The organism is Algoriphagus resistens, assembly GCF_001442615.1.
Classification (GTDB): domain Bacteria; phylum Bacteroidota; class Bacteroidia; order Cytophagales; family Cyclobacteriaceae; genus Algoriphagus; species Algoriphagus resistens.
In genome coordinates this window covers 1-57671 of sequence record NZ_LMXN01000021.1, presented here as the reverse complement: position 1 = coordinate 57671, position 57671 = coordinate 1, and the positions used below count along the sequence as shown (strand labels likewise).

Annotated in this window: 49 protein-coding genes (1 of these 49 running past the window's edge); 14 read left to right on the top strand and 35 right to left on the bottom strand. The window is 42.8% G+C overall.

Translation table 11 applies throughout. The features are described 5' to 3' along the window. A protein-coding gene (locus AS141_RS24285; protein ID WP_057940311.1) for a tetratricopeptide repeat protein crosses the window boundary here: on the bottom strand, positions 1-61 show its 5' end (the start). 833 nt of this gene lie to the left of the window's left edge; the window shows 61 of its 894 coding nt (coding positions 1-61); it begins with the start codon at positions 59-61; the stop codon falls past the left edge of the window. An 851-nt stretch (positions 62-912) separates the two neighbouring features. Here AS141_RS24285 and erm point away from each other — a divergent pair. Next, positions 913-1713: a 23S ribosomal RNA methyltransferase Erm gene (gene erm / locus AS141_RS24280; RefSeq protein ID WP_057940310.1), complete on the top strand. Its 801-nt coding sequence runs from the start codon at positions 913-915 to the stop codon at positions 1711-1713. 445 nt (positions 1714-2158) lie between these two features. Here the strand turns inward: erm and AS141_RS24275 are convergent, their stop codons facing one another. Both AS141_RS24275 and AS141_RS24270 read right to left on the bottom strand, forming a co-directional pair. Continuing rightward, positions 2159-2626 (bottom strand): hypothetical protein, encoded by a 468-nt coding sequence (locus AS141_RS24275; protein ID WP_057940309.1) that lies wholly within the window; start codon positions 2624-2626, stop codon positions 2159-2161. A 14-nt stretch (positions 2627-2640) separates the two neighbouring features. After that, positions 2641-2874 carry a hypothetical protein gene (locus AS141_RS24270; protein WP_057940308.1) on the bottom strand — a complete coding sequence of 78 codons (234 nt, stop codon included), beginning with the start codon at positions 2872-2874 and terminating at the stop codon, positions 2641-2643. Positions 2875-3391: 517 nt separating this feature from the next. Between AS141_RS24270 and AS141_RS24265 the strand changes: the two genes are divergently transcribed. Beyond that, positions 3392-4150 (top strand): SDR family NAD(P)-dependent oxidoreductase, encoded by a 759-nt coding sequence (locus tag AS141_RS24265; protein WP_057940326.1) that lies wholly within the window; start codon positions 3392-3394, stop codon positions 4148-4150. A gap of 61 nt (positions 4151-4211) precedes the next feature. Next, the gene (locus AS141_RS24260) at positions 4212-5129 is read left to right on the top strand and encodes a helix-turn-helix domain-containing protein (RefSeq protein ID WP_057940307.1); all 918 of its coding nucleotides are present in this window, start codon (positions 4212-4214) and stop codon (positions 5127-5129) included. A gap of 56 nt (positions 5130-5185) precedes the next feature. On the opposite strand, the gene AS141_RS24255 is transcribed toward AS141_RS24260, so the two are convergent. The 3 genes from AS141_RS24255 to AS141_RS24245 all read right to left on the bottom strand — a co-directional run bounded on the left by AS141_RS24255 (position 5186) and on the right by AS141_RS24245 (position 8180). Continuing rightward, complete coding sequence (locus AS141_RS24255; RefSeq protein WP_057940306.1) at positions 5186-6469, bottom strand: amidohydrolase family protein; 1284 nt, start codon at positions 6467-6469, stop codon at positions 5186-5188. A 30-nt stretch (positions 6470-6499) separates the two neighbouring features. Further along, a complete protein-coding gene (locus AS141_RS24250) occupies positions 6500-7033 on the bottom strand; it encodes a hypothetical protein (RefSeq protein WP_057940305.1) in 534 nt (177 codons plus the stop codon). 274 nt (positions 7034-7307) lie between these two features. Beyond that, positions 7308-8180 (bottom strand): alpha/beta fold hydrolase, encoded by an 873-nt coding sequence (locus AS141_RS24245; protein WP_057940304.1) that lies wholly within the window; start codon positions 8178-8180, stop codon positions 7308-7310. A 378-nt stretch (positions 8181-8558) separates the two neighbouring features. Between AS141_RS24245 and AS141_RS24240 the strand changes: the two genes are divergently transcribed. Continuing rightward, complete coding sequence (locus AS141_RS24240) at positions 8559-9578, top strand: helix-turn-helix domain-containing protein (RefSeq protein WP_057940303.1); 1020 nt, start codon at positions 8559-8561, stop codon at positions 9576-9578. A gap of 105 nt (positions 9579-9683) precedes the next feature. Then, positions 9684-11255: a PQQ-dependent sugar dehydrogenase gene (locus tag AS141_RS24235; protein ID WP_057940302.1), complete on the top strand. Its 1572-nt coding sequence runs from the start codon at positions 9684-9686 to the stop codon at positions 11253-11255. 32 nt (positions 11256-11287) lie between these two features. On the opposite strand, the gene AS141_RS24230 is transcribed toward AS141_RS24235, so the two are convergent. Further along, positions 11288-12253 carry a hypothetical protein gene (locus tag AS141_RS24230; protein ID WP_157243576.1) on the bottom strand — a complete coding sequence of 322 codons (966 nt, stop codon included), beginning with the start codon at positions 12251-12253 and terminating at the stop codon, positions 11288-11290. 767 nt (positions 12254-13020) lie between these two features. On the opposite strand from AS141_RS24230, the gene AS141_RS24225 reads away from it, so the two are divergent. Further along, positions 13021-13605: a helix-turn-helix domain-containing protein gene (locus AS141_RS24225; protein WP_057940300.1), complete on the top strand. Its 585-nt coding sequence runs from the start codon at positions 13021-13023 to the stop codon at positions 13603-13605. Here AS141_RS24225 and AS141_RS24220 read toward each other — a convergent pair. Then, positions 13592-14890 (bottom strand): DUF5690 family protein, encoded by a 1299-nt coding sequence (locus AS141_RS24220; RefSeq protein ID WP_057940325.1) that lies wholly within the window; start codon positions 14888-14890, stop codon positions 13592-13594. The two genes, AS141_RS24225 and AS141_RS24220, sit on opposite strands and share 14 nt — an antisense overlap. A 315-nt stretch (positions 14891-15205) precedes the next feature. Here AS141_RS24220 and AS141_RS24215 point away from each other — a divergent pair, with 315 nt between their 5' ends. The 5 genes from AS141_RS24215 (at position 15206) to AS141_RS24195 (ending at position 21064) form a co-directional block, all read left to right on the top strand. Further along, on the top strand, positions 15206-16288 hold the full coding sequence (locus AS141_RS24215; RefSeq protein WP_057940299.1) for a zinc-binding dehydrogenase: 1083 nt from the start codon (positions 15206-15208) through the stop codon (positions 16286-16288). Positions 16289-16318: 30 nt separating this feature from the next. Further along, positions 16319-17023, top strand: coding sequence for a phosphonatase-like hydrolase (locus AS141_RS24210; protein WP_057940298.1), 705 nt, complete (start codon positions 16319-16321; stop codon positions 17021-17023). Between the two features lie 16 nt (positions 17024-17039). Beyond that, entirely contained in the window at positions 17040-18005 is a 966-nt protein-coding gene (locus AS141_RS24205) for a metallophosphoesterase family protein (protein WP_057940297.1), read from the top strand. A 43-nt stretch (positions 18006-18048) separates the two neighbouring features. Beyond that, the gene (locus tag AS141_RS24200) at positions 18049-19173 is read left to right on the top strand and encodes a TIGR03364 family FAD-dependent oxidoreductase (protein WP_057940296.1); all 1125 of its coding nucleotides are present in this window, start codon (positions 18049-18051) and stop codon (positions 19171-19173) included. Between the two features lie 115 nt (positions 19174-19288). Next, the gene (locus AS141_RS24195; RefSeq protein ID WP_057940295.1) at positions 19289-21064 is read left to right on the top strand and encodes a metallophosphoesterase; all 1776 of its coding nucleotides are present in this window, start codon (positions 19289-19291) and stop codon (positions 21062-21064) included. A 37-nt stretch (positions 21065-21101) separates the two neighbouring features. On the opposite strand, the gene AS141_RS24190 is transcribed toward AS141_RS24195, so the two are convergent. Further along, complete coding sequence (locus AS141_RS24190; RefSeq protein WP_057940294.1) at positions 21102-21680, bottom strand: helix-turn-helix domain-containing protein; 579 nt, start codon at positions 21678-21680, stop codon at positions 21102-21104. Positions 21681-22240: 560 nt separating this feature from the next. On the opposite strand from AS141_RS24190, the gene AS141_RS24185 reads away from it, so the two are divergent. Further along, the gene (locus tag AS141_RS24185) at positions 22241-22819 is read left to right on the top strand and encodes a phosphonate degradation HD-domain oxygenase (protein ID WP_057940293.1); all 579 of its coding nucleotides are present in this window, start codon (positions 22241-22243) and stop codon (positions 22817-22819) included. 207 nt (positions 22820-23026) lie between these two features. Here the strand turns inward: AS141_RS24185 and AS141_RS24180 are convergent, their stop codons facing one another. The 11 genes from AS141_RS24180 to AS141_RS24130 form a co-directional block, all read right to left on the bottom strand. Beyond that, the gene (locus tag AS141_RS24180; protein ID WP_057940292.1) at positions 23027-24121 is read right to left on the bottom strand and encodes an alkaline phosphatase family protein; all 1095 of its coding nucleotides are present in this window, start codon (positions 24119-24121) and stop codon (positions 23027-23029) included. 77 nt (positions 24122-24198) lie between these two features. Further along, entirely contained in the window at positions 24199-25749 is a 1551-nt protein-coding gene (locus AS141_RS24175; RefSeq protein WP_057940291.1) for a SusD/RagB family nutrient-binding outer membrane lipoprotein, read from the bottom strand. A 64-nt stretch (positions 25750-25813) separates the two neighbouring features. Then, positions 25814-29029, bottom strand: coding sequence for a SusC/RagA family TonB-linked outer membrane protein (locus AS141_RS24170; protein ID WP_057940290.1), 3216 nt, complete (start codon positions 29027-29029; stop codon positions 25814-25816). A 546-nt stretch (positions 29030-29575) separates the two neighbouring features. Further along, positions 29576-31174, bottom strand: a complete 1599-nt coding sequence (locus AS141_RS24165) for a beta-N-acetylhexosaminidase (RefSeq protein ID WP_082632424.1) — start codon at positions 31172-31174, stop codon at positions 29576-29578. Between the two features lie 68 nt (positions 31175-31242). Then, positions 31243-32391: an N-acetylglucosamine-6-phosphate deacetylase gene (locus tag AS141_RS24160; protein ID WP_057940324.1), complete on the bottom strand. Its 1149-nt coding sequence runs from the start codon at positions 32389-32391 to the stop codon at positions 31243-31245. A gap of 11 nt (positions 32392-32402) precedes the next feature. Next, positions 32403-33875 (bottom strand): sodium:solute symporter family protein, encoded by a 1473-nt coding sequence (locus tag AS141_RS24155; RefSeq protein ID WP_057940288.1) that lies wholly within the window; start codon positions 33873-33875, stop codon positions 32403-32405. A gap of 2 nt (positions 33876-33877) precedes the next feature. After that, a complete protein-coding gene (locus AS141_RS24150; protein ID WP_082632423.1) occupies positions 33878-35440 on the bottom strand; it encodes a family 20 glycosylhydrolase in 1563 nt (520 codons plus the stop codon). A 69-nt stretch (positions 35441-35509) separates the two neighbouring features. After that, the gene (locus AS141_RS24145; RefSeq protein WP_057940287.1) at positions 35510-36283 is read right to left on the bottom strand and encodes a 6-phosphogluconolactonase; all 774 of its coding nucleotides are present in this window, start codon (positions 36281-36283) and stop codon (positions 35510-35512) included. A gap of 107 nt (positions 36284-36390) precedes the next feature. After that, positions 36391-37836 (bottom strand): CBM96 family carbohydrate-binding protein, encoded by a 1446-nt coding sequence (locus tag AS141_RS24140; protein WP_057940286.1) that lies wholly within the window; start codon positions 37834-37836, stop codon positions 36391-36393. Between the two features lie 42 nt (positions 37837-37878). Then, positions 37879-39246 carry a RagB/SusD family nutrient uptake outer membrane protein gene (locus AS141_RS24135; RefSeq protein WP_057940285.1) on the bottom strand — a complete coding sequence of 456 codons (1368 nt, stop codon included), beginning with the start codon at positions 39244-39246 and terminating at the stop codon, positions 37879-37881. Positions 39247-39258: 12 nt separating this feature from the next. Then, positions 39259-42348: a SusC/RagA family TonB-linked outer membrane protein gene (locus AS141_RS24130; protein WP_057940284.1), complete on the bottom strand. Its 3090-nt coding sequence runs from the start codon at positions 42346-42348 to the stop codon at positions 39259-39261. A 240-nt stretch (positions 42349-42588) separates the two neighbouring features. Between AS141_RS24130 and AS141_RS24125 the strand changes: the two genes are divergently transcribed. Then, entirely contained in the window at positions 42589-43614 is a 1026-nt protein-coding gene (locus AS141_RS24125; protein WP_057940283.1) for a LacI family DNA-binding transcriptional regulator, read from the top strand. A 374-nt stretch (positions 43615-43988) separates the two neighbouring features. On the opposite strand, the gene AS141_RS24120 is transcribed toward AS141_RS24125, so the two are convergent. The 7 genes from AS141_RS24120 to AS141_RS24090 all read right to left on the bottom strand — a co-directional run bounded on the left by AS141_RS24120 (position 43989) and on the right by AS141_RS24090 (position 50246). Further along, positions 43989-45125, bottom strand: coding sequence for an adenylate/guanylate cyclase domain-containing protein (locus AS141_RS24120; RefSeq protein ID WP_057940282.1), 1137 nt, complete (start codon positions 45123-45125; stop codon positions 43989-43991). A gap of 52 nt (positions 45126-45177) precedes the next feature. Further along, positions 45178-45435 (bottom strand): hypothetical protein, encoded by a 258-nt coding sequence (locus tag AS141_RS26725; protein WP_157243575.1) that lies wholly within the window; start codon positions 45433-45435, stop codon positions 45178-45180. 153 nt (positions 45436-45588) lie between these two features. Continuing rightward, entirely contained in the window at positions 45589-46389 is an 801-nt protein-coding gene (locus AS141_RS24115) for an AraC family transcriptional regulator (protein WP_057940281.1), read from the bottom strand. Positions 46390-46433: 44 nt separating this feature from the next. Further along, positions 46434-47453 carry an SDR family NAD(P)-dependent oxidoreductase gene (locus AS141_RS24110; protein ID WP_057940280.1) on the bottom strand — a complete coding sequence of 340 codons (1020 nt, stop codon included), beginning with the start codon at positions 47451-47453 and terminating at the stop codon, positions 46434-46436. A 195-nt stretch (positions 47454-47648) separates the two neighbouring features. Further along, a complete protein-coding gene (locus tag AS141_RS24105; protein ID WP_057940279.1) occupies positions 47649-48563 on the bottom strand; it encodes a helix-turn-helix domain-containing protein in 915 nt (304 codons plus the stop codon). 317 nt (positions 48564-48880) lie between these two features. Beyond that, positions 48881-49141, bottom strand: a complete 261-nt coding sequence (locus AS141_RS24100) for an Atu4866 domain-containing protein (protein ID WP_057940278.1) — start codon at positions 49139-49141, stop codon at positions 48881-48883. A gap of 361 nt (positions 49142-49502) precedes the next feature. Then, positions 49503-50246 carry an SDR family oxidoreductase gene (locus tag AS141_RS24090; RefSeq protein ID WP_057940276.1) on the bottom strand — a complete coding sequence of 248 codons (744 nt, stop codon included), beginning with the start codon at positions 50244-50246 and terminating at the stop codon, positions 49503-49505. Between the two features lie 516 nt (positions 50247-50762). On the opposite strand from AS141_RS24090, the gene AS141_RS24080 reads away from it, so the two are divergent. After that, positions 50763-51041, top strand: a complete 279-nt coding sequence (locus tag AS141_RS24080; protein WP_057940274.1) for a DUF3892 domain-containing protein — start codon at positions 50763-50765, stop codon at positions 51039-51041. A 17-nt stretch (positions 51042-51058) separates the two neighbouring features. On the opposite strand, the gene AS141_RS24075 is transcribed toward AS141_RS24080, so the two are convergent. From AS141_RS24075 to AS141_RS24040, 8 genes are all read right to left on the bottom strand, one after another. Beyond that, complete coding sequence (locus AS141_RS24075; protein WP_057940273.1) at positions 51059-51418, bottom strand: bleomycin resistance protein; 360 nt, start codon at positions 51416-51418, stop codon at positions 51059-51061. A gap of 82 nt (positions 51419-51500) precedes the next feature. Further along, positions 51501-52070: a Crp/Fnr family transcriptional regulator gene (locus tag AS141_RS24070; RefSeq protein WP_057940272.1), complete on the bottom strand. Its 570-nt coding sequence runs from the start codon at positions 52068-52070 to the stop codon at positions 51501-51503. A gap of 216 nt (positions 52071-52286) precedes the next feature. After that, positions 52287-52835 carry a hypothetical protein gene (locus AS141_RS24065; protein WP_157243574.1) on the bottom strand — a complete coding sequence of 183 codons (549 nt, stop codon included), beginning with the start codon at positions 52833-52835 and terminating at the stop codon, positions 52287-52289. A gap of 158 nt (positions 52836-52993) precedes the next feature. Beyond that, the gene (locus tag AS141_RS24060) at positions 52994-53464 is read right to left on the bottom strand and encodes a GNAT family N-acetyltransferase (protein ID WP_057940270.1); all 471 of its coding nucleotides are present in this window, start codon (positions 53462-53464) and stop codon (positions 52994-52996) included. A 136-nt stretch (positions 53465-53600) separates the two neighbouring features. Further along, positions 53601-54236, bottom strand: a complete 636-nt coding sequence (locus tag AS141_RS24055; RefSeq protein ID WP_057940269.1) for a class I SAM-dependent methyltransferase — start codon at positions 54234-54236, stop codon at positions 53601-53603. Positions 54237-54622: 386 nt separating this feature from the next. Further along, positions 54623-55453 (bottom strand): AraC family transcriptional regulator, encoded by an 831-nt coding sequence (locus tag AS141_RS24050; protein WP_082632422.1) that lies wholly within the window; start codon positions 55451-55453, stop codon positions 54623-54625. A gap of 171 nt (positions 55454-55624) precedes the next feature. After that, positions 55625-56719 carry a BamA/TamA family outer membrane protein gene (locus tag AS141_RS24045; protein WP_057940267.1) on the bottom strand — a complete coding sequence of 365 codons (1095 nt, stop codon included), beginning with the start codon at positions 56717-56719 and terminating at the stop codon, positions 55625-55627. Positions 56720-56721: 2 nt separating this feature from the next. Next, entirely contained in the window at positions 56722-56937 is a 216-nt protein-coding gene (locus AS141_RS24040) for a hypothetical protein (RefSeq protein ID WP_057940266.1), read from the bottom strand. Positions 56938-57671: the final 734 nt, after the last annotated feature.

The window sequence follows — 57671 nt, the reverse complement described above, 5'->3', positions numbered from 1 at the left end:
GGGCTAAGGAAATTTCAGCCCTAAAACAGAGCATTAAAAAGATCAATACTAATTTTTTCATTTGCTACTCAATTTTATTTTGTCTTAATGGTAAACCGCTTTCTCCTTTACTAATTTGCAGTCCGTGGGCGTACAGCCCCTGAACGGGTACGTACGCTGGTTAGAAGCCCCTTATGTTATATGTCCCGATTCCTATTATTGATAAAAGACGATTCTATGGTCTAGAAGTGGTTGTACCTTTCCTTCATAAATTACTTATCAGTTAACCATCCAACAACAATACCAACAGGAGAATTAAAAGTAAACCAGGGCCATACCTGTACACAGTCAGACAGGCATACGAAAGTTGGGCAAGCACGTTGTTATAACAATGCCCCCATTAGACTGGGCAATTACAGGTGTGATGCAGTCCATAGGCTGCAGGTTATTCAGTCCTTCTGCTTAAGGCCGGATTAGCCCTGGCAGTCAGGATAGTCTGAAAGGTGATCATGACTGCTGGGATATCAAATGAGAAGCTCAGAGTAATGGCGAATGTGAATTAATCATTCAGTTATCCCTATTTAGGGTTCCCAAGGAAAGGGATGGGCAGGAGCTAGCCTATCAGTCTCTAGCCTGAAATAGGATTTTAGCTCTTTTTCTTGTCAGTTTGTCGATCAATTCACTAAATTTGCAGTCATAAAATTTAAATGGATAACACTATGTTTTGTCTTTGCAGACTACGGATTTCTATCTAAGTGATAGGCAGTCTGAATTAATTCCAATCAACTTTTAGGTCAAGACAACCGGTCTATGCCATGCACGCGCTATCATTTTTTTGATGGCTTTGCTCTGTCGTAGTTACGCTGTCGGGTAATACTGTCTATTCACTTCTCTCCGATTTGAATTCAAGTATTCACCTGTAAGAAGTAATTAATGACAAAGAAGAAATTGCCCGTTCGTTTCACGGGGCAGCACTTTACTATTGATAAAGTGCTAATAAAAGATGCAATAAAACAAGCAAATATAAACAGTCAGGATACAGTTTTGGACATTGGTGCAGGCAAGGGGTTTCTCACTGTTCATTTAATGAAAATCGCCAATAATGTTGTAGCTATTGAAAATGATATAGTTCTAGCCCAACATTTATGCAAAATGTTTTCTGATGCCCGAAATGTTCAAATTTTTGGATGTGATTTCAGAAATTTTGAAGTCCCCAAAACTCCATTTAAAGTGGTGTCCAATATTCCTTACGGCATTACTTCCGATATTTTCAAAATTCTTATGCTTGAGAATCTTGAAAATTTTCTCGGAGGTTCCATAGTTCTTCAGCTAGAGCCTACGCAAAAATTGTTCTCGGGAAAGCTGTATAATCCCTATTCTGTTTTCTATCATACTTTTTTTGATTTAAAACTATTTTATGAGGTAAGCCCTGAAAGTTTCTTGCCCCCGCCAACTGTCCAGTCAGCTTTGTTAGGCATTAAAAGAAAACACCCAGATTTTGATTATGAGCTAAAAATCAAATACTTAGATTTTATAACTTATCTGTTGCAGAAGCCCGATTTATCTGTAAGAGCGGCTTTGAAGTCTATATTCAGAAAAAATCAGGTTCGGTCAATTTCAGAAAAGTTCGGAATAAACCTTAATGCCCAAATTGTTTGTTTGGCTGCAAGCCAATGGAAAAACTGTTTTTTAGAAATGTTGGAAATTGTGCCCAAAAAGTTCCATCCGTCATAATGCATAGCCGCTTTGTCGGGATGGGCATTATGGATTGCGATTGACTTAAGAAAACGGGGCATGTTTAGAATCTTGATTTCGGTACCAAGCCGTGTGGGCAGGTTCCGGATATATTGCCCGGACAAGTAATAAAAGTTGACCTAGTCAACGTCATCCCTTCCTCTCCACATGAAAAGGATGATTGCTTCCGAATTTCTTCCACCGAGACGCAAATTATAGGGGTCAAGACTTCGGGATCTTCGGTTTCACTATCTAATAGGACTACCTAAGAAAAGGAATAAGATGACAGGCAAACACCCCATGCATAGGGCGTGTTTAGTGTAAATGGGAGGAATAAGAGGGAAATATTTCCAGATATTAGGCTGCATAATCAAAAAGGGGGGGCAGCTATATAACGTGCATCCAATTAAATATCAAATTGATCCGGATGAAATAGTTAATGTTGTTAATCGATATAATACTTATTTAAATCCACCTCCATCTGCCAGGGCGCTTTAAGATAAGTCCAGTAGCCACAAGGTGCTTCAAGACAGATGGTGTGTTTTTCGCCCCAAGCTACTACGATGTCCTGGCTTTTATTGTCAATCGTTAAACTTCCGTACCATAAACTCAATGAGACCCCGCTGACGGCTTTGTTCCTATGGATCACCTTATTAAATTGAACTATAGCGCCACGGGGAATTTCTAAATCCGTGTCCTCTGGTGAAGTATCCGGATCCAGCAAATAATAAATATGGTCATGTCCGTCCCAACGTAAATATGCAGGATGAAGGATTGCTAATTCCCGGTTGAGATAATTCAGATACGGCTCTTTTCCGCTTACATCTTTATTTTTATCTGTCAGTACATAAAAGAATAATGCGATTACCCCGAAAATTACTAAAACTATAATGCTGATTATCATTTTCCACATCGTTCCTTGCTAATTTAGAGGCTCATTATTTTTTCGGTGTGAATTTCCATAAGACTGTATTCCAAAACAAATGATTTTTGATAAGCTTCTGATTCTTTCGCCTTAACGCCCACCGCTTCCTGTTCAAAATCGTTACTGTTGAATTGCTCTATAGGTTTACCGGTTTTGCCCATTTCTTTGCTTTTTGCAATTTGGAAGTTTTCCCCGTTGATTTTCAAGACGTTGAAAAACCCAAAATCACTTTTCATTCCCTATGGGTGTCATATCGCTTTGTACACTTCAATACGATCCATATACCTATCACCTCCGCTTACGGTGGCCTTATTGGCTATTATTGTTCAATTTTTCCTGTTCTCGCCTGAGCTTGTATGCTATCTAGCTAGCTATTCCAAAGTTTCAACAGGATAAAACAAACATCCAACCCATAATGGCTACTCTATATGCATTAGTGATTTACAAGGATCGGATGAAAGCATACACTTTAAGCACCATTTTTAAACCCTCACCGATAGCATTTTTTATTTTTATAAACCACACTTTACATGCCGATTTGCGTTTAATTAATCTTTTTGACAAAACAGAAAGAGAGGGCTAGGTGCGGTATTGTCAAACTTAAACCGGATCTCCTACAGCTATAGGGGGACATTGATATGCATATGCAGTCAGTTCAAAGCACCCCCAATTTGGCTACAAAAGTTCTTGGTTCTACTACAAGGTTGAATGCGCTTTGAAAGAGATTTGCATAATCAATTAAAACAAAAGATCATGCAATCAGAACAAAACAAAATTGCCCTGGTCACGGGAGCAAATACAGGCGTTGGTTTTCAACTGGCCAAAGCTTTGGTGGAAAATAATTATATCGTCTATGTAGGGGCACGAAATCCGGAAAAAGGAAATGAAGCCGTACGAAAACTTGGGGAAAATGCAATCGCTATTGAGCTGGACGTAACTAAAAACAGTACGATTCAATTGGTGGCAGAGCAAATCGGGAAAGAACACGGTCACCTGGATTTATTGGTAAACAATGCAGGAATTTCCAACGCAGGAACACGGAAAGGTACTATGGAGGAAATTCTTGCTGCCCAGATGCCAAGTGTAGCATCCATCTCAGAAATGAAAAAGGTATGGGATACCAATGTTTTTGGTGCTTTGGCAGTCACACAGGCATTTCTCCCCCTACTTTACAAAGCTTCTGCTCCAAGAATTGTAAATGTATCAAGCGGTTTGGGTTCCCTTACGATGAACCAGAACCCCTCTAATCCGTATAGAAAGAGTTTTGATGTAGTCTACGGTGCTTCCAAGTCAGCCATGAATGCTGTTACTGTATCTTTGGCAAATGAGCTTGAAGGTACAAAAATCAAGGTAAATGCGGTAAGTCCCGGATTTACAGCAACTGCACTCAATAATTTCCAGGGAACAGACTCTGTGGAAGAAGGTTCAAAAGAACCCATTCGTGTAGCACTGGATGAAAGCGGTGTCACCGGACAATTTACAGGACCGAACCAGGAAGTTTATCCGTGGTAAATAAACAAGTTGCCTGCAAAACCCGTCGGGATTTGCAGGCAACTATTCACTAACTTCAATCATGAAAAAGGAAAAAAAACTCATCCGCTTTCACAGCATTTCAGAAATACATGATGCCTGCGGTCTTGCGAAACCGAAACATCCTCTCATCAGCATGACACATTGTGGCAGCAACACCAACTTTGACCTCAGCAACGGACCTGTCTATGATGTGCTGGATTTCTATAAAATCGTACTGATTACCGACCGGCAGGGAAAAATGAAATATGGTCAGAGCCATTACGATTTCAACGAAGGCAGTCTGATGTTTTTGGCCCCTAATCAAGTGGTGAGCTCTACCGGAGATGACCATCTGGCAAGTGCACGTGTTTTATTGATTCATCCTGATTTTTTACTGGGATTTCCCTTGTCCAACAAAATAAAACAGTACCAATATTTTTCATATTCGGTAAATGAGGCATTGCATTTAGCCGATCAGGAAAGAGAGGTATTACTGTCTCTTTTCAAAATTATTGAAGAGGAAATAAACAGCCGTATTGACGAATTTAGCCAGGAAGTCGTCATAGCGCAACTGGAACTTTTGCTGCATTATGCCAACCGGTATTACAAGCGTCAATTCATCACCCGAAAAATTGTCAATAATGATATTCTCCAAAAAACAGAAGCAATATTAGATGACTATTTCAATGATCAGAAAACCCTACTCACAGGAATTCCTACCGTTCAGTATGTAGCCGAAAAACTCAATATTTCAGCCGGATATTTAAGCGATACGCTTCGCTCACTAATCGGACAAAATGCCAAACAATACATCCATTACAAACTCATCGAAAAAGCCAAAGAGAAACTTTCCACATCCGAGTTATCCGTAAGTGAAATTGCTTACGAACTAGGTTTCGAACATTCACAGTCATTCAATAAACTTTTCAAACAAAAAACCGAACAAAGTCCTCTGGAATTCCGGGCGCGCTTTAATTAGATGGCCTGACTGAAGGATGCCATAACACAAAAAACTACTTAGCCATGGTGGCTAATTCACTTGCTCCATTCAACTACCCCGTTTTTCATCACCATCTTTACATTATAAAGTGATTTTTTTATATCAGCTTTCATATCCCCTTCGAAAACAACAATGTCGGCCAAGCTGTTTTCCCTGATCACTCCGATCTGATCTTTCATTCCCAGAGCAATGGCAGCATTGACAGTGGCGGTTTGCAGAACGTCCTCAGGTGACAGCCCTGCATCTGCATAACCCCAGATTGTTTGTTTTGCATAATCGCCCCTGTCCATTTCCAGATTCACATACGCATCAGATCCGGCCACAATGGTTACTCCTGCCTCTTTAAGCTCCCTGATCCATTTTTTCCAGCTGGCTGCATTATTTTCCAGATCATCTTCGGTGTAAGGTAGTTTTTGTTGTTCATAGTAAGCTCTAATGGTCTCCGTTGAGCCATAAGTAGGTACTACATATATCCCTTTGCTGGCCATTTTCTCAAGTGTAGCTTTTTTAAACCCATACGCATGTTCTATTCCATCCACTCCTGCTTCAATAGCATTTTGGGCAGCCCAGTCCCGATCGCAATGTGCTGTGACGGGAATACGTTCGCTATGGGCGGTTTCCACTATCGCCTTCATCTCATCCAGACTTAGTACAAGCCTGTTCCCTACAGCAAGAATCTTGATGACGTCCACTCCCCTTGCGATATGTTCCCTTACCGCTTTTCTGGCTTCCTCTACCCCACTTACCATGCTGTATTCCTGTCTAGAAATTCTGTCGAAATCAGCCAGGGGTATACCATCGATCTGCCCATCCATTGAACCGATAATCGGACCTGATGCCAACATACGGGGTCCGGTTATATAGCCATTTTTAATAGCTTTCCGAACCTCTAGATCCAGGTACTGCCCTGAATTTCCCAAATCTCTAATGGTGGTAAAACCCGATTCCAAATAGCTCTTGGCAAATTTGACCGCACGCAATACCCGGGCTTCTGAGGAGACCATCATGGCATCCACAGCGAGCGGTTCATCGACTTTTTGCTCCATTAAAATATGGGAATGTGCATCAATCAGGCCGGGAACAATGGTGGCATTTCCAAAGTCAAGTACCTCCGTGTTTGGCGGTATTGTGAGTTGGGTCCCTACTTTAACCACCTTATCGTTCTTTATCAATACCTCCTGATTTTCCAGAAAGGCATTTTTCTCTGAATTGTAAAAATGCCCGGCTTTTAGCAAAATATACACATCAGAGTTCTGGGAGAAGACAAAACCGCATGTCAGAAACAGAAAGAAGACTGTGTTGAGAATTGCTTTATACATAGTAATAAAATATAGTTAGGAATGATCAATTTAATCAGGACAGGAAGAAAGCCGGGTCGTGACTCCATTATCGAGCTTCCAGCAATTCCCATAAACATCTGAATAGGTGATTATCAGGTTTACTGCATCACTTTCCCAGAGGGTAATAATACCATTAATCAAAGAATCGGGCAGGTTGACTGAAAGCATTTCTATACCCTCCCCGGATTTTATAACATAGTTCTTGTTTGTCTCGGTGAACCCTACCCCAGAGTAACTTTCACCGAATAAGGCAGCATACATCTTTTTGGTGTTATCATAATTTGTCCCTATATAAGCATACTCAAGGTCCTTGATTATAGCGGGCCCCACACCTTTGTTTTCGATACCAAAACTATAATAGCCCTTAGTAAACATGAATGTAGCCTGAATATAAGGCCATACCGAGGCCTGCTGTTGCTCTTTTAGAATAGTAGTCTGGATGATGGAAACAAGTAAGGCGGACGCACTTAAAAAGATAGCAGCTATGCCAATAAGCAGACTGACATTGACTTTTCTCTTGGGAACAGGAGTTTTCTCATCCATATTTTTCGCATAGTTTGTCAAATAAGGTTTAAAAAACGGATTCTCGCAATAGCTGCTTTTAATAAAAAAAAATTATATATCCTTTACCGGGAGTGATGCCGGTAGGTTATTTTCCTTTGCTTATCCCGGACTCGTTATACTGGTGTAATCACCTCCCCATGTTGCTTAAATCCTACTTGTCGTTTTATAGTTCAAACCTGCCCAAATATCCGAATAAAGGCACACCGCCCACTTTATTGCCAATTTGTGTTTGTGCGTAGCCAATTCCCTTAAATTAGCTTTGTTTTTTTATCAGGAAGTTTCCAATAAGGTTTAATACCTCCTCAAAATTTGTTTCCAATGCCATATGCCCACCTTCTAAAATGTGTGTTTCAACTTTTGCCAAATCCCTTTTGTAGCAAGCTGCTTCTGCCACGTCAAAGTAGACATCATATTTGCCCCAAATAACAAGTGTAGGGGGTTGGTATTTCCGCAAATAATCCTGAAATACAGGAAACAAGTCAAAGTTTGTCGGGTATGTACAGTTTAGCCTGAATTGCATGTTCAGGTTCCGTGGCCTGCTCAATCTCTCCCAATCAATTATCCAACTTTCAGGGCTTATATTTTGGTGGAGTTTTTTAGGTACCCCCGCAAAGTACTGTTCTTTTGTTCCTTCTTTATTTAAAAAGGCATACACCTTTTTCTTCTTTTCTTTGGTAGGGTTTTTCCAATAATCTTTGGTTTGGTCCCAATTTGGTCCGTGACCTTCAAAATAGTTATTGCCATTTTGGACAATTATTGCGTCAATTTTATCCGGGTTTTTCAAACATATCCGCATACCGATGTAGCTTCCGTAATCGTGAAGGTAAACGGCAAATGATCTTATTTTAATTGCTTTTGTGAATTTGTCAATATAGGTAGCAATGTTTTCAAAGGAATACTCAAACTCTTTCATTATAGGGAAATCACTGAATCCAAATCCTGGATAATCCGGTGCGACTAAATGAAACCTGTCAGCGAGTCCAATCATCAGATTTTTGAACATTAATGAAGACGTCGGAAACCCATGCAACAAAAGGATAGTCTGATTTTGGCTGTTACCTGCTTCCCTGTAGAAAATATTTACCCCGTTTACTTTTATGGTTTTATTATACAGCTGTCTGTCCATATGCCTTTTCGAAATTATTGGATGTAACCGTTGGGTTATATCTAAGGCTTGTGCTTACAGTAGGCTCACTACCTTATTACATATGTATTGACCTTGCCCATAAGGTAGCCGAAATTCTGCTGAGGATAAGTTACTAAATTACTTCAGCCCCTACTAAAGAAAAGCATGCACATTTAGCATTTTCATGTTGAACCCAATACCAAAAAGAGGTTTGATGGGTGCCGGATTTAAGCAGGGAAGGGCGCTATAAAAGTTCGCGTTGTCGATCTTACATTCCACTCTCAGCCCTACAAAGCCAGCCTCTGGATCACCGGGCTGTTTCTTAACGCCTGATAACGTCTTTTTTCTATCTTTATCCCCTCACTGAAAAACCTCAAGATGTCAGTACTTTATCTACTCTCCAGTTTGGGCGTAATCAACGGATTATTGATAGGTGTTTTCCTGCTTTTTCGCAACCGGAATAAAGTAGCGAATACCTATCTGGGCGGTCTATTGTTGGCATTGAGCATACGGATCGGTAAATCTGTTTTCTATTATTTTGAAGCTAACGTTGACCTGCTCATCCTTCAGGTCGGGCTTTCTGCCTGTGCCTTTATAGGGCCATTCTTTTATCTGTATACCAAAGCTACCTATAGTCAGTACCGGAAAATGCAAAAGGAGGATATTGCACTACTCTCCGTACTTTTTCTCTCCGTTTTAATCCTGGGTTTAGTCTATCCTTACCGGACAAGCCCTGCTATATGGAATGGTTATCTCGTTTATGCAATTTATACCGTCTGGGCAGTATTCACTTTGCTAGGTTTGTATTATGTGGCTAAAATGCTTGGGGCTGCACTACTTAAACCATCCACCATGAGCAGGTCTCAGCAATATTTGGCCCTACTCACACTTGCGCTGCTCTTTATTAATTTAACCTATCAAATGGCGCTATACGGGCTGTTTACTTATCTTTGGGGATCCCTCATTTTTTCCTTTACCTTGTATTTTATCCTTGGAAGAATGCTACTCTCCAGCAAATTTTTCACGCCTAAATCTGTGGATCAACCTATCAAGGATGCTTCCATAAAGTTGAATGAGCTTAATCTCCTAATGGATGCCCAAAAACCATATGTAAATCAGAAAATCAAACTGGATGATCTGGCTACCATGGCCGGGCTTTCTAAACACAGCCTTTCTAAGCTTCTGAATGAAGAGTACAAGTATGGCTTTGCCCACTATGTCAACGAGTTTCGGGTAAAGGAAGCAAAGCTGCTGATCCAGACCAGAAATGAACTTTCGTTGGAGGGCATCGGGTTTGAAGCAGGTTTTAATTCGAAGTCATCTTTCTTTGATGCATTTAAAAAAATCACAAATTCCACCCCCTCAGCGTACAGAAAGTCCCATCAGGTGCCGGTATGACATACAAATAACTCCGGAATGATCATTCTGGAGTTATTCTCCCCGTCCAAACCGATTTTTTAAGCTCCCAACCCGTAACCTTGGATGAACAAATAAATTCATCCAATGAAAATTAACGTATTTCTATTTCTTTTAATAAGCAGTATCAGTCCCTGTTTTGCCCAGACCGATCATGAACAGATCACAAAAACACTCAACCAATTTATTGTCGGTACCCAATATAACTATCCGGATTCAATAGCCCAGGTTTTTCACCCAGGCACTAGAATGTTTCTTTATAATGGTTCGGATTCGGCCTATTATATGACCTCCGAAGATTACGCTTTACTATATGGGAATAAAACGCCGGGCACACCGAACAATCGGCCTTCAAAGATCATGAGTATTGAAATTGTGAAAGACGTAGCCTACGCCAAATTGGAAATAGACATTCCCTCTTATGGAAATCGGTATCATGATTTACTTCTACTTAAAAAGATTCTTGGTCAGTGGAAAATAGTGGGAAAGGCCACTTCGGCAACACCTATTCCCAAAACCCCTGAAGAACTCGCACCAAACCCAACAAAAGAAGTGGTATTAAGTGGCCTTAACAGACCATGGAGTATGGCCTTTCTTTCAGAAAATGATGTGCTTATTGCCGAAAAGGACGGAAGTCTTCTTCGGGTTAACCTGCAAACTAAAGAACGTAAGGAAATTTCAGGCTTACCCAACGATGTTGCGAAGCCTGTTTTCATCGATTCTGCAAAATTTGAAAGAGGTATTTTTCCCAACAGCCTGCACGGGCAAACGCTAAGTGCAAATGCAGGTTGGTTTCAGATCCTGCCTGATCCTTGCTTTGATCAAAACAAGTACATATATCTTTCCTATGCTGCTGAGAACAATGCCCGCGCCAGTACTACCAAGGTTATCCGTGGAAAGCTCATGGATAACCAGCTGAAAGAAGTGGAGACACTCTTCGTAGCGGAGCCGTATGCCCATGGGCTCTATCACTACGGGGGTGGTATGATCTTCGGCAATGACGGCAAACTGTATGTGACAATAGGTGAGCGCAATTTTTTTGAATATATGAACCCTGAAGTTCCTGTTGCGCAAGACATAAAGGACAAGCGTGGAAAAGTAATCAGAATTAACCCTGATGGCAGTATTCCAGAAGACAATCCGAATTTTGGGCCAGGTGCGGTGAAAGGGCTATATGCCATTGGCATCCGTGCTTCTCAGGGCATGGCCCTACATCCGGAAACAGGCGACATTTGGTTTAGTGAACACGGCACAACTCTAGGAGATGAGTTGAATATTCTGAAACCAGGCGCAAATTACGGTTGGCCGAATGTTACCACAGGTAAATACCGGACAGATTATCAGCCCTTGAATATTTCAGGAGCGACTTTCACAGCCCCCCTATATTCATGGGATCAGACGGTAGCACCGACAGGCTTGACCTTTTACTCCGGGCCTGAGTTTCCACAATGGAAAGGTAATCTGATTGTACCCGGATTGAGCAAGGGCAGTTTGTGGCGAATGGTGATCGATGGTGATCAAATCATAAGTGCTGAAGAACTCTTCGTCAATAACCGGGTGAGGCTAAGAAAAGCAATTGTTTCACCAACAGGTCGACTCTATTTACTATCTGACGAGGAGGACGGCAAGCTGATCAGGGTGTTTAATCCACAGCGATGACACAACTTTCTTTTCATCTCTCTTCCCAATTCTTATTCTCCCCGGACCACTCCAAATTTCCTGTTCCGGGTATCCAGAACCAGAATACTGTAGATAAAAAGCTTATTGCCGGTCATTCCGTCTATGCCGATACGCTTCATCAGTGCAACCTGTGCTTCGCTCACCCCCTCCATATAGGTGACGTGCATTAAGGGAATAGCCTGACCGGCAAATTCAATGCTGCGCGAAGTCCGCAGGGTGTTGGCAATAAGCCGACGATCCCAGGATAAGACCTCATTTCTCTCGGGTAGGGTATCGGAAGAAAAGGTTTCTGCGGTCTCGCGGTCTGTCAGCAGCTCATAGGCACTGGAGCCTGTGTCAAAAAAAACCAGCAGCGTCTCCCCTCCCAGTTGTGCAGGAAGCAGGACCCTCCGCCCCTCGAACATCATGTCGGTCAGCTTGAGCTTTGGCCTCAGACAGGGCGGAATTTCATTTCCGAGAGAGAGCTTACCTTCAGGGTAATCTATTACGGCAACATGGCCCTCAATGAGGTCTGCACCGACCGTGCCGATGATCTCAATACTTGTATCATCTTTCCACTTGATTTGCGATTGACCATGTGCTGTCAGTTTGATTTCCTTTGCAAGAACATCCATTCGGTCATGTTGAAAATGGAAATTGGTAAGTGCCACAGTATCCCCAAAGCTAATTGCCTTTGGATACTCCTCCCTGACCTGACGAATCATGTCACTGTAAAGGATGGAATTGGGAGCACCAAGATCGAACTGCATATAGAGTACTTTTGGGCAGTGTTCCAGTTCGACAGGAAGCAACATGGCGGCATGTGGTTCAAACCGGGTCTCCAGGGTATCTCCAAGCCACCGGAAGTTGAGGGTTTTATCCATGGGATCGAATACAAGCCGGTTTTCAGGAAGCGTAGGCACTTGTTGGCCAAGGGCCAAAGCTGAGACCATACTACCTAAGAGCGTCAGCAAAATTTGGGATAGAAAATTGCGCATACTTGTGAGGGTTAAGTCCACAAAAATAGCGGGTCAACCTCCAATGTCTTTGTGACATTCGCGCGTCATTTGGACGTCAAATTGCTGTTTTGAAGCCGACGACAGCCTTAATGCGAAAAAAATTGCCTGAAACAATAATAAGATTGAAGAGGTAAGTCACAAAAATAATCCAAAAATAATTGATGAAGATTACGCCACTGCTGTAGTTGAGGAGGAAGAAATTCATCGCAAAAGTCACTAAAAGCCCAAGGTAAAAAAGTACAACCCACCAGATTTGCGTCCTGATTAGGTAGCGGGCAAAGGAAAGTGCAGTCCCTTTGAGTCGTTTTTCCTTTCGTAACAGGTGCTGGGCAAATTGCTACTTATGAAAATCAAAACTGGAAGAAATTCCAGGTTTAGACTTTTCTTCTGACTAGCAGTTAATGCTTTGAGGGCCTCCACAGAAAAAACTCGCAGAATTCAAGCAGACCTTCCTAAAATCAGCTCTATTGATCCGAAAAGAAGTGAATTCATCTCGATACCCTCTTTAAATAGACCTACCTAAGGATTTAATCATGAATTAACTATTTCAGCCATGGTATCCAGCTCGTTTTAACCCTGACTTATTGCTACTATAACGCTTCATATATCAAGCCTACTCTAATCCTAAATCAGCTTTAGGCGGTCTTATTTGGCAATGCTAAAGCCCATCGATGTGGACAAACAATTATAAATTGTGCTACTTGGCCCATAAATAAATTCCTATTTTCGAATCAAATAATAAAATCATGACAAATTCAGATTATTTGACCATCCAGATCGGCAATAAGCTCAAGGCAATACGCAAAGAAAATGGGTGGAAGCTCGGGGAGCTGGCTGAAAAATCAGGAATGAGTATAGCAATGATCTCAAAAATTGAGAACGGACGAGTAATCCCTACACTCCCTTCTTTGATTCAGCTGATCCAGACATTAAATCTGAACCTCTCGGATTTTTTCAGTGACCTGAAGAGTGACAATGAATTCAAAGGATATATACTCCGTAAGAGAAGTGACTATACTCCTGTAAATAAGGAAGAGGAATCTGTTGGATATGAATACGAACTGATCCTAAACTACCCCCTGGAAAAATCATCAATGGAAATCTCTCTGCTTACCCTTAAAAACAAAGCTTCCAGAAGCGCAGTATCCACTGCAGGATTTGAATACATCTATCTTCTGAAAGGGAAAATCGAATATGAATTGGGGGAAATGACTTTTGAACTCAATGAAGGGGATTCCCTGTTTTTCGATGGGAATATGCCGCATGTTCCACAAAACAAATCCAATGCAGACGCTGTGATTTTAGTGGTTTACTTTATCACAATGAACTAGGTTCCAATACTAATTCTGTATTTTTTTTCTCTTTTGCTTTCAATAGAATCAGTGTAAGCACACAAACTAAAGTCATTATAATCCCGGCACCTTGATTTAAATCTCCAAGAAAATTCACCCATGTGACCTGGGAATGGCTGAATTCCTTAAAAAGCATAATACCCACACTTCCAAAATACCCCAGCGCATCAGCTGTGTAAAACAGAAAGCCTACGTTCCCGCTGAATTTGAGCATGGCTACAAACCGTTCAAAGATCAAACAATGAAATAAGATATAAGGAAGATAAAGGCCCACACCATTGATCACCATCCACCATATCGGGGACACGGCCCCTTTTTCGAAAAGCATAGTCAAAACAACTATACCTACACAGCAGATTACACTCAGGAAGATCCCGTAGTTAAATGCCTTTCGGTTATTTCTGATCAACACACCTACAGCTGCGATAATCAGCACGATAACGGCTACAGGGATTTCAGTCATCGTAATCAGCTCAGGCTTACCCTGCATCCCGAGTTCTGCCCAGAACTCCACCATAAAATTATCCCGGAAATCACGTACAACCGTCAGCAAAACATAAACGATAACCAGGCCCCCATAAACAAGTCCATGTTTTCTCAAAAAATCCCAGCGTTGTTGGGAATTCATCGGCAAGCGCTCAGAACGCAGATCCACATCTTCCATAGACCTGTGCCGGGAGCTGCTCAGCATCTTGACAGCAATTAAAAAGAGTGGAAAAAACAGCAGACCGGTAAGAAAAGGCATAGTGTACTCCCCGATGCCAAATTCCTGCATGAGCCAGACCCCTACCGTCTTCACAAATCCTGTGGAAAAGATAAATGTTGCACTGAGAGCCGCAGCGAGAAGCTCAGTATTTTTCCTCCCTTCCAAATATGAAAACACCAGTCCGAAAACCATCCCCAGGGGCATACCATTCAGAAACAAAGCAAGTGGCTTAAGATGGGCAGGTAAAAATGCAAACGCCAAAAGCATCAACAGCCCGAATCCAACCAGTCCGACCAAATAGGTTGCCCGTTTGGCTGAGGTCATTTCAGAAACCAGCTTGATCCCGACAAACTTTGAAAACATATAGCCCATTACCTGACTGATCACAAGGACAGTTTTGAAGTCCAGCCCATAAAACCCTATATCCAGATACTGCCCGGCCAGAAATGCCTTTCTCACCGCATACATCCCTGTATAGCACAAAAATGCGCCCACCATCAGTAAAACCGTGGATTTCTCAGGAAGAAAGGCATGTAATCTAAGGACATTATTTTTCATATTGTGAAATTTTACCATCTTATTTAAGGATGCATCATCAAGAAAAAGACTGACAATCAATTGAATCCCCTTGGCTCTTTAGTCTCCCATAAAAAGGCACAACTAGCTCCAAAGCAACTCTTTAAGAATTACCTATTGTCTAGTGATCAAAGGTATTGGCGAGAGATATGAAATATGAAACCTGAATGTTAAGTGATTATTAAGTTTTCTAACAGGAAATTAATTTTCCAATTAGGAAATTTTTTAAGTTTATTTGCAGTTGGAATTTGTACTCACCAATGACGTAGTCTGGTCATTGGATAGAAATTTTTAAAAATGAAAAAAGAAGCTTTGGCAATGGTATTTAATAAAGCGGAGAAGCCGTTTTCAGCTTTGTCCGTAAAGATTCCGGACCTGAAACCGGGGGAGGCCATCGCCGAGATCGCCTACTCTACGATATGCACCAGTGACCTGCACTCGTATTATGGACGCCGCAGCGCACCTGCACCGGGTGTACTGGGACATGAGGTCATAGGCAGGATCACAGTCCTGGCAGAAGGGGGAGTTACTGATTATTATGGCGAAAACCTTAGAACCGGGGATCTGGTGACTTGGTCCGTCTATGCACATGACCACGAAGGGGCCATGGCCGCCAAGGGAATTCCCCAAAAATCCGAGCCACTTTTCAAATATGGCCATCAGAAAATCGAACAGCATGACGTTCTCAGCGGTGGATTTGCCACTCATTGCCATCTGAGAAAAGGAACCGACATCTTTAAAATCCCCACAGGAATATCTTTCAGGGAAGCGGCCCCACTGAACTGTACGCACGCCACTGTCGCCGGTGCAATCCGGCTAGCCGGGAACCTGAAGAACAAGAATGTGCTCATAATTGGCGCAGGAATGCTTGGGGTCTCTGCCTGTGCCATGTCAAAATTTTCCGGAGCAAATCAGGTACTGGCCATGGACCGAACTATTCAACGAACCGAAAACACGGGACGATTTGGTGCAGACCAGGGCATCGATGCAAACTCATCTCCCGAAGAAGTCCAACGTATCACACAGGCAATAGGCGGCATAGATGTAGTCATAGACACTTCCGGGTCTGCTCCAGCAATGGAAAAAGGACTACAGCTTTTGAACATCGGAGGGATAGCTATCTGGGTAGGTGCTGTATATTCGGAGCGGAACATCTCCATCAATGCCGAGTCGGTGGTCAGAAGAATACTTACTATTAAAGGACTTCACAATTACATTCCAGAGGACCTAGCTTTTGCCATCAAATTTCTTGAATCAACACATCTACTCTATCCTTTTGAAAGTCTGGTAGAAGCAGATTTCCCCCTGAAAGCGCTCGATGAAGCTTTTAGATCAGCCAATGGCTCCCGCAAATACCGGGTGGGAATCACTCCAAACTAAGCAAAACATTTATGTACACCATCCAATAAAATGAGCGAAAAAAACTACATCAAACTGATTGTTTTTGACATGGCAGGAACGACTGTCAACGAAAACAATGTAGTATATAAGTCCCTGCAGCAGGCAATCAACCAACTCGGCCATGATTTCTCTCTGGACACCATACTGCTTGTCGGAGGCGGAAAAGAAAAACTTCAGGCAATCCGTGACATTCTTAAACCAGTATATTCTTCACCGGAAGACCTCGAAAAAAATACGCAGATTGCTTATGCTGATTTTCTGAATATACTGAAATCTGCCTATGAAAACTTAACCGTAGACACCTACAAAGGCACGTTGTCCCTATTTGATTTTTTGCGTAAACACGGTATTAAAGTGGCGCTGAACACAGGCTATAATAAAATGACTGCGCTTTCCCTTCTGGAGAAACTGGGCTGGAAAGCAGGTGAAACATTTGATGCGCTGGTCACTGCTAACGATGTCAAAAACAGCCGGCCAGCCCCTGACATGATCTATGTAGCCATGGAAAAGTGTGGTATAACCAATACGAAAGAAGTGGCAAAAATCGGAGATTCCATAGTGGATATAGAAGAAGGGAAAGCTGCAGGATGTGGACTGACACTAGGGGTAACCACCGGAGCGCAGACTGCCGAGCAACTGAATACTGCAGATCCCGATTTCATCATTGATTCTTTGTTGGAATTAAAAGAAATAATTCCCTTGGAAACAGTATAACACTATAAACCTGACTATGAACCGCCGTATTTTCCTCAAAAACTCAGCATTGGCAGGCTTTGGCTTTGTACTGCCAGATCTGGCAAGTGGACTGGAAGCTGTTTTTTCCGACAAAATAACCATTGGCCTCATTGCTGATTTACACCAGGACTTGATGCACGATGGACAAAAAAGGCTGGACAGTTTTTTAGCGGAAGTCAAAAAAATATCCCCCGATGCGATTTTGCAGCTGGGAGATTTCGCCTATCCGTCCGAGGCAAACAAAAGGATGATCGATGATTTTAACAATGCCCATCCGCACAGTTTTCACGTCATTGGCAATCATGACACAGATGCGGGCTTTTCCAAAGAGCAGTGCCTCAGTGTATGGGGAATGCCTGCCAATTATTACACCCAAGACCTGAAGGGAATTCGACTGATCGTATTGGATGGAAATGAAAAGGGATCGCCCGTTTACACCGGAGGCTACGCCTCCTTCATTGGTCCTGAGCAGCTCAGTTGGCTTCAGGAACAATTGGAACGGTCCACTTTGCCGGTATTGATTTGCTGTCACCAACCGCTTGCTGGCCTCTTCCAGGTAGACGATGCGGCTGAGATCCAGACACTATTAGGTCAATATTCAGAAAAAATCTTACTGTGCATCAATGGTCATTCACACATAAACCAACATGTGGTGCTCCATAATGTGAATTATCTGCATATCAATTCTGCCTCTTATGTTTGGGTCGGGGATGACTATAAGCACAGCACATATGATGCAGCAATCATTCAGGAGCATCCAATTCTTGAATTAACCTGCCCCTATGAAGAGAGCCTATTCGCATTCCTGACCCTGGATCCAGCCTCTAAAACCGTAACCCTAAAAGGCAAAAAAAGTAGATGGGTTGGCAAATCCCCCAGACAGATCGGGTATAAAATTGAGGGCGAGCCCAACCTTTACAAATGGGTAGTACCTGAAATCAAAAACCTAAAAATCACCTAAATACCGGAAATAAGAAGTCCACCTTTTACAAATAAACAACTCCATGAATCAAAAACATGCCATAGTAATCGGCGCTGGGATCGTAGGCCTATCCATGACCCGGGCACTTCATGCGCAAGGCTGGAAAGTCACCGTGATCGAGCGTCATCCACAGGCCCAGGGAGCATCGGTGAGAAATTTTGGAATGATCTGGCCTATAGGACAAGAGCAAGGTCCAAGCTATCAACGGGCGATGCGTTCAAGGGAAATCTGGTTGGAAATGTCCCGAAAAGCAGGATTCTGGACAGAGCAGTCAGGAGCATTACATTTGGCATACACTGATCTTGAACTCCAGGTAGTGACAGAATATGCAGCTGCCATGAAAGGTAAAAATTCAGCACAACAACTTTCGGCCGAAGAGACCCTGTCCAAAAGTCCTGCAAGCGTTGAAAAAGGACTAAAAGGCGCGCTTTGGACCCAGGAAGAAATGATCGTGGATCCCCGGGAGGCTGTTGCCAAAACAGCCAATTACCTCGGAAGTCTCCAGGGAGTTGACTTCGTCTGGAACAGAGCCATCTCAAGGATAGAAGGAAATACAGTGTACAGCGGTCAGAAATCCTGGTCAGCTGACAAAATATTCATCTGCAGTGGTGCTGATTTTGAGACCTTATATCCGGAAATCTTTGAGTCAACCCCTATTACAAAATGTAAACTTCAAATGATGCGGCTGGTGCAGCAGCCACAAAACTGGCGCATAGGCCCGCCGCTATGCGCAGGGTTGAGCTTCATACACTATAAAGGTTTTCAGGTGGCCCCTTCTTTGCAGGAATTGAAATCAGTATATGCAGACCAGTTCAGGGAACTCTTGGATTTGGGTATACATGTGATGGTATCACAGAATGGAATGGGAGAACTTACTGTCGGTGACAGCCACGAATATGGCCTTAATTTCACTCCGTTTGACATACAGCACATCAATAAGCTGATTCTGAATGTATTGAAAACATTTGCCCACTTTAAAGACTGGGAAATCGGCAGTACCTGGCATGGGATCTATCCCAAAATGACCAATGGAGCCACGGAATTTGTGCATCAGGTAGATGATACCGTCACTATTGTCAACGGGATGGGTGGAGCAGGGATGACGCTCTCTTTTGGCCTGGGCGAGGAGGTAGTAGCAGCCAGCTGAAGGGGGTTATCTACGGAAAATAATGACGTGATGAAATGACAATTTCATAATAGGATGATAAAACCATTGAGGCGCAATTTAGTTAGACTTGCCACACAGAATATACCTGCACTCCATGAAGTCCTTCAGATTATTTGTCATTCATCTATTTTTGTTTGCTTCACACCTCACCCAGGCCCAAACAGTAAACCTGCCTGTTCTTGATCGGTGGTTTTGGCCCAACCCAGGACTTCCCAGAAATGCGGCAAGCTCACTATTCCAGGACAGCCTGAGTTTAAGACCCTTTCAACTTCACCAGGTCAACAGCTACCCGAGTCATCAGATCAACGAACCGGTCAGTGCCCAGTACAAACTGGTAGACTTCCCCGAAAAGCAATTTCCGGAATCATTCTCCATAGAATTCTGGCTGCTTGATCACGTAAACCAACCCATAGGCTTTGAGATTTTCATGGGTGAATTAAGCGTTTTTGCACTTTGGGATGGCAATTATTACTTTCCCAAGGAAATAAAAGAGCAAAAACCATGGAGTGAATACTGGACACACCTAGTTCTTACCTATGAAAGCGGAGTGCTTGAAATCTGGGAAAACGGTGTTTTGATTTCATTGCAAAAACAGCTTCTCCCAGAAAAAACCATTGTGCTCCAAAGTTATCTGAAGCAGGAACCTTACATGGAGCTAGATGATTGGGTCAAACACCTCACTAGTTATCAAAACGCGCTAAACGCAGATCAAATCCAACGGAATTTCGAAGCGCACCAGGCCATAAAAGAAACAGGAAAACGTTTTCCGGATAGGTTTCATTTTATGGCCGAGCCTTACCTTTTTGCTCCTTCCCCATCCTCTGTCCAACTAACTTTTGAAACTGACAGACCTGCTGAGACAAAGATCAGGTATGGCACTGAATTGCCGTTGCAAAACAGTATTTCCCTACCCGCCGGGAAGAGTACCATCATGACTGTAACCATACCGGATCTAATTCCGGCCCAGGCCTACTTCTATCAGGTAATCGCAGAAGATAGTGTCGGCAATACGTTGGACTCGGGTTTACTGACGTTCAGAACCTCCCATGACACAAACAACCCGGTAACCTTTGGAATAGTATCCGATACAGAAACCAGGCCTTGGATCAACGGGCAAATAGGCCTAAAACTCTGGGATGAGCGACCGGATTTTATACTCCATATGGGCGATGTGACCGATGGCGGAGAGGAAGACGATCAATGGCAATGGACTCAGGAATATTTCCCCGGCACTGCAGCCCTTACATCACGGGTACCCATAGCGCCTGTGGCGGGCAATGGCGAAGGTGATCTCTATTGGTACAATCAATATCATCCTCAGGCGGCAGATAATGGATATTATAAATTCAGTTACGGTGCAGGTGAATTCTTCATGATGAACAGCAACGATATGGAAAGCCTGCAGCCTGGAAAACAGCAATACGAATGGTTAAAAAACGCTCTGGAAAGCAGTAAAAGCAGCTGGAAATTTGTATCCATGCACCATGCACCCTACTCCTCTGACGAAGATGACTACGGCAATACATGGAAAGGCCCAAGCAGCCATGGTGATAGACGACTTCAGCCGATCATCAGACTTATGGAAAATAACGGTGTACGCGTAATGTTCTTCGGGCATCTGCACACCTACATGAGAACATTTCCAATGAGGGGGGATGAAATTGATATGAGAGAGGGGATCCACTTCATACAGGTAGGAGGAATGGGTGGGAACCTGGAGGATTTTGCCCCGACCAGAATCCCCTTTGCCGCCAAAACCTACAGAGGCTACCATTATCTTACCGGCACACTCACCTCTGATGGGTTTGAGTTAAGCATGTACAATACCGAAGGGGCATTGCTAGACCGGCTTCTTCTTACGGATTACTAACTAAATGCACGGCCGGAATTCAACCCCAATGATCGCTCTAAGCTTTGTCCTCAAAAAAATACACGACGAGCATCTGCACGGGAACATCACCTATGTTCACCGGATTGTGCTCCAGTCTACCGTCAAAAAGCATAGAATCCCCCGATTCCAATTCAACTTCCTGATCCCTGAATACATATTTTACTGATCCCGAAATAATGAATTTGTACTCAAAAGCATCGGTCTGTACAAAATCACGGGCAGATCCGGGCTGAATCTCCAGAAGCACAATATCAATGGTGCTCTGCTTGACTTTTCTGGTGAAGATCCGAAAATACTCATAGCCGCTTGACGCTTCTTTTTCAAATCTTTCATAGGCAGACTTGCGCTGAACTAATACCGGCGACTCATTTGCGTACTGATAAAGTTCGGAGAAAAATGAGTCCAGATCAACTTCCAGCGCTTTGATAATCTGAATTAAAACCAACAGGGAGGGAATGGTGCGGCTGTTTTCGATCTGTGAAATCAAGCCCTTGGTGACCCCTGCGTGATCAGCAATGTCCTGAAGGGTCATCCCTTTTTCCTTGCGGATACTTTTGATTTTATTGCTGATCTGTACGATCACTTCATGCTCCATGTGCTGTTATTTTGGTATTGCCAACCTATCCATTTCTCCGGGAGTATAAAAGCCAATAACGCGAGATTTAGGGGAAAAGATGATCTTTTTAGCAACACTCTATCTAAATGAGAAGTAAAATAATGCCTTCGTAAAAATTTAACAGGCTAAAAAAGGGAGCTTCATGCATGGCACTGACTCCCTAAAATTAACAAACCAATCTATCAATGTTTAGTAAAATTAAACCCCAAAGTAATTCAACATCATAAATTCAGATTACGAGTATGTTATGTTATATGAATCCCAACAGGGATATGGTGATCGGGAAACGATCTGATAAATTTTCGTAAACAATATCCTCCAACGAAAGCCATTTATCCCCCCGGAGAAAGTACGCTAGTTCCTCTTCACAAGATTTGTTGGAAGGGTGATGTGAGGCAACCAGAATGTGGACAGTATTTTTTGCGATATATGCTGAGAGAATTCTTGCCCCATACCAAATAAATCACAAATCCTTAATGCGCTTTAGTTGAGAAGCGTTATTCCAATACTTTATTTAGTATAAATAAACTTTTAAAATTATGGATTACAGTATATCCAAGCTAAGTAGCACCGAAAGAATTGGGCTAGTATTTGATCTTTACAGAAAATTCGGGCAGGAGGACTACATAGGAGAACCGGTTTCACAGATTGAGCACATGAGCCAATCTGCGCAGATCGCCGAAAACGAAGGGCATGACGAGGAGGTAATACTGGCCGCATTTTTCCATGATATAGGTCATTTATGTGTCAGCCAGGGAGAAGTAAAAACCATGGACGGCTATGGGGTCCTTAGCCACGAGAAAATCGGAGCTGACTTTTTAAGAATGCTTGGATTTCCGGAACGCATAGCAAAACTAGTCGAAAACCATGTACAGGCAAAACGATACCTGACCTACAGACATCCGGCATATTTTGAAAAACTCTCCGAAGCAAGCCGGAAGACCCTTGAATTCCAAGGGGGAAAAATGAATGAGAAAGAAGCTGTTGCCTTTGAGACAGACCCACTCTTTGAGTTATCGTTGAAGATGCGTACCTGGGATGAAATGGCTAAGGAAGAAAATGTACCCTTACCCGATCTGGATAAATATATACTGATGGCGAACCGGGTACTGTCTTAACCTCCTAAACCTAGTAAGAAGCACTTTCCTTAGCTCTTGTCACAGCCTGTCTTCATATCCCAACCTTTACGCCACCCCGAACATCCCGGATAAACAAAATACCTATCCCTCTGGCAAAAAAAATCCTCTCCGAAGCCAGAGAGGTTTGAAAGGAACTAAAATAGGTAATCAAGGAGCAACGGTCTGAAAAAGGGCAGCGTAACCGACTTACTCCACCATCTCTTTGATCAACTTCTCAGCTTTGGCATCTGGATATTCCATGCCGAGTAATTGAAAGATGGTGCGTGCAATCATAGCAGATTGCCAGTGGCCTTCGGACTTCATCTCGCCTGTAGCCGGTGTATCTGGCCCAATAGCGGCCATCCAGATCTCTCCGCCCTCAGGCACTGATGATCCATGGCTTCTCCAAGAAGTTTTGCTGATGCCACGACCGTGATCGGTGGTGATGATCATCGTGGTTTTGTCTTTGTATTGGGCATCGGACTGGACGAAGTCCCAGATTTCCCTGATATAAGCATCTGTTTGCCTGGCGGACCAGATATATTGATCGTATTGGTTTCCATGAGCCCAGTCGTCGGTCTCGCCATAGGCAATATATAGCACTCTGGGCTTCTTATTTTTCAACGCCGCCATGGCATAATTCTGAGTAAACACATCCAGTCTCACGCCGTCCCATGGACCACGTATTTCAGCCTGCATCTTGTTTGTCAAAAGCTCTTCCGGTGAAAGATCATCTCCTTTGGCTATGTCAAAACCGGCATTGACCGGCACTCCGCTCCGTTCCTCATTTACGATATAGGAAAATACATCCCAAGAGGCAAAAGCCATTACTTTGCCCTTATATTCAGGTTTCCGATTCAGATACTCCAGCAGCGTCACATTGGGATTGTTGATTTTATCGTTGCTGTTGATACGCACATCATCTGCAAATCCGCTCAAAACTTCATTGTATCCAGGATAGGAAAACCACATCTTATTGCTGTTGTCAACCTTATTTCCGTAGATACGATTGCCATAGATTTGACCATCTTCAGCTATGGTATTCCACAGAAATGGCAGCAGCATCTCCCTTCGTACAAGTGGATCTTCATTCCAAAAATCCTCCAATAAAGACCCGGACTTTTTGATCATTCCTGTATCATCGACAAGCAAAGAATCTGCTCCTTTGAACACTTCCTGCCATCTCAATCCATCCAATGTGACCAGAATGATATTTTCAGTTTTGTAATCCTGGGCCTTCAGGCGCGCAGTCTGGAAAAGCACCAGAGCAAAAACCGCATAAACGATTGATTTTTTAAACATGGTTTGGTAAAGCTATGATCGATAAAAAGCCACCCCCGAAAAAATCGAAGGGGCATTTAATCAAGTTAAGAAAATAGTTAATCCATATCCCACCAGACCCGTGTGGTAATGGCATCTGGCCCTTGACGTGTAATCGCACTTTCGTAGTTCGCCTTATTGAGTGACTGCACAGAACTGGGATACATGAAACGGACAGGAACTGTATTGATGTAAGCAGCCGGACCTGGGGTTATTTTAGGGTAGTCCGTTCTTCTCCAATCGTACCAAGCCTCCATTCCTGAGAAATACAGAGCAAGCCACTTTTGGTCACCTATTTTTGAAAGTTTCTCTTCTGTAGTTCCGGTGTAGGCTACTTTTGGCTGTGCAAAATAGGACTCACCCACCACCAGCTTATCTGCTATCTGAGGAAGCCCGATGATTTCATAACGGCTTTTATAGTAAGAAAATGAAGCTTCAATGCCATTTCTGTAATACGTTTCAGCTGTACCCGTTGTAATATAATTTCTTTCCCTGGCTTCTGCCAGAATAAACTGCAGCTCGGAATAACTCATCAAAATCGCCTGGGCACCTACCGGGTTTGCCAGCGGGGTACATGCGGAACAAGACCAAAGGTATCCCACTCGCGACATGAAATTAGACCCTCCTTTGGCAGGATCACCGGAAGGAGAATAGGCCAGAGCCTCCTCATCCGCCAATCCATTGGGCACTCCCTGATAATCATCTTTTGTTCCGATCACCCCTGCCCCTGAATCATTTGTAGGCTGGGCATAGGCATACAATCTGGGATCTTCCAGATCTTTCAATACATTTTCCATTTTTTCACTCAATCTATACTCATCAAAGGAACCTGAACGGGTCGTGTACAACCCATGCTGATTTGGCACATCCTGAAGATACTGCAATGCCGCATGGTCCCCATTGGAAGTGAAGATCGGATACTGAGCAGGATCAGAAACAATTGCCTGCATGCCTGCAGTCGGATCCATACGGTCAGAAAGCCTCATCAGGATCCGTAACCTAAGGGAGTTTGCGTATTTCTTCCACCTGGCCACATCCCCTTCAAACAGAATATCCCCTTCTACACTTTCTGTTGTCGATCCCAGTAAGGTATTCGCCTCCTCCAGTTCCGCAAGAATCCCGTTATATATATCCTCTTGTGTATCAAAGACCGGATAATTAACTTCTGACTTAGCTTTGGTTGCCTCTACGTAAGGCAAATCACCATACGCATCCGTCATAAATGAATAAAGACTGGCCCGTAAAACAAGGGCAACCCCGACGTAATTACTTTGTCCGGCATCAGTTGAGATCCGGATCACATTGTTCAGATCCCGCATGGAATTATAGAAAGTGCTGTATGGATTCCCCTCCGGCCCCCAGTTATACCTGTCTTCGCTCGTAAACTGGATTTTGGCTGTCTGCTGCATGACTACATTCCCATAACCCCAGGCCTTCCCTGAGATTTCATTCGTTGTATTTCGGATGATAGTAGGTAAAAGCAAACTTGAAGAAACTGTCTCAGGACTGTTTGGATTTATGTTTACTTCTTCGAAATCCTTGTCGCAGCTGCTCAGAAAGAGTATTGCTGCCACCCCAAGTCCTGCTATATAGTTTATATTGAATTTCATAATGTTCTGTTTTTGAGAGTTTTTTTAGATTCAAAGACATAGAAAGTCTGTCAGCTTCCTATACTTAAAACTTCACGTTAAGATTAAAACCAATGCTTCTGGTAGATGGAAAAGACATATCCTCCACACCGGGGATCAGCGTACCTCCTCCCATTGCCAAGGTCTCAGGATCGAAGTGGGGATTCTCTGTCCAAAGCGCCAGATTTCTGCCCACTAAGGAAATTTTCACATCTTCGATTGGCAATCTGCCCAAAATTGATCTTGGAATCGTATAACCCAGCGTCACTTCTCTAAGCTTCAAGAAAGTGGCATCGTACTTAGCTGCCTCCACATTATCTCTTTCGTAGTATCTGTTGTGCCAGTTTCTCGAAGTGGTCTCAAAGGTATTTGGACTGTACGATCCGTCAGCATTTGCCACCACTCCTTCACTGATGATACCGTTGCCTTCGTCCTCGAGATCATAGCCGGTTTCCCGTCCGTAAAGAGTCTCTGCAAGCTGACCGGAAGTACTGCCTATTGTCTTTGTCCGTGACACGACTATTCCACCATACCTGAAGTCAAACAAGAAACCTAAATTGATTCCTTTGTAGCTGAAATTGTTTTGCAGACCTAACATCCAATCAGGATTGTAATTTCCCTGAAGTTTTAATTCCGGATCCAAAAGCGGAGTTCCTGTGGAATTGTGGATGATCTGACCGAAGTACTCAGAATTTTCATCTTCTACTCTGGCAAAACCTCTTCCGTAAATATTACCCATTCTCTCCCCCACTCTTGCCTGGATATCGGCTCCGTTTCTACCTGTAAGCGAGTAGGTGTCGAGACCTTCTGTCAATTCCAGAACTTTACCTCTATTCCGTGTGAAGTTTGCCATCAGGCTCCAGTTAAACCCAGAGCTACTTCGGATTGGAGTTGCGCTCATCACAATTTCTATCCCTTTGTTTTGAATCTCTCCGGCATTGATTATCCTGGAAGCATAACCGGTAGCTATATCCAACTCAATTGGAATAATCTGGTTTCTGGTCCTGTTGTCAAAGTATGTGAAGTCGATGCCCAGTCTCCCTTCAAAAAACCGTACATCAAGACCTGTTTCAAATGCACCCGTTCTTTCAGGCTTTAATTCTGAGTTGGAAAGTCTGTTTGATTCAGATTTTGACTGGATTGATCCCCATGCGGTCTGTGAGGAATATACATTGGAAAGGCTGTATGGGTCAGTATCATTACCTACTTCTGCGTAGGCCAACCTGGCTTTTAAGAAGGAAATAGCTTTTGGCATGGTAATAATATCCGAGATCACAGCCCCAAAAGTGGCTGAAGGATAGAAATAGCTGTTATTGTCCGAAGGCAGGGTACTTGACCAGTCATTCCTGCCAGTGACATCAAGGAAAAGTATGTTTTTATAACCGATCTGGCCAAAACCATACAAGGAGTTGATACGCTTCTCGGAGTTGTACTGGGCCACCTGAAGGTTTACCGCCGTATTGGTGAAATTATAAATATCAGGAATCAATAGCTCAGGAGCTACCGTCTGCAGGTACCTGTTTTCTTGACGCATTTGGTTCCCCCCTACAGCTATGCTATAGGTAAATACCTCGCTGGCAGATTCAGAATATGTCAGCAAGAAATCTGAATTGATTTCGGAGAAGAACAAGTTGTCTTCCCGGTAGTTCCCCTTAGGAAAACGCTGTGTGCTAAATGCTCTCTTTCGATCTCTTAGTTCATTATATGTATCCAGACCTGTTCTCAACATCAAGTTCAGTTTGTCTGTAAATTTGTAGTTTACAGATACATTACCATAGATTCTATCCTTAGCCTGCCCATTGGTGTTTTCATACACATTAAAATACGGGTTGTCGTGATAGTTGTAGTTGTAGTTATACTGCTGCTGGCCTTCCAGCCCTGGCATCCAATAATCCCTCAAATTAGCAGTATTGACCTGACGCCCGTACCAGATCCATAGGTACATCAGGTTTTCTGTACCGTAACTGATATTTGGTCTATTGCCACTGTCAGTTCGTTGGAAGTTGACCGTGGCGTTCACTGTGAGTTTGTCTGTAAGGTTAAGCCCCCCATTCATGGAAATGGTATTCCTTTTTAGGTCTGTGTTCGGTACAATACCTTTCTGGTCCAGATTGGTCCAGGAAAGTCGGATATTTGAATTGTCATTTGCAGCGGACAGTGCCACATTGTTTGAAAGTGTCACACCCGTCTGGAAAAAGTCATTGATATTATCAGGACTTGACACCCACGGCGTCGCAATGATAGTGCTTCCCTCCGGGGCATTTAGATCACCGCCTCTGAAACCGTTGACATCTCTCGGAGAATCAAATTGGGGAATCATTAAGCCTGCATCCAGCCTTGGCCCCCAGCTCTCATCCACCCCATCAGCAATGCCCGATCCTGCACCATCCACAAATTCAAACTGACCATTATTACCCTGGCCATATGTATTCTGCCAATCTGGAAGTTGAAGCGGATTTTCAAAGGTAGTGTTGGAATTGATGGAAATCCCCAAACCCTTCTTGCCCTTGCCTGATTTGGTGGTAATCAAAATAGCACCGTTTGCAGCTCTGGAACCGTAAAGTGCAGCAGCAGCAGGTCCCTTCAAAACAGTCATGGACTCAATATCGTCAGGGTTGATCTCGCCTGCGGCGTTTCCATAATCTACTTCCTGATTGGAAGATCCTGAAGATCCAACTATGTTATTGGATATAGGAACACCGTTCACAACAAACAAAGGCTGGTTTCCATTGATATTCAAAGAAGACTCTCCCCGGATAGTAACCCGGCTGGACCCCCCGATACCTGAAGAACTGTTAGTGACCTGAACACCGGCAACTCTTCCGCTTAGGGAGTTGATTACATTTGTCTCTCTGGCTTCAGTAAATCTATCCCCTTCGACAGCTTGAACTGAATAGCCCAATGCCTTGGACTCCCGCTCCACTCCCAGAGCAGTCACCACCACCTCATTGAGTGCAAGACCTTCCGTGAGCGTTACATTGATCGTAGATAAATTCCCGACTAGTTGTTCGGCGGATTCGAACCCAACGAATGAAAAGACCAATGTCTCTCCCTCACTGGCCTGAATAACATAGTTTCCGTCAATATCGGTCACCGTTCCTCGATTAGTACCTTTAACCAGAACCGTTGCCCCCGGCAACGGATCATTGTTTGCGTCAATTACTTTCCCCTCAATCTGGGTTTGTTGAGCGTAAGAAAAATTGATGATAAACAGCAGGCAAGCCGTTAGGATACATTGCCAAATGCTTTTTTTAGCTGTCATTGTGAAGTAGAGGTTTTGAATAAGTGTTATTTTAGTCGCAAAATTTTACTAAAACTATACTTTCGCTATTGGCAATCGGTTAAATCAGCTTTACCAAAAAATGAATTAATTCTATGTTAACCCCTCAAAAGTATATATAACACCTTCCTAAGAGTTGAAAAGGCATTAACGAGATTTAATAATTGCTCTTGAATTTCCTTTTTATTACCTGAAGGTTAATTGTAAAAGTAAATAAATATTAAACTTTCAAAGCTAGGTTGACAGCTACGCTATTTGTGTGTACACATAAATGCACCAGGTCGAAGAAATCAGGTTGTGACACTAGGTTATAGAGGACTCAGAAGCGGTACCTCGAAGGAGAAAGCAAGTTGTCCTTGCACAACCGGTTTCTGGCGTGTAAGCTGATATCAACGCCCAGTAAGGCTCCTATTTGGAATTCCGTCAAAAAACTGGGTGCGTAGGTATGGAATAGCAATTAAGATGTTGCAATAGGGGTGTACCTAGGCAACAGAGATATGCAGTATCCAGAAGGACGAAACCCAGCTTTCATTCCTGAAAACTTACGCCATAAAAAGAGAGTCTTTCTTTAAAAACTTCCAGTGCCTCAAGAAATCTCTTATAATCTTTATTCCCAAGCGCTGTCCACCCAACTTCTGCATAGGCTATCAGCCTTGGGAAAACCTGTTTCTGCATAGCCTGCTCATCGGGTGTATACTCTGTCCAAATCTGGGCTCCTGTACCTAAAATCAGGGGATGATACTTTCCATCCAGTTCTAAAGGAATAGGGTTAAATGCATAAGACCTAGACAGGGGAAGCCGTTGATAAGTATAATCCAGGTAAGTATCCCAGTGATTGGAATTAACCACCTGATACCCTTCTTTAACAGCTTTTTCTATGAGACCCAAGTCCCCTTTCCAAAAATGAACCACTGAGGACGGGGCCAGCTTCTGCTCGGCATTCACTGCCGAAGAATCACGCTCTTGGTGTATATCATCACCTAGAATATCATTCCAGCCCATCATCCGCTTTCCGGCTTTGGAAAGATAACCGGAAATTTTATTCGTAAAATGAATCTGTAGATCAACCGGGGATTTCAACCCCTGGGAAGCCATATAGTCTTTAGCCATTTCTGAATTAAGCCAGGGAGTATGATTGACTTCATCTCCCCCGATATGAATGATCTCCCCAGGAAATAAGGTTATTACCTCGTCCAAAACATCCAGCAAAAACCCGACTACTCTGGGATCAGAAATATTAAATGAGTCTTCCAGTTTCCCAAAGACTTCAGAAACTTCTGTGGTGGTGCCCAAAGACCCGATCCAGGGATAAGCAGCAATGGCTGCGGTAGCATGCCCTGGCATTTCAATTTCAGGAACGACCGTAATATGTCTGGCCTGGGCATAGGCAATGATTTCTTTGATTTGTTCCTGGGTATAGAACCCTCCATGGGGAACCCCGGTACGCTCCTCACTTCCCCTTTCCAACTGTGTGTCTTTGCGCCAGGATCCGAATTCGGTCAATTTAGGATATTTCTTTATTTCGATTCTCCAGCCCTGATCATCGGTTAAATGCCAATGGAAAACATTCATTTTCAGTAAAGCCATCTGATCCAGCATTTTCTTCACCACGGCCGTTCCCATAAAATGCCGGGATTCATCCAGCATAAAAGCCCTCCATGGAAACCTTGGCTTATCCCTGATTTCCATAAAAGGCAGCATAAATCCATTTTTTAAAACACCATTCTCAAAATCTGGAGGCAACAACTGTCTGAGCGATTGGATGCCGTAAAAAACACCGGCAGGGGTAGGTGCTGCAATCGTTATACCTGTTTTGTCTACGGTAAGCGTGTACCCCTCATCACCCATAGAATCCAAAAGAGCAGGTTCATGAATTAGCTTTATTCCCTCTCCGGCCTGTTTCACTTCCGTTTTCCTGCCAAACCCCCTTGCTAAATATTCAGCAAGCCTACTCGCTTCGTTTTGTAGGGATGGATCCGATATGATGTTGACCTCACCAGTCAACGCATATTCTCCAGACCTTACGTCAATACCCAAGGGATAAGGAATTATTTGAGCAGTGGATTTTAGGCTAATCAGGCTAAACATCGCACTGATAAGCAGGATTCTAAAGTTGTGAAGTATCATTAATTTGCTTTTTATGCTTTCCCCGATTCTGGATAACCCGGGGCTTTGGCTTAGGTATTTTTAAATGGCTATACCGAGTGGACCAGCTGTCCTGACTTAATGACTTTAAGAACAGTTAAACTTTCATTCTTCTGATTTAAAAGCATAAGATCAGCATCCGACCCAGGACTTAATCCGGGTATGGCGGAAGGATTTAAATACTGGCAGGGTTTGATTGAAGCCATCTCCAGCGCATCCGCTAAGGATAGGAGTTTCGTTCTGACCAGGTATGCTATACAGTCAAGAAGTGGCTTGGCCGAACCTGCCAGCAATTCAGGATAAGCTTTTAAACTCAATCTTCCCTGGGAATCCAACATTACCTCACCCCCGATTGGACTTTGATAACTGCCTTCATCCAATCCCGCGAACTTGGTTGAATCGCTTACCAATATGCATTTACCCGACTTAACCCTGAAAACAATTTTCAATACTGCCTCCGGTAGATGAAATCCATCAGCAATACAACTGCACCACAGTCGGTCATTGGCAAGTTGCTCCCAGATGTAGTTGGTATGGCGGGGAAGCATCACATGGGCGGCGTTGCCCAGATGTGTGGAAAGAGATGCCCCTGCTTCCACCGCCTCCTTGATTTGAAGTGGTGAGGCAGCAGTGTGCCCTAATGCGACTTTTACTCCAGATTCCACACATTTTCTTATAAAATCCACGGATCCAGGCCATTCTGGTGACATAGTGAGCAACTTAATTCTACCTTCGGCCTTATCTTGCCATTTGCAAAAAAGATCCCAATTAGGTCCCTGTACATATGCCTCAGGATGAGCTCCAAGAGGGCCGGGATCCTTTGAGATAAAGGGCCCTTCCAAATGAATCCCTTTAACTGTTTGATTCACTAGCTGATCATTGGAGCAGGCTGCTGAAATAGTATGAAGGGAAGCAGAGATACGCTCATCACTATTGGTGATCACGGTAGGAAAATAGGTGGTAACACCCACATCCCATAGGGATTGGGTCACCTGCCTGACCTCTTCCTGAGTTGTATGGGCTTCATTAAAATCTATGCCCTGGAACCCGTTGACCTGTAGATCTACCAAACCGGGTGCAATTAAGGTCTGGTTATCGCAACCGTTTATCTCTTCAATCTTGGAAATAAGTCCCCCTGTAATTCCTACTCGGACAGGAACCAAGGTTTTATAATGCCTGCCTTCAATGCTGTAATCCATAGTCATAGTTATTATTCGGGTTTACTTAAACTCAACAAAAGTTGCTCAACTTCCTCAGGCGTTTCAGCCCGGTTCAAAAACCCGGAAATTGTAAAAACCAGAAAGGAAATTAGAGTGGGTCCTCCAATCTCAAGGGCCAGCGAATCAACCGGAAATACCTTGAGCGCGGCAAAGGCCAACAAACCGCAGGCAATGGAGATGAATGCGGAGGTACCGTTGCTTTTCTTAAAGGCAGGCAGTAAACCTAAAATCATCGGAATGGCTATTGGTCCCAGCAAGGCCGCAAACCAGGTGATCATCAGACCAAAGACCCCTCCAAAATGACCTGAATTCAAGGCTGTGATAATCGTCAGAACAGTGAAGCACAACGTGGTAATTCTAGCCATGCTAAGGGATTTACTGGGCGATAGGCTTTTCAAACGGGGAAACAGAACGGGTAGAATATCCCGGCTTATGACCGATGAAACCGTATTGGAATCAGAAGCAGTCATGGAAAGTGTGTTGGCAAACAAGGAGGCAAGTATCAGCCCTACAAGTCCCGCAGGTAAAAACTCCATGACCATTTTTCCATAGGAAAGCGTGGGGTCAGCCAAATTTTCAAAAAAAACAGGGGCTGCAAACATGGGATAGAACAAAATCAAAGGCCAGATGAAATACAGAATGGAAGATAATACCGCAGCTTTTTGGGCCACTTTTCCCGATGAGGTGGAAATAAAACGCGTGGCCAGGTTCCATGTTCCTCCGCTGTAGCTGAAAAAATTGATAACCAGCATAACCAGCGCAAACCAAACTGTATAAGGCTCGTGGAAAAAATATGAATTTTCTTCAGGCAATCGCTCCCATAAAGTCACAATTCCGGCTATGCCATCGTCAAGTTTGATCAGGATCACCACAAACATGGTAAGTCCGGCAAGAATCTGAATGATGAACTGACCGAAATCATTCCAGACATCAGCCCAAAGACCACCGATGGTAATATAAAGCAAAGAGACAAACCCCACTAAGAGTACTCCAAATGTGATGGAAGCCCCGCTGAAAACATTCAGTAGCACCGCTATGGCCGCAAGCTTTCCGCCTGTATCAAATATTTTGATGATTGTTCCAACCCATGCAATCACTTGCTGGGTAGGTAAATTATACCGAACCAGTAAATATTCCGTTGGCGACTGGATCCCGGACACAATCCTGAGCCTGGCCCATCTGGGCGCAATGTAAAATGCAGCTACCATAACGGCTATCCCCACAGTAAACGCCCACCATATGTAAATAGTAAATCCATGGGTATAGGCAATCCCGGCATAGGCTACAAAAACTGCCCCACTATAGCCGGAAACATGATGGGAAATCCCTGACAACCACCAAGGAAGCCTGCCTCCGGCCGTGTAGAAATCCGCAGAATTTTTTACTTTGAAATATGCCCATAACCCTATGCTAATGAGCATTATAAAGTAAAGCAGAAGAACAATCCAATCCAGTAATTCCATACTTATTTTAACTTGGATAATCTGCTGTACAATACTTGCATAGGAAGCATTCTTAAGTTATTCTGTTCCTGGATTTCCGCTTCGTACAAAAACCCGTCGTTCAATTCAGAAAATCTGGCACCCAAGAGCTTTGCCTGGGCAAGCACTTCTTCCATTTCTTCAACAAGAGGAGCAGCCATTTCCTGTGAAAATCCATCTGAATTATAGCGCGATTCAATCTGCTTAAAATCCAGGTAATTCATTCGTAGGTCTGCCATCAGCTTAAAGTGAGTAAACTCATTCTCATTTTTCATGGGATTCAACTCAAGGATTTCTTTACGAACAGCCTCATAGGTTGACTTCATTTCCTCAATATCCTTACTCCACACGGGCTTGCCATTTGAGATTAACTCAGGTTTATAGGATAAAAAATCCCATAACTTCATCAATTCGGTTTCAGTTAGGCCAAATCGTTCCTTCCCATACTGCAAGGCAAATTGTTGGGGATCTATAGCTTCCTTCCTGGCCACTGCTTCGGCATAACAGGCAATAAGAATCCTAAACCCGGACATAGGATAAGTATTTCTGATCTGGGTCATTTCAGCTACATCATAGCCCACATCCCAGGTGAAGCCATAGAGGCCGGAGGTAGACCAGGAAGTCATTACGATCCCTTGATACTTACGCTCTCTCGCGTAAGGGATGAATTCCTTCTGATTGTTGAAATGAGTAGGCCAATCTGTCAAATACCAGTTATCCGGATGGCTCCTGATCGAAGGTGCTCCCCAAAATTCAAATCCCAACTCCTGTAGCTTGGGCACATCCCCAAAGTGATTGATCTTCCATCCATAATTCCAATCAACGAAGATGGTTTCAGCCGGCAATTCAGCTGCGGCCTCAGGATACTTTAAAATGATATCCGCCCACATGACAGGAATCTTGCCGTTTTCTATGACCAGATTGGCTATCATTTTCATATGATCCACAAACAATTTCGATTTCCCTGCTTCAGCAACCCGTGCACTGCACAGTTCGCAATGTCCCAACAGATAGGTTTCATCTCCGCCGATATGGATGTAATCGGAATTATGCGTTTCGGCCAGATCCTTGAAAAGGTCCCGGAACAGTGCTTCACTTTCTTCGGTTTTCATGGGACAAAGCTGGGATATGTCCTTCCTGTCCTCTTTCAGGTGGCTATACCGGGAATTACGCAGAATGTATTCCACATGCCCAAGACTCTGCTGCAATGGTATCACTGCTATCCCCAAGCCATCGCAATACGCTATAAAATCAGCAACCTCTGCCCGGGAATACGAAAACTCATTGGAGATGGTGGCATGTTCGGCATAAGGGTAAGTTGCCTCCCACTCCACTACCAGGGTATTCAACCCAAATTCCGCCATTTGCTTGGCAAATGCCTTCAGCGCTTCAGGTGTCATCACCTGAATCCGTAAGTCCAGATGAAAACCCTTCACTTCAAAATCAGCTAGAACCGGTTTGGTAACCAACTCCTTTTCCTCTGTAAAAGAAGAACCAAAGGTGGTCATCAGTACTAGTAGAATGCTAAAAAGATTGGATTGAATCATGGTGTCAGGTGGTATGTAAAATTGTAATTTATCTTAGTGTCACTTAGGTTAATAAGTTGGAGAGGATGCTTATTTTGAAACTTTATCATTCATATCGGGAATATCTTTTACAGCAGTTTTATTAAAATAAAAGCGACAATTGGGATGTGTGGTAAGAATTGAAGCGGGACAGGCTGTTGACACAGGCCCAATCAGGGTGTTTTTCACCGCTTCACTTTTATTTTCTCCCAATACCACACAAAACAGATGATTCCCTCTCATTAATGTGGGTATGGTAAGGGTCACTGCCTGGGTAGGAACTTTGTCAAGCGTCGGAAAACACCCATCATTTACCTGTTGGATTCTGCAGGCATCTTCCAATTCAACCTCTTTAATTGTTTTGGTGTCATAGAAATCAGCAACCGGGGGATCATTGAAGGCAATATGGCCGTTTTCCCCTATACCCAGACAGACTATATCAATTGCGGTCTGGTTAAGCAATGATGCATAATGGAACATCTCCTTTTCTATTTCCCCAGATGTATTCAATAGATGCACTTCTTTTAATGGCACCTTAGAAAACAAATTTGCCTCCAAATAGCTTGCAAACAATTGGGGAGAGCCTTCGGGAAGACCAATGTACTCATCCATATGAAAAGCAACCACTTTTTCCCATTTGATCAAAGCTGAATTTGCCAGATAGGCCAACATATCTTCCTGGGAAGGGGCAGCAGCAAATATGATTCTAACTTCAGGTTGAAAGTCCTGAAGTTTGACAATACAACTTTCTATTTCCTTCCCTGCAGCGGTGCCTGCAAGAGTTCGTGTTGCAAAGACCTTCACGTCTTTTTGAAAATCTACCATTTTTTTGAGTTTAACTATCAATTGACCTTGGCAAAAGAAATGATACCGGTCAGGCAATCTATTAAAATACCAGAAACAACGTATCTACAATCCATGTATTAGGCGGGTTATAAAATTGCAATAGTGATTTCAAATGGATCCAGTTTTGCCCCCGCACGGTCTCTGGCTGACAAAACGAGTCGATCTTCCGAACCCTCCCCGTTGTTGATATAGATCAGGTTGAGTACATCGATGTCATTTTGGGTAAACCTGTCACCCGCTTTTAAGGTTGTCGCTCCGCTGATTAACCAGCCAAATGAGGGGGTTTCCTCCACCGTGTAAATAATATCATTTGCCGAGGCACCGGACACTTCCACTATTTCTTTACTCAGTGCAAATGAATTCCCCCTTTCCACCGAAAACCCGCTGTTAGTCAGCAGATCCAAAGAGCTTTCACCCGTAGCAATCGTTGCTATGATCATTGGAGCCGGAATAGAGGAATGCTCCTTTGAACCCAGATCATTGGTTTCATCTCCCTTTTCCTGACCATCCATCATAAGGGATATTTTGCCCGGTTTTTCTTGTTTCCCGTAAAAATCGGTCAGATCAAAATTAAATGCATCGACTTTTGCGGTGATAATGCTGGCAACAGGAGGTGAATCTGCAGGGGTGGCATTGTTCCAGTTCAAGCCCATTTCTGTCCAGGTAGTGTCTGCTATCTGATATAAATTCATTGCCAGGTTTTTGCCATGGGTAAATGAAATCCCAATCTGAAATCTGAGATCCGTAATCACTCCCTCTTGTTCCAGTTCATTGAGATCGAACATTAAATAAGCTTTTCTGTCAAAATCACCGTCACCTGTGACGCTCTTCACTTTAAGGAGATTCAGCGCTCCGAAATTCTTTCCCGCATCAGCCCCTCCGTTGATATAGGTATCTGCCAAAGGGAAAATGGTATCCGTTTTTACAGAAGGATCCAGTTCATCCAAATTAACCGATGCCGCTGAAAAATAGACGATCGAATTCACGATATGGATAACCCCATTGGTCGGCTCCAGATTAGAAGTGGAAATTTCCCATTGCTTACTGGTCCCCTGATTGACCAGACCGACAAAACTCGGATTATGGGAAAGGAACAGGGTCTGTCCACTTTCAGTATCATAGGCAATAGGAAAGTTACTTTCAAACAATTCCGGATCAGTAAACAATACCTTATCGGTAACAATATGGTATTTGAGCACATTCCTTAAAATGGGGACCGGTATATCTTCCAGGCTGGCATATGAATTACTTTCCAAATACGCTTCAAATGCTGCATTGGTGGGTGCTATATACGTACTAATATCGCTGCGCTCATATAACTCATCGAGACCTGCCAGCTCAATTGCCGTACTCAGCATGGAAAATGAGTCCTCATTTTTAAAATAGCTTAAGGCAGATATGCCCAGCTCTCCGGTAGAATTGGAACCTTCGTATTCAAAATTCTCCTGGATCGTGCAGCTGTAAAGCATCCCCATACCCATGATGACCGGAATTAGAACTGTTGCTAGTTTACCTGATTTTATACTTCTCATGCTTCTGGATTTTAAACTTAGATTACTGTGCTTCATATTCTGTTATTGATAAAACGGGTTCTGCACAAGACTTGGATTTCTATTCAGGGCATCCTGATGAATTGGCCAAACCAGGTTTGCTTCATCACTCAACCCGTTAATTGGCCCCATCACTTCTATGGCTTTTCCGGTCCTGATCAGATCAAACCAGCGGTGTCCCTCAAAAGACAACTCAATCAATCGTTCATGCGCTATGGCTGACTCCACATCTCCATAAAGACCTGTTGCCTGGCTATCGTCCAGGCTTGCCAAGCCTGCCCTGTTCCTTATCCTGTTAAGAAGTGATAAAGCCTCTTCAGTTTCTCCTAACCGGGCATGAGCTTCAGCTTTTAACAGAATGATATCAGCTAACCTAATCAACACAATGTTATTGGAAGAAGGCTCAGGGCTCTCGTCACTGAACCCCTCTCCAAAGAATTTCCATATTTTTCTGGGCTGTGCCTCGGTAACATCATAAATCAGCCCCTGCCTCAGATCCCCTTCCTCAAATGAATCTCTGAATATCTGACTTGGGAAAAAGTTACTGTCAGATCCCAGAGCATACAACACGCGAAGTGAATTTGTCTGGACCTCATTGTACCCTACTTCAAATATACTTTCATTACTATAGCCTTGGGTAAATATCCTGGACCAATCATTGATGGACACCAAGGTATATAGGCTGTTTGACATGACTTTTTCAGCACTGCTGATTGCCTTTGGATAATCTTTTCGCCACATGTAAAACTGAACCAGCAGCGCCTCGGCACCTCCTTGGGTAATTAAAATTCTATCCCGTTCCCCACCATAACTTGCTCTGCAGTTTTCCGAAGCAAACAGTAAGTCAGCTTCAATCTGGTCCAGTACAGCTTCTTTATCCGTGCGCGGGATAAAAATATCCTGTTCGATACTTTCAAACGGTTCCACGATCAGCGGTACATCCCCCCAGATTCTCACGGCATAGAAGTAGGAAAGTGCACGCAGGGCTCTAGCCTGGGCAACAAGTTGTTGGCCAAATTCAGTTTCCTCTTCAAATACGGCAGGTATGTATTTGATGGCATAGTTGGCACGGCTGATGGTTTCATAAAGATTATTCCATCGCACAGCATTCATGATCGGGTTTAATGAATTCTGCTGTAGCAAAAATGGATCACCGGATTGGTTAGTACTGACAGCATCTGCCCTCCCCTCTCCCCATAAAGAGAAATTAAGTGAAAAGGTAGACTGGGCCGCATCGTAAATCCCATAAATACCTGCCTGGGCATCACTGGATGTCCGGTAAAAACCCTGGGCAGAAAAACTGCTTACCGGTTCCTTGTCTAGCAGGTCATCAGAACATGAAAACATGCCCAGAGTCAACCCCACAATAAATGTCTTCTGTATAAATTTCATAGCTCTAATTCGTTAAAAACCAATAGTTAAACCAAGGATAACTGTGCGACTCTGAGGATAGGAACCTTCATCCACACCTAAACGAAGCCCGCTGTAGGAACTCACATCAGGATCAAAGCCGGTATAATCTGTCCAGGTAATCAGATTAGTCCCGGTGATATAGGCATCCAGTCTTGAGAAGCCTATTCTATCCACCACATCGAATGGAAGTGAATACCTCAGACTGACGTTTTTAAGTTTGATGTAGGAGCCATCCTCTACCCAGCGGCTTTGAATCCTACTATCTGACTGCAAGGGATCGTCCTGGACCGGTTTTGGATAATCAGTGATATCCCCCTGCTCCCTCCACCTGTTTAAAGCATCAGTAGAGAGATTATTGTAGCGTACAATGGAATTGCGCTGATGATTGATTTCAGAGTAAATCTCATTTCCGTACGAGAACTGAAAGAATACATTCAGGCTGAAATTTTTGTAAGAAAAGTCATTGGTTATTCCACCGTAGAAATCCGGAGTGGCATTTCCAATGATCTGTCTGTCTGATTGATCAATCACGTTGTCTCCGTTCAAGTCCTCCCAGATAGGATCCCCTCCGGAATAAACTGGTCCTTGAGAACCATTGGTTATCCCGCCTACATTATCCTCATCCCGTGCATAAACACCATCAAACTGCCATCCATAAAAAGTTCCAATGGGATAACCCTCCTGTAAGATGTGAAAGGCGCCATTCTGAATGAATCCATTCGTCAATAGACTCTCAGGTAATTCCTTGACAATATTGGAATTCGAACTGATGTTAACGCTTGTATTCCAGTTAAAATCACCTCCTACCAGATTTCGGGAAGCCAGCAAAATCTCAACCCCTTTATTTTGTATCATACCAATATTCTGGGTAATAAAATCGAATCCGGTTTCCCTTGGAATAGGTACGTTATACAACAAATCACTGGTATTCTTGATATAAGCATCCCCTGTTAATGCAAGTCTTCCTTCCCAGAAGGACAAGTCAATTCCCGCATTGTACTGGGTAGTAGTTTCCCATGTCAGGCCGGAATTGGGCATGACCGAAGGGGATGCACCGGAATAGTCCAGGTAATTCGTGCCCACAGAAAATTCACCTTGGGAAGTATAATTACCAATGGCTTCATTTCCTGTCTGCCCCACACTAAACCGAAGTTTTCCATCGTCAAGAAATGCGGACTGATCAAACAAGCCTTCATCGGAGAATCTCCATCCCACCGAAGCGGAAGGAAAATATGCATAGCGGTTATCCTTTCCAAACCGGGAAGAACCATCAGCCCGAACATTTGCCTCAACTAAATACTTCCTGTCAAAATCGTAGGAAACTCTTCCAAAAAAGGACTGCAGGGAATGCTCAGTGGTAATATTCACATCCTGATTGGAAATGGTACCCGCGGCATTCAGTGTTCTGATGTTGTCACTTGGAAAAAACATCCCATCTAATCCTGTACGTTCGTACTTCCATTCCTGAAAACTAAAACCGGCCAGTGCCCCTAGGTTGTGTTTTCCCTGAAATGTCTTTTGATAAGTAAATACATTTTCATTAGCCCAAGTAATATTATTGATGGACCGAACAGAACCGGTGTTATACCCCTCCCTGTAATCCAGCGTCGATGGAATAAAAGTATCCTCTTTCATCGCCAGAAAATCAACATTGATACTCGTTCTGAATTTTAAACCTTCGACAATCTTGTACTCCAGGTATTGACCTGCAATGATACGGTTGCTTTTATTGAGATTAGTGGAGAGTTCTGCCAGGCCAACCGGGTTTCTTTTACCAAATTGATAGCCATTCAGGGAACCGTCTGGCAGATACATCGAATAGGTCGGAGGGCGGATCAGCAATTCTCTGATTATACTTAGGTTTCCAGAGCCGGCAGCATTAATCCTGTTGTTCACCGCATTGGAAAAGGACACGCTTTGACCAATCGTCAACCGTTCAGAAACATCAAAATCCACATTTAACCTAGAAGTGATTCTTTTATAATTTGAGTTTAGAATAATCCCATCCTGGTTTAGGTAGGAAGAACTCCAGGCATACTTAAAATCTTCAGTTCCTCCCAGGATGGATAAATCCACATTGGTCTGCCATGCCTTACGAAGAAGTTCACTTTGCCAGTCCACATCCCCATTGTTGGTTGAACTCAGGGAATCCACTATGGCAGAAATAGGCTCTCGGTCCCCACCTGCATTCCTGTAGGAATCCAATACAGCGCTCCTATACTGACTGGCATTTAACACATCCAGTTTTCGGGTGATTTCACTTACTCCGGTACTTACATTTAAATTGACCTGTGCTTTACCTGCCTTACCCCTCTTGGTAGTAATAAGCACCACGCCATTTGCTGCCCGTGAGCCGTAAATAGCAGTAGAAGCAGCATCTTTAAGTACCTCTACTGAGGCAATATCAGATGGGTTGATTGCAGCAAGCGGGTTCAGGCCGAAATTCTCAGATCCGTTTAAGGAGGAGGAAACATTCGTCTCCAAAGGAACCCCGTCAACCACATATAAAGGGGTATTGCCTGAATTCAGAGAGGAATTCCCCCTGATATTTATAGTCATCCCACCTCCGGGTGCTCCGGAATTAGAAGTTACCTGAACACCTGCTGCCCTACCCTGTAAAAGCGAAATAGGATCCTGCACATTCGTTTTCTGAACTTCTTCACTTCCAACCGACACAATCGAACCGGTAAGATTTCGCTTTTCTTGGACACCATATCCTATGACCACAAATTCATCCAGGTCGCTGGTACTGGATTCCAAAGAGACATTTAAGTAACCCATATTCTCAACACCAACTTCTTTAGCGGTGTAACCCAAATAGGAAAACCTCAAAACATCTCCTATTTCCACCCCGGAAATAGAGAATGACCCATCGATATCTGAAGTCACTCCTGTAGTGGATCCTTTTACCATCACGGCAACCCCGATAAGGAGCTCTCCGCTTTCCGCATCTTTGACAACTCCGCTGATGGTTCCTTCCTGCGCAAGCGCGCTAAAAGCCAAAGTAAAGACAGTGATTAATAGAAGTACAGTATGTCTACACAACAGTTTTGTCGGTGTAATTCTGTTTAATTGCCCCATAGAATTAGGATTAATGTGGTTTCAAAAGAATTTTCTAATGTGATTGAATCAAATGTATAGCATATGCAATTTATATGCAAACGTTTGCATAATGATTTCTTAAAAATAGGATCATACAGTCAAATAAACAGCTGACAACTGTCAATAAATCACTTTAAACAGGCTTAATAAGCACTTCACATCAAAAAGATAAAAAGGAAAACAATCACTATATTGCAAACGTTTGTCAGCCCCTGTTTTATGAATAACCGTAGAATCACTCTAAAAGACCTAGCTAAAGAACTTGAATTATCCGCTTCCACCATCTCCAGAGCTCTGGATAACCATCCGGGAATCAGTCCGGAAACCAAAGAAAAAGTAAAGCTTAAGGCAGAAGAGTTAGGCTTTACGCGGAATTCCATCGCCGCAAGCTTTAGAAAAAGTAAGACCCTGACCCTAGCGGTCATTGCTCCGAGAATAGATATTCATTTTCATTCTTTAGTCATCAGCGGAATAGAAGAATATGCTTACAAAACGGGGTACAATGTTACTATTTTTCAGTCTCGGGATTCCTTAAAGCGGGAAAAGAAAATCACTGAAACCCTTCAAAACAATATGTTCGGGGGAGTTGTTATTTGTCAGGCATCCGAAACCAAAGCTTATGAGCATTTCAAAAAATTAACCAAAATGAAAATGCCCATTGTATTCTATGACCGTGTTCCTACAGGATTGGAAGCAAGTAAAATAATAATCAATGATTACGAATCCTCCTTCCTGGCCACTGAGCACCTGATAGAAATGGGTTGTAAAAGAATCGCACATATTGGAGGTTCCCAGTCCACAGGTATATTTAAATCCAGGTTTGAAGGCTATGAGGCTGCTCTTAAAAAGCACCAGCTACCAGTTTATAAGGAGCTAGTCCATTTTACCAAGGATCTGAGCTACGATGAAGGGGTGCTAACCGCCAACAAACTACTCATGGGGCAACCCAAACCAGATGGTATTTTCTGCTCCAATGATTATACAGCCGTCAGTGCTATTCAGGTGTTTCAGAAAAAAGGAGTGAAAATCCCTGAGCAAGTTGCCATTGTTGGGTTCAGTAACTACCCGATATCAAAAATCATTGAGCCTAATCTAACCACTATTAATGATCGCGCTTTTGACATGGGACAAGCAGCTGCCAAGCTGTTAATCCGTCAAATAGAAGAAGAAGATGATTTCATACAATCAGAAATAATAACCATAAAAACAGAACTTTTGATCAGGGATTCGAGCAGGAGAAAATAATTTTTCTTCCGGAGGCATTCCTACTCTTTTTTCGTTTTAGTGAACAATGAATCAGGGCACTTTCCTAAGTCTTGCCTGACAAAGAACGGGAGGAAAAGGTAAGACGAGCGACCTATCCATAAGTTTTTTTCTCCTTGAACTTCAAACTATCTGTAAACTCCATGTTGTCACAATACAGCACACTAACTGGAAATTTTCCGGTTATCCATCAAAAACTTGACAGAATTCCCTCTTATACTGTTAATGAAGTGATTGATACAGGCTAAATTCTCAATATACACCTTACAGGAATCCATAACGGGCAATTATAGGTACAAACCATTCTGCATTTGCTGCGGTATTTCCAGGTTGTGGGATTGCAGACCTGCTTTAAATCAATTTTCCTTCTGATCAATCCAGTCCACGCTCATTATCCCGATTTTTTTTGTTTTTCCCCTAAGCAGGATCATTCCGAGCATTTCGACATCCATGCTTGGATGCGGCCCCACTTTGCTTAGCAAATACCCGGAAATAATAAGCTCTTTTTTGTAATCATTACACACACCCTGTATTCTGGCAGCTGTATTCAAGGTGTCACCGTGATAGGCAATGTCTCTCTTAATTTCCCCTATTTCTACGGCTGTTACCATTCCCATATGAATCCCTGCCTTAAATTCCGGAAGTCGGCCATAGTTTGATCTATAATATCCCCCCCTACTCTCAAATTGCTTTTTACAGGCAAAATAAAAACGGACACAGCGGTGATCCTCCATCCCATGGAGAGCAGGCCAGGAAACCACTACCTCATCCCCTACATATTGATAAACCTGTGCTCTGAAAGGAAACAGCATTTTATTAATATCCGAAAAGCTATCCCTGATAAATGCGCTGTAGTTTAAATGGCCTAACTGTTCGGCAAGGGAAGTGGATGACTTCAAATCCATAAACATAAAAATCCTCGCCTCCTGTTTAGGATCCCTGTACCTTCCCAGTAGAAGAGGGGCCAACACTCCGGGGCCATACTTCTTGTTTACCTGGTTGGCGAAGTTGATAATTAGGGTCATAAAAAAATAATAGACAAGCAATAGATAGAATAAAGGCTCCCATGACTTCTCATTCAATAAGTCAAAAGAATTATTGTTAGGCACTACGGAAAGGAAGTCAAAAAGTACAAAGCACATTAGCAAAAATAAGGTACTCAATAGTGCCACGGAACCGAATGCCTTGATCAGGATCACCTTCCCAAGAGGCAGCTTCCTGAAAAAATTACGGTCTAATAAATAGTCTGCACCCCCCAGGCTAACTCCATAGAGAATTCCAATGCCTACAGCCGCTAAAGCCAGCGCCCCAGGGTTTACCAATTCCGGAAGCCTGTATTGTGCGGCAATTATTTGGGACAGCAGCCTGACAATGGTGAAAAGCAGAAGGTTGGCAATAATCCAATAACTCACCTGTGTACCCACATAGGATAAGAAGGGGAACCTTGCCGTAAAATCTTGTGCCAGAGATGTGTATTCGAACCGGTGTAACATACCAATCTGGTAAATAATAAAGTTGTCTAGAAATAGGTATCCATACGGAGAATCATAAAGAAAAAACCTCACCCAACGTCTGAATACTCAGTTGGTTTTCTGTTCCACCTTCGTTTTTTATCCTGTTCAACACCTGCTCAGATTCGCCCATTGGTACATAAACCTCTCCTTTAAGCAATTTTCCGAATACATTGTCAACGGGCATCCGTATCCCTTGCAGCTTAAGAAAAAAAGCAGCATTCCCAAGCCAAACGATCATGTATTCTTTGCTTCGCAGCCACGCATCATTTTCCCTACAGGAATACGCCAAGTGTCGCTTTTACCGGTATCCCGTTGGGACTTGGTTCGAAGTAAACTCCCGGATTTTGGACACTCTTTTTCTCCCAGAAATGAATTTTCGGATCAGGTGTAAAAGGTACTTCGTGATCAACTTAGATACATGTATCGATTAATCGCCACATACTCATTGAACCAGCGAAGAAGGAGGATATCCGAAATGCTTTTTAAAGGCAAACGAAAAATGCGAAAGGTTCTCAAAACCAACTTCGTAGCAAACTTCAATAGGCTTTTTCTTCTTTTCCACAAAATGGTAGTGGGCGAGTTCCAGCCGCTTTTGGGTGAGCCAACGCTGGGGTGTGGTATTAAAAGCTTTGACAAAATCCCGCTTAAATGTGGTGAGGCTGCGTCCGGTAAGGTATCCAAACCTCTCCAAAGGCATATTGAACATGAAATTCTTCTCCATATAGGCAATCAGGTCAATTTTTCCCGGCTCTTCGAAATTCGCCAGCACATGATCAATTCCCTGGTCAATGCTTCTTAAAATGCTGATCGCTTCAGTGATCTTCAATGCGGCGATTTCAGCAGGAAGCTCTTCCATCTCAAAATAAGGAAGCAGGGATGAGAGGCAACTTTCCAATAAGGGATGGTTGCTGTAGCGAAGAATCCGCTGTTCTGCAGTCCTGGGTCTGACATCCAGTTTGGTGTAAAATTCCCGTAGTCTTTCGATCGAAAGATGCATGACCACACTTTTGTGTGGCCTGCCATCCTTCGGATAATTGATTATGGTAGCCAGTTGATTTCTGGGAATCAGGAAAATATCCCCCTTCCTAAACAGATAGGTGGCATCAGCCTGTACAATTTTGGTTTCACCTGAAATAAACCACACAAGCATGTGATGGTCAAACATGATGTCCGATTTAAAAAACTTATCTTCGTAGCAGGAAAGTTTGATGTCGTCCGTTATATATTTTGCTTTAAATTCCATGGGTGACTATTCTCAGTTTAAGGTACACTTTTTCAGCAGTTCTGCTATACAATAGTTTGGTTATGTACCGATCGCAGACCGAATTCAATACCTGTAATATCCTCACTCCACTCCCACAGTCTAGCGGCGGAAGTCTCATCCAATGAATAGGCTTTTATCCCTGCGGACATACCCGTAGCATGGGATAACCCAGCAATATCCCCATCTTCACAATATACCCCTCCAATTGCGTTGAGCATTGGCGAAGTGGCACACCACACAGTGGTAGCGGCACCTTGGGGGATGTTTTTCAAAGAAGCAGCTACCTCAGGCAGGATATTGCCTTCTGCATCACAGAACCCCATTTGCTGAAACAATTCCGGCGAAGCCTCCCTCCCTAATTCAGTTCCACCAATGGCTCCGGGGTGAAGGCTGTATGCGTGCACATCAAAGGCATGTGCCCTGTTATCCAACTCAAGGGTAAAGAGGTTGACCGCTGTTTTAGACTGACCATAAGCCGTTAGTGTTTCGTATTCCCGGGTCAGAAAATTGGGATCCTCAAAGTTAAACTGACCGAACTGATGCCCATGTGACGATACATTTACCACTCTGGCACCGTTGGCTTTCTCAAGAGCTGGCCATAAGCTGGCCGTAAGCTGAAACATTGCCAAATAGTTGGTGGCTAATTGTGATTCAATCCCACGGGAATCTCTTCGGAGGGGAACCCACATGATCCCTGCATTATTGACAAGCAGGTGCAATGGCCTTCCTGATTCGATGAACTTTTGGGCTAAGGTATCAATGGAAGCGGGATCCATCAAGTCCATGGACTCCAGCTCCACATTGCCAATACCCTTGAGGTTCTGTGCCGCTTTTACCATGTCTCTGGCGGGCACGATGACTGTAGCACCTGCCGCTGCCAGGGCCTTGGTAGTTTCCAGCCCTATACCAGTGTTTCCTCCGGTGACAATAGCTGTTTTCCCCGAGAGATCTATGCCTTTAATAACCTCAGCAGCTGTTGATTTCGCATCAAATCCAGAACCTATAGGTCTTTGCAACACCCCTTGATAATTGTTTTGTCTCATGATCGTATTAGATTTTGTTTAGACAAATGTAGGGGTGTCCACAATGAACGGATTTGTTTAAACGTCCGAATATGTTTTGTTTAAAAGGCCTCGCTGATCAGGATCCCCAGCGTACCGCAACTGGCTAATCCGGATTATGCCTGGACAAGGAAAACAGAAAAGTCAATGCAGCCAGAGGGAAGCTCCGTTTAAAAATCAAGTAAAAGCTTTTCTAAATTCCAGTGGGGTTTTAGTGGTTTTCTGCCTGAAAAGTTTGCTAAATGACTGTGGGTATTCAAAGCCTAATTCATACGCAATTTCACTGACAGTCAGTGTAGTTGTGCTTAGACGTTCCTTAGCATAATCAATCATTTTGCTTTGGATATGTTGTTGCGCATTTTGCCGGGTATGTATACGCAATAGACTTCCCAGATAGTTGGGTGAAATAGTTAACGCTTCAGCTACAGCCGCGACAGTAGGCACCCCTTTTTCAAGCCCCTCTTTTTTATCAAAATAAGAAGCCAGAATATCTTCAAATTTTTCCAGCAGTTCATACGTAGACTTTTTGCGGGTGAAGAATTGCCGCTCATAATACCTCTCCGCATAAATAAGCAGCCTTTCTAACTGGTTTACAATAAGTTCCTGACTGAATTTATCTATAGTAGATTGGTATTCGTGTTCTATGGCAAGCAAGATCTGCTCAATTACCATTTCTTCTTTTTCAGAAAGGAAAAGTGCCTCATTTGCTGCATATCCAAAGAAGTCAAAAGATCGGATTTTTTTAGCTAAAGATGTATTCCACAGGAAATCAGGATGAACCAACAGCAACCAGCCACTGGGCTGTACCACAACAGCTTGATTGATTTCAATTTTCAGAAACTGAAGCGGTGAAATAAAACTTAGTAATCCTTTATTGAAGTCGAACACCTGTTGGCCATAGTTGAATTTACCATTGACATTCCGCTTTAACCCAATGGAATAAAAATCCTGAATCCAACTGATCTGATTTTCTACAAATGGGTACATTACTTTACTGTAATCAATCAGGCTTATAAGCGGATGCTCAGGCTGGGGAAGATTACAAAGCGAGTGGAATTCTGCCAGCGAAAACAGTCGAAATGTCTTGTTCATAAAACTAAAATAGTGAATTAGGTATAAACGATCCCAACTTATCTTCCACCCAATGATTACAGGCGGATTGTTTTTCAAGTATTTATATTTTGATTTTTATAGGTCACTTGGAATCTCGCCTGCATTATAATCATCCTATTGAGTAACTCTTGTGTCATGCTCTATTTCAGGTGTACTCTTTAATCCATGAGGTTCTCTTCCTGTGGGACATAAGTTCTTTATTGTCGTGGGGCAGGCCATTCCGTCCGGGAAGGCAGAACCGAAAACATGTTGTGTGGCAAATTATCAATTCGCCCTAGGACTATAGGTATCTTATACTAATCTTCAACTTTATGGAAAATATACCCGCCGTGATGCAGCGTTCTTTCATCAACAAATTCACCGTCTGCAGAAAACCCGGTATCGTCCATATAATCAATATAGTTACCGACTACATTGTACTTTCCCCGATATGCACTTGTGCGGTCACCACGTGCCTCGTCATAACGGTTGCCAGGCAGTAATTCATGTCTGATATACCCATCCTCCGTCACCCACACCCCTATATATTTCCCGGTTTCTTCCATTGTATTATCCATGCTTGTTTTTTTTCTATCCTATTCATTAATTCAGGTAATTCATATGTATCTAAGAAGGCGATACCTGTTATGATTTTTTCATTCTTCAACTGTATCTTCCAGAAATACGTACTTGCATAAAATTTTCCTTCGATTGCGGTAACCTTGCCTTGAAGTGCATCCAAACATAGGGCCCATCAATGGAAAGGCTTATTATTCCGGAAGTAAAGGGGGGCGAGTTGTGCCAAAATAGAGGGCATCAAATTCCACTGATGCTAATTTATCCTTCCCAAGTAGCCTTCTTTTACCTACTGAGAATAAGCATTGTCCAGTCCCAATACCATACCCAGCAACAACAACATCACCCCTTTTATTTGCTCTATCAGAATGATTTTTGGGCTGTAGGCCTTACTACAAGTTCATTTACATCCACATCTGAAGGCTGGGAAACCGCATATGCCACAGCTGCGGCAATAGCTTTAGCTGGCAACAAATGCGTCCTAAATTGTTCCAGCGCGACTTTCTTCAATTCAGGATCGGAGATCGTTTCTGCCAATTCCGATTCTGTGGCACCCGGAGCGACAATCGTTACCCTGATATTTCCGCTTACTTCCTGGCGCAGCCCTTCTGAAATTGCCCTTACTGCAAATTTCGTTGCACTGTAAACAGTAGAGGTAGGTCCTACCCAGCGATCCCCGACGGAGGTTATGTTTATAAACTGGCCCCTGTCTTTTTCTTCAAATACAGGAAGCGCAGCAGCAATACCGTGTAGTACCCCCTTTATATTCACATCGATCATTTTATGCCATTCATCAACTTTGTAGGCATTGATCATCGAAAGTGGCATCAGTCCCGCATTGTTGATAAACACGTCTACGGTTTTAAATTCGTCTATAGTAAAGCTGACGAAGTCCCTCACATCAACAGCTTGGGTAACATCCAATTGTTTGCATATCGCCCGCCCACCGTTCTTTACAATATCATTTACGATAGTTTCCAATTTTTCCAGACGTCTGGCCCCTAGAGAGACCATGGCCCCCAAGCTTGCTAAGTGACGGGCTATAGCTTCTCCTATTCCACTGCTGGCTCCTGTAATTGCGATTACTTTTCCTTTAATGTTTTCCATTTTGTATCAGTTTATGTTTCTAATACAAAAGTCCTTAACAGGATAGCGCCACAAGTAATCAAATCAACAAATGGTGTGTTCAAATCGTGGATGCAGGTTAAGTAACTTAAAATCCACCTGTAAGACGGTAGAAATAGCATGCCATAAATCCTTCCTGACACCTTACCTTCAACCCATTGACTTCTTATCCTTCAAGCCACTTTCTTCATGGAACTGACTTATTCCACCTATAAATAAAGTGAATTCGAAAGAAGGCCGGGAAATCTGCAAGTTTGGGACTATGCATTTTGAATAATTGCAGACAGGGTCATGCACATTCCAGCAGATCAGATCGGGTATAGCAACAGTAAACAGGAACATCTGAAAAGCTGTAACCTGACTGGATGCAGGTTCAGGGAAATACACATGTTCAAGGAAAGCCTGGCGCTTTAATTTGCCTGGGGGTCGAATTAAAACAGTAGCCGATAATCAGAAAATTCTTCATTCAGCCCCATCTTTGCAGGCTGAAACATAACCATGAAAAGATTACGCATACTTTGTTCAAAAAAACTTCCTAAAGGCACTTTTGAGGGCGACATTACCCATATCGGAGGTGTAAACGGAACCGGTGAGAAATGGAATATTTCAGTCAGGGAGGCCGTGGAAGGGATTAATTCCGGAGTATTTGAATTCTTTGTAGTAGAGCAGTTTGAAGAAATCAATGTGAAGGTCACCGGAGATATCGAAAAATCATTGACTGCCCTGGGACAGGGATATCTCCATAACCTGCTGCTCGACTTGCCGGATTGTCCTTAAGGCAGTCTTACTGGCTATCATCCTAAAGACTGACCGAAGGTAAGTAAATTACTGTCGGGATCCAGAACAGAAAACTCTCGTTGCCCCCAAGGCTTTGTCTGAAGGTGCCCATTCGGATGAATGCTTATTCCCCTGTTGACCAGGTCCTGGAAAAAGCTGTCGATGTTGTCAACCCTGATGTAAACCTGACCATAATTTTGCACAGGATCCAGTGTTTTAAATTCAAAAAAGTGAAGTTGGATCTTATCTTTTGAAACCATTAAGTACCCTTCAAAATCAGTACTGCCGAATTCATGGAAACCCAGTTTGTCTAAATAATAATCCTTAGTTTTCGCCTTGCTTCGCATAGGAAGTTTGGGACTGATTTCTGTAAGCATATTCAGGGTTATTTAAGTGTCGTTTGATTTGATGTAAAGTTGGGTATAATTACCCACTGCATCATTGACTGAAATCAAGAAATCAAACCAAACGTGCCCTCACCCGGCTTAATGTTTCCGGTGTAATTCCCAGATAGGAAGCGATCTGCATTTGGGGAAAACGGTTAATCCAATCAGGTTTTTTTGAAAGGAGGTCCTTATATCTGTCATCCGGATTCATTGAAGTTAAGGCAATCATTTGCTCGGTTGAAACGGAGAGGTTTGCCAACAAGCTATTTAACATACTAAAACAAGGATGTAAATCCATTAAATTATGGATGTCGTCTAAAGAAATGGAACCTACAATAGAATCCTGCGAAGCTTCAATGAATACATTTGAGGGTTTTTGAACGAGTAAACTCTCGATGTCCGAAACCCAACAGCCCTCCGTAAAAAACTTAAGTGTGAGTTCCCTGAGCTCAGTTTCTGCATATAAGCGAAAGCTTCCTGCCAAAATAAAACTGAGGCTGGTACATACCTGGTTTTTCTTCACGAGAAAATCTTTTTTCAGGAATTTCTGAACTGATACTTTATCAGTAAACATTGCCAATTGCACTTCTGAAAAAGGATGACATTGTACTAGAGATTTTTTTAGTTCTGCAAGATCATTCATAATCAAAAATCAGATTTCATTAAGTCAAGAATGCTTTTAGGTAGGACCAAAAAGCGAAAGCCAGCATGCCATGTGCCCAGGATCCAAACCTAAGCGTATCTGCCTATGGCAGTATTCTTCAGCTCAATATACCTGGTTTGGTCCACTTGAAAAAAGAATGGTGAATATATTAAATACCCAATTTCGACGAGCAATGTACTTCCTCTTTGACGTTTCCTAACCAATCAATACTCCTAGTACTAGCAAAAGCAAAACTCCAACGACTGAGCCTGCGATAAGATAGGCGCGGCTAACATGGAAGCAATTGGAATACTGTAAACCTATACTCAAAAACAGAATTCCCGGGATCCCGAATATAAGCCAGGCTGCTCCATGGTTGAACCAGCCTTCAGCCTTCATATTTGATATGCCTTTACCGGTTGATTCCCATAATCCAACCAGGACAAGAAACTTTACAATAAGTTCTGCCAATGGATAAACCAACTGTCCACTGGAGCATGCAAACAAAGCAAAAGCAATTAACCCAGTATTTCTTTTAACAGCAGTTAAATAGGTGCGCAAAGCCAGGAATGCGACACCCAGTGTAATAAGCCTTGCCAGGGATGCACCAAAGATAATCCAGCCCGTTTCATCTACCGGATCCTGGTTCAGTATATGGTCAAGGGACCAGGCAGCCAGTACATACAGGGAAAATCCTCCTATTATTAAAAGGAGCCCATAAAATGACCATTTTGTGATATTTGGTATGGCATCAACTCTCATCATCCTAAGTTTATAGAGCTAATTGGTCAGTAAAATCCATCCGGTATCTACAGGGTTGCCTATAAAAGTGCCTTGCCAACCCAAACAACGTACAGAAACCTATGAAAGCACTCACGCATACTTCTGGTATAGGATTAAAATTGTTCACGTGTAACTCCTCTCTAAAGGTCCTTTACTAAAAGCAGCAAAATGCCTTCCTGATCCTTTTTGGCAAACCCATTTTTCATGGCGAACCTCAATGCTTTGCTATTTGTACTTTCCGTCCTGGCTATCAATGTTTGGATTCCGAATTCTTTTTTAGCCAAATCAGCAAGGATCTGAAATGCAGAAGCCATAAATCCCCTTCCCCAATAGTGAGGAAGTAACAAACCTCCAATTTCCATTTCGTTCTTTTCCTTATTCCAATGGTGCAAGGCACAGTCACCAATAATTTTGGTACTATCTTGTACACTTCTGATGGTAAAAATACAATTACATTTAGCGATAATCTGCTCGGTGAATTCAATTGGCTTTATAGATGAATAGTCATGGTACCTACCATTTTGGGCAGTATATAGTTTATAATATTGATCAGCATCATTAACTGCTAGCCGCTTCAGTAAAATTTTATCGTTCTTGAATTTCTCTTGCATTTCAAATCCTGCTATAGTTTAAACTAGGCCTGCATATTTAAGCCTTGAATGAATGGCTACAGTCTTTTACTTCGCCTATCACCTCCCAGTTAAAAGGGAAGACATGAACCCAGTTCCTTGCATTTGATTCCAAAGGCTATTTTACTGATTTCACCCAAATATAGCCTCTGTCACTTTGGTACTCGTAGGAATAGGCTTGTCTAAGGTAAATATCTATAACCTGAAAATCTGTTTCAGATAAAATCCGCTGTAAATCCGGTATTTTAAAGAAAAAGATATCTAAATCCCCTTTCTTATCAAAAAAGTCATCTAACCGGTATTTTTGCTCCCCTAGATGAAAGGAGAACAGAAATTGGCTATTAGGTTTTAACACCCTATTAATCTCAACAAAGGCTTCCCTAACCTGTTCTAGGTTAAAATGCACTAGTGAGTAAAATGAGATACCAGCAGAAAAATAATTATCCGGATAGGTTAGAGCCAAGATATCGCCAATCTCAAAATCCAAAGATGGAAAAGCAGTGTTGGCATAAATAATCATTTCTGAGGAAATATCCACACCTTTTACGTGTGCTCCTAACCCTGCTAAAAAGGCCGAAAGGTGCCCAGGGCCACAACCTAAATCAACGATAGTTTCATTGGATTTATTTTCACTTTGAAATGCTTTAAGTAACAGTCTATCAAAATGATTTTGGGACAGTTCATCCAAAAACTTTGAAGAGTATTCCTCAGTAATTGAGTTATAATACCCACATATCTTTTCTAAATCTTGCATAGTTTAAAATTTAACTCTATCAGAACGTAGCATATGATGATTGATTTTGTCTAGTATGCTCATCATCAATGGTATACTACGCTATCCAACACTTTGCTCCAATCCGCAAATTCATCAAGCTAAGTTCGTCAAGCGGGCTTATGAAAAATAGAATAAAACAGACTTCTCACTTTTAATCCACTAAGCAACATGTATAATCTTCGTACCTCCCGATTGCACGGATTAAATCACCAGTTTACCTGTGCAAGTTCAAAGGGCGAATTGCGTCAAAAACACCTGATACCTCCACAGGGGCCTAACGCAAGATTGCATACAGGTGTATACTATTTCAACTGTAAAATATATTGCCTGGAAATTGAGAAGTGCAAAATAGCCGGTATCGTGGGCTACAATGATGCCCCTATGATATGCCCTACCCCCTCAGGCCTGTCAACAGCCCCCTGTTCCTCGAACACCTGATCTGCCTTAACAAATTCCTGAGGTGTCTGCCCGGTGAACATTTTGAACTCCTTGCAAAAATGAGATTGGTCTGCATAGCCAAATTCGTAGGCAAGCCCTGTAAAGCTATCAATATGGTTGTTACGGATTTTGTTCAATATTTCTTCAAAGCGGTAAAGTCGCTTAAATAATTTTGGATTAATACCAACATCCCGATAAAACAAGCGTAGGAAATGCCTTTCACTGATATTGTATTCCAAAAGCTTGGCTTGATAACCACTTTTGTGGTGTATAAGAAAGTCGGCAATGCGATTGTCTACGGTATGTTTTTGGCATGCTAGTTTCTTGGCTAAAATTGTATTTAGCATAGCTGAACGCACTTGGTGTGATGGTGCCAAAATAATTTCTTCTATAACTTCGGAAGGCAGTAGATTTCCTGCCTCTATTAGATGGTTTACTGTATCTATAACATCCACTCTAAATATATTCCGTACGCCTGTGGGAAAAAATGAGACTGCTATATGTGAGTAATCAGGACTCATTTTATACGTTTTACTCTGTAGCGAAATCCCCTTGAAAGTCGCCATAGGTACAACTCCCTCATCAGGCAACCATAGCCCTTCTGCCGCATGTTCACATCGTATTACCAAATGGGGATAGCAGTCGGCGGTCATTCTTAAATCAATCGGTTCACCTGTTAAGGACAAATCCAATGACCATATCATCCGTATGTGCGGTGCAAGTGACCTGTGAACAGGGTATAACTTAACATTTACCATCAGCAATCAACTTTCAGAAGGTTAATTTCGTGTTTTTTGCAATTCGATAATAGGGTTTTGCTCAGATGTTGCCTGTAACATTCTTTCATGCCGATTTCAAATTCTGACAGGACGAATACTGACACTATAAAGCCTGCTTTCAAGATCAATACCTTTACCTATCAGGTTTTATTAGTAAGCTTCTGCAATATCCAAATAAAATCCACGCTGACGTTGCTTCCCGAAGCCGTAATCTGCACGGATATTAAGTCTGTCTTTATCATTGATCATAAAACGTAATCCCACCCCGGCATTTGGCTTTATCCCGGTGTCTCCCAATGAATACCATTTTCTGGGAGTCAGGGCAGCACCCAACCAAAAATCAATACCGATAAACCTCCATAGTCCCGCACGGATCTCTGCCTGGAATGCATATAGATTATTATATCTATAAAAACCGGTATAGTACCCCCGCATTATAACGTTTCCTCCAATATCTGCCATTTCTTTAAATGGGACCGCCCCTGAATTGGAAGTCATAAAAAACTGCAAGGCAATTACATCGCGGTCACTCAGCCAATTAACCGGAAAGTATTTTCTTACATCAATTCTGGTGTTTAAAAAACCATAGGATTGATGTAACATTTCTGGATATACCATCAGCTGCATCTCCGCAAACATTCCATTGCGCGGGTAAACCTGGCTTTTTCGGGATTCAAATGAAATCAACGGTGCGACGCCAAGAAGTTGGTACCCCCCGTAACCAATAGGTTTGTCCAAAGAAAAACTCCCCCCACTTTCGGAGTCTATATTATATATTCTTGTATAGCGGGTTGCAATACCTACATAAGTCGATTTCCTGATTTCCCTGTAAACCTTAAATTCAGCTGATAACCTGTTATATTTTATCAAATCCTCCTTGGCAAGTGGCTGTTCAGTGGCTATTCCAAAATACAGTTCAGGAAAATAAGTCATGCTGAATTTCCCTTGGTAGATCAGTTTATTCTGCGGGGTATAATAACGAAAGGTGTTATCCCAGTTATATTGCTTGTTCATAGTATACAAAAAGAAAGACTGTGCATAGGAGCCTGTGGTAAGCGAATCAACTGATGAATTGAAATTGACCGCTACCAGTCCCCCTAATCCAAATTTTGTCTCAGGTGAGTAGTACATGACCGGCAAGGGTGTGATTCGGACTTTCTCAAAAGAAACTGAATCGGACTGGCAGAAGACAGAACGTATACCAATTAATACCAGGGCCAATCCGTATAACAGTTTTTTGTACATACCTATAGTAATGGTGCTGCCTGTTCCCCAAACACCGAGAGGATTTTTATAAGTTGATCTACTTCTAGGTTAACACTCCAATTGGCAATACGAAGTATCCGGCAAGAATCTTCCGGATCAAAATTCACTTCATGGACAGGGAATTCTAACATAAGGTGTTCTATCAGAAAGTCCGCTTTTATGGGATCATTAATACTGGTTTTAAAAACTTCAATCATTACAAAAGCAATTTTGTAAAGCTGTGTGAGTTCAATGAGTTAGTGTGATTTTCCTAAAACAGTTACAAAAATACCTCAACAAAATCCATGAGACTTGTAAAAAACGGACAGCTTATGATATGGCATCATTAATTCAGAAAGACCTTTTTACCGAAAACAAATAGGTCCTGCTACCGGAAGGCCGAAATGGGTGTGATGAAAAATCCATAGGCCTGGCGGATTGCAGGATTAAAACAGCATGTTCTTCACCGCTTGTTTAGAATGGACTTTTCTCCGGTGAATACTATCATAAAAACACAAAATCAGGTATTTGAGGTACATAAGCAAACGAAGTCCAGGTCGGATAATCCTGCAGTTTCTAAAGCTCAGATTATTTTCGGGAAAATATGGATTTTCCTAAATTCACGTTAGTCATAGAGAGCCATCGGGTATTTCTAATCTGACAGTCAATTGATCAAATGTCATTATAACACCGTTTAATTCCATCACTATGATCTATTACAAAGAGTATTTACCTGTCAAGGAATTAGAAATGTATGTGAATTTCCCACCCACGGAGCCGATGGATTGGGCTTCGGGGGTCATAGACTCGCCCAATGGCAACGCCTCATCCCGTTTTTGTTTTGTGTCCGACTGCATCCCGCAACCAGACAATACCTTTCATACCCTGTGTTAAGATGCTCTCCTATGTTGAAAACCAAGAAAAACAGCTAAAATTTCACATACTTTTTCAG

What these genes read in the sequence shown, in the direction of transcription:
- AS141_RS24060 (WP_057940270.1), bottom strand. Translation starts at nt 53,464, where the DNA reads ATGCAAGAGAAATTCAAGAACGATAAAATTTTACTGAAGCGGCTAGCA.
- AS141_RS24230 (WP_157243576.1), bottom strand. Translation starts at nt 12,253, where the DNA reads ATGCGCAATTTTCTATCCCAAATTTTGCTGACGCTCTTAGGTAGTATG.
- AS141_RS24170 (WP_057940290.1), bottom strand. Translation starts at nt 29,029, where the DNA reads ATGACAGCTAAAAAAAGCATTTGGCAATGTATCCTAACGGCTTGCCTG.
- AS141_RS24100 (WP_057940278.1), bottom strand. Translation starts at nt 49,141, where the DNA reads ATGGATAATACAATGGAAGAAACCGGGAAATATATAGGGGTGTGGGTG.
- AS141_RS24090 (WP_057940276.1), bottom strand. Translation starts at nt 50,246, where the DNA reads ATGGAAAACATTAAAGGAAAAGTAATCGCAATTACAGGAGCCAGCAGT.
- AS141_RS24245 (WP_057940304.1), bottom strand. Translation starts at nt 8,180, where the DNA reads ATGGACAGACAGCTGTATAATAAAACCATAAAAGTAAACGGGGTAAAT.
- AS141_RS24195 (WP_057940295.1), top strand. Translation starts at nt 19,289, where the DNA reads ATGAAGTCCTTCAGATTATTTGTCATTCATCTATTTTTGTTTGCTTCA.
- AS141_RS24235 (WP_057940302.1), top strand. Translation starts at nt 9,684, where the DNA reads ATGAAAATTAACGTATTTCTATTTCTTTTAATAAGCAGTATCAGTCCC.
- AS141_RS24175 (WP_057940291.1), bottom strand. Translation starts at nt 25,749, where the DNA reads ATGAAATTCAATATAAACTATATAGCAGGACTTGGGGTGGCAGCAATA.
- AS141_RS24135 (WP_057940285.1), bottom strand. Translation starts at nt 39,246, where the DNA reads ATGAAATTTATACAGAAGACATTTATTGTGGGGTTGACTCTGGGCATG.
- AS141_RS24250 (WP_057940305.1), bottom strand. Translation starts at nt 7,033, where the DNA reads ATGGATGAGAAAACTCCTGTTCCCAAGAGAAAAGTCAATGTCAGTCTG.
- AS141_RS24160 (WP_057940324.1), bottom strand. Translation starts at nt 32,391, where the DNA reads ATGGATTACAGCATTGAAGGCAGGCATTATAAAACCTTGGTTCCTGTC.
- AS141_RS24050 (WP_082632422.1), bottom strand. Translation starts at nt 55,453, where the DNA reads ATGGTAAATGTTAAGTTATACCCTGTTCACAGGTCACTTGCACCGCAC.
- AS141_RS24205 (WP_057940297.1), top strand. Translation starts at nt 17,040, where the DNA reads ATGAACCGCCGTATTTTCCTCAAAAACTCAGCATTGGCAGGCTTTGGC.
- AS141_RS24220 (WP_057940325.1), bottom strand. Translation starts at nt 14,890, where the DNA reads ATGAAAAATAATGTCCTTAGATTACATGCCTTTCTTCCTGAGAAATCC.
- AS141_RS24225 (WP_057940300.1), top strand. Translation starts at nt 13,021, where the DNA reads ATGACAAATTCAGATTATTTGACCATCCAGATCGGCAATAAGCTCAAG.
- AS141_RS24275 (WP_057940309.1), bottom strand. Translation starts at nt 2,626, where the DNA reads ATGTGGAAAATGATAATCAGCATTATAGTTTTAGTAATTTTCGGGGTA.
- AS141_RS24260 (WP_057940307.1), top strand. Translation starts at nt 4,212, where the DNA reads ATGAAAAAGGAAAAAAAACTCATCCGCTTTCACAGCATTTCAGAAATA.
- erm (WP_057940310.1), top strand. Translation starts at nt 913, where the DNA reads ATGACAAAGAAGAAATTGCCCGTTCGTTTCACGGGGCAGCACTTTACT.
- AS141_RS24240 (WP_057940303.1), top strand. Translation starts at nt 8,559, where the DNA reads ATGTCAGTACTTTATCTACTCTCCAGTTTGGGCGTAATCAACGGATTA.
- AS141_RS24045 (WP_057940267.1), bottom strand. Translation starts at nt 56,719, where the DNA reads ATGTACAAAAAACTGTTATACGGATTGGCCCTGGTATTAATTGGTATA.
- AS141_RS24200 (WP_057940296.1), top strand. Translation starts at nt 18,049, where the DNA reads ATGAATCAAAAACATGCCATAGTAATCGGCGCTGGGATCGTAGGCCTA.
- AS141_RS24210 (WP_057940298.1), top strand. Translation starts at nt 16,319, where the DNA reads ATGAGCGAAAAAAACTACATCAAACTGATTGTTTTTGACATGGCAGGA.
- AS141_RS24150 (WP_082632423.1), bottom strand. Translation starts at nt 35,440, where the DNA reads ATGATTCAATCCAATCTTTTTAGCATTCTACTAGTACTGATGACCACC.
- AS141_RS24110 (WP_057940280.1), bottom strand. Translation starts at nt 47,453, where the DNA reads ATGAGACAAAACAATTATCAAGGGGTGTTGCAAAGACCTATAGGTTCT.
- AS141_RS24065 (WP_157243574.1), bottom strand. Translation starts at nt 52,835, where the DNA reads ATGATGAGAGTTGATGCCATACCAAATATCACAAAATGGTCATTTTAT.
- AS141_RS24265 (WP_057940326.1), top strand. Translation starts at nt 3,392, where the DNA reads ATGCAATCAGAACAAAACAAAATTGCCCTGGTCACGGGAGCAAATACA.
- AS141_RS24255 (WP_057940306.1), bottom strand. Translation starts at nt 6,469, where the DNA reads ATGTATAAAGCAATTCTCAACACAGTCTTCTTTCTGTTTCTGACATGC.
- AS141_RS24165 (WP_082632424.1), bottom strand. Translation starts at nt 31,174, where the DNA reads ATGATACTTCACAACTTTAGAATCCTGCTTATCAGTGCGATGTTTAGC.
- AS141_RS24120 (WP_057940282.1), bottom strand. Translation starts at nt 45,125, where the DNA reads ATGTTACACCGGTTCGAATACACATCTCTGGCACAAGATTTTACGGCA.
- AS141_RS24215 (WP_057940299.1), top strand. Translation starts at nt 15,206, where the DNA reads ATGAAAAAAGAAGCTTTGGCAATGGTATTTAATAAAGCGGAGAAGCCG.
- AS141_RS24145 (WP_057940287.1), bottom strand. Translation starts at nt 36,283, where the DNA reads ATGGTAGATTTTCAAAAAGACGTGAAGGTCTTTGCAACACGAACTCTT.
- AS141_RS24155 (WP_057940288.1), bottom strand. Translation starts at nt 33,875, where the DNA reads ATGGAATTACTGGATTGGATTGTTCTTCTGCTTTACTTTATAATGCTC.
- AS141_RS24140 (WP_057940286.1), bottom strand. Translation starts at nt 37,836, where the DNA reads ATGAGAAGTATAAAATCAGGTAAACTAGCAACAGTTCTAATTCCGGTC.
- AS141_RS24105 (WP_057940279.1), bottom strand. Translation starts at nt 48,563, where the DNA reads ATGAACAAGACATTTCGACTGTTTTCGCTGGCAGAATTCCACTCGCTT.
- AS141_RS24040 (WP_057940266.1), bottom strand. Translation starts at nt 56,937, where the DNA reads ATGATTGAAGTTTTTAAAACCAGTATTAATGATCCCATAAAAGCGGAC.
- AS141_RS24180 (WP_057940292.1), bottom strand. Translation starts at nt 24,121, where the DNA reads ATGTTTAAAAAATCAATCGTTTATGCGGTTTTTGCTCTGGTGCTTTTC.
- AS141_RS24080 (WP_057940274.1), top strand. Translation starts at nt 50,763, where the DNA reads ATGAAAAGATTACGCATACTTTGTTCAAAAAAACTTCCTAAAGGCACT.
- AS141_RS24115 (WP_057940281.1), bottom strand. Translation starts at nt 46,389, where the DNA reads ATGGAATTTAAAGCAAAATATATAACGGACGACATCAAACTTTCCTGC.
- AS141_RS24075 (WP_057940273.1), bottom strand. Translation starts at nt 51,418, where the DNA reads ATGCTTACAGAAATCAGTCCCAAACTTCCTATGCGAAGCAAGGCGAAA.
- AS141_RS24185 (WP_057940293.1), top strand. Translation starts at nt 22,241, where the DNA reads ATGGATTACAGTATATCCAAGCTAAGTAGCACCGAAAGAATTGGGCTA.
- AS141_RS24190 (WP_057940294.1), bottom strand. Translation starts at nt 21,680, where the DNA reads ATGGAGCATGAAGTGATCGTACAGATCAGCAATAAAATCAAAAGTATC.
- AS141_RS24270 (WP_057940308.1), bottom strand. Translation starts at nt 2,874, where the DNA reads ATGAAAAGTGATTTTGGGTTTTTCAACGTCTTGAAAATCAACGGGGAA.
- AS141_RS24125 (WP_057940283.1), top strand. Translation starts at nt 42,589, where the DNA reads ATGAATAACCGTAGAATCACTCTAAAAGACCTAGCTAAAGAACTTGAA.
- AS141_RS24070 (WP_057940272.1), bottom strand. Translation starts at nt 52,070, where the DNA reads ATGAATGATCTTGCAGAACTAAAAAAATCTCTAGTACAATGTCATCCT.
- AS141_RS24130 (WP_057940284.1), bottom strand. Translation starts at nt 42,348, where the DNA reads ATGGGGCAATTAAACAGAATTACACCGACAAAACTGTTGTGTAGACAT.
- AS141_RS24055 (WP_057940269.1), bottom strand. Translation starts at nt 54,236, where the DNA reads ATGCAAGATTTAGAAAAGATATGTGGGTATTATAACTCAATTACTGAG.